The organism is Leptospira terpstrae serovar Hualin str. LT 11-33 = ATCC 700639 (genome assembly GCF_000332495.1).
Taxonomy (GTDB): domain Bacteria; phylum Spirochaetota; class Leptospiria; order Leptospirales; family Leptospiraceae; genus Leptospira_A; species Leptospira_A terpstrae.
Map to the genome: position 1 here is coordinate 799,713 of NZ_AOGW02000010.1, position 57,671 is coordinate 857,383.

Annotated in this window: 53 protein-coding genes and 1 tRNA gene (2 of these 54 cut by a window edge); 16 read left to right on the forward strand and 38 right to left on the reverse strand. The window is 40.1% G+C overall.

The features are described 5' to 3' along the window. The 3 genes from glnA to LEP1GSC203_RS12240 all read left to right on the forward strand — a co-directional run. A protein-coding gene (gene glnA, locus LEP1GSC203_RS12230; protein WP_002973606.1) for a type I glutamate--ammonia ligase crosses the window boundary here: on the forward strand, positions 1-1,396 show its 3' portion. It extends 65 nt beyond the left edge of the window; the window shows 1,396 of its 1,461 coding nt (coding positions 66-1,461); the start codon falls outside the window, past its left edge; its stop codon occupies positions 1,394-1,396. Between the two features lie 113 nt (positions 1,397-1,509). Further along, positions 1,510-1,586, forward strand: a tRNA-Met gene (locus LEP1GSC203_RS12235). Positions 1,587-1,605: 19 nt separating this feature from the next. Then, a complete protein-coding gene (locus LEP1GSC203_RS12240; protein ID WP_002973678.1) occupies positions 1,606-1,896 on the forward strand; it encodes a Cys-rich protein in 291 nt (96 codons plus the stop codon). Between the two features lie 86 nt (positions 1,897-1,982). Here LEP1GSC203_RS12240 and LEP1GSC203_RS12245 read toward each other — a convergent pair whose 3' ends face one another. Beyond that, the gene (locus LEP1GSC203_RS12245; RefSeq protein ID WP_002974057.1) at positions 1,983-4,766 is read right to left on the reverse strand and encodes a chromosome segregation SMC family protein; all 2,784 of its coding nucleotides are present in this window, start codon (positions 4,764-4,766) and stop codon (positions 1,983-1,985) included. 78 nt (positions 4,767-4,844) lie between these two features. Here LEP1GSC203_RS12245 and LEP1GSC203_RS12250 point away from each other — a divergent pair, with 78 nt between their 5' ends. Beyond that, positions 4,845-6,692 carry a motility associated factor glycosyltransferase family protein gene (locus LEP1GSC203_RS12250; protein ID WP_002974303.1) on the forward strand — a complete coding sequence of 616 codons (1,848 nt, stop codon included), beginning with the start codon at positions 4,845-4,847 and terminating at the stop codon, positions 6,690-6,692. On the opposite strand, the gene LEP1GSC203_RS12255 is transcribed toward LEP1GSC203_RS12250, so the two are convergent. Genes LEP1GSC203_RS12255 through LEP1GSC203_RS12275 form a run of 5 tightly spaced genes read right to left on the reverse strand, consistent with a single transcriptional unit; the run spans position 6,656 to position 12,754 of the window. Continuing rightward, positions 6,656-7,285 (reverse strand): hypothetical protein, encoded by a 630-nt coding sequence (locus LEP1GSC203_RS12255; protein ID WP_002974141.1) that lies wholly within the window; start codon positions 7,283-7,285, stop codon positions 6,656-6,658. The two genes, LEP1GSC203_RS12250 and LEP1GSC203_RS12255, sit on opposite strands and share 37 nt — an antisense overlap. A 2-nt stretch (positions 7,286-7,287) precedes the next feature. Next, complete coding sequence (gene plsY, locus LEP1GSC203_RS12260) at positions 7,288-7,896, reverse strand: glycerol-3-phosphate 1-O-acyltransferase PlsY (RefSeq protein WP_002974440.1); 609 nt, start codon at positions 7,894-7,896, stop codon at positions 7,288-7,290. Then, positions 7,893-9,245 carry a ribosome biogenesis GTPase Der gene (gene der / locus LEP1GSC203_RS12265; protein ID WP_002974352.1) on the reverse strand — a complete coding sequence of 451 codons (1,353 nt, stop codon included), beginning with the start codon at positions 9,243-9,245 and terminating at the stop codon, positions 7,893-7,895. Before der ends, plsY begins: the two co-directional genes overlap by 4 nt. Then, positions 9,242-9,730 (reverse strand): SsrA-binding protein SmpB, encoded by a 489-nt coding sequence (smpB, locus tag LEP1GSC203_RS12270; RefSeq protein ID WP_002974168.1) that lies wholly within the window; start codon positions 9,728-9,730, stop codon positions 9,242-9,244. The genes der and smpB overlap by 4 nt, the downstream gene beginning before the upstream one ends. 6 nt (positions 9,731-9,736) lie before the next feature. Next, positions 9,737-12,754 (reverse strand): AAA family ATPase, encoded by a 3,018-nt coding sequence (locus tag LEP1GSC203_RS12275; RefSeq protein ID WP_002974267.1) that lies wholly within the window; start codon positions 12,752-12,754, stop codon positions 9,737-9,739. Between the two features lie 81 nt (positions 12,755-12,835). Here LEP1GSC203_RS12275 and LEP1GSC203_RS12280 point away from each other — a divergent pair, with 81 nt between their 5' ends. The 3 genes from LEP1GSC203_RS12280 to pdxH are packed head-to-tail and all read left to right on the forward strand — an operon-like array spanning position 12,836 to position 15,442. Beyond that, a complete protein-coding gene (locus LEP1GSC203_RS12280; RefSeq protein WP_198008576.1) occupies positions 12,836-13,939 on the forward strand; it encodes a pyridoxal phosphate-dependent aminotransferase in 1,104 nt (367 codons plus the stop codon). A gap of 23 nt (positions 13,940-13,962) precedes the next feature. Beyond that, positions 13,963-14,811 (forward strand): prepilin peptidase, encoded by an 849-nt coding sequence (locus LEP1GSC203_RS12285; protein ID WP_002974304.1) that lies wholly within the window; start codon positions 13,963-13,965, stop codon positions 14,809-14,811. Beyond that, positions 14,795-15,442, forward strand: a complete 648-nt coding sequence (pdxH, locus tag LEP1GSC203_RS12290) for a pyridoxamine 5'-phosphate oxidase (protein WP_002974443.1) — start codon at positions 14,795-14,797, stop codon at positions 15,440-15,442. The genes LEP1GSC203_RS12285 and pdxH overlap by 17 nt, the downstream gene beginning before the upstream one ends. 76 nt (positions 15,443-15,518) lie before the next feature. On the opposite strand, the gene LEP1GSC203_RS12295 is transcribed toward pdxH, so the two are convergent. After that, positions 15,519-16,727, reverse strand: coding sequence for a bifunctional 3,4-dihydroxy-2-butanone-4-phosphate synthase/GTP cyclohydrolase II (locus LEP1GSC203_RS12295; RefSeq protein WP_002974515.1), 1,209 nt, complete (start codon positions 16,725-16,727; stop codon positions 15,519-15,521). 118 nt (positions 16,728-16,845) lie between these two features. Between LEP1GSC203_RS12295 and LEP1GSC203_RS12300 the strand changes: the two genes are divergently transcribed. Next, positions 16,846-17,223 (forward strand): STAS domain-containing protein, encoded by a 378-nt coding sequence (locus LEP1GSC203_RS12300; protein ID WP_002973718.1) that lies wholly within the window; start codon positions 16,846-16,848, stop codon positions 17,221-17,223. Here LEP1GSC203_RS12300 and LEP1GSC203_RS12305 read toward each other — a convergent pair. From LEP1GSC203_RS12305 to rplM, 17 genes are all read right to left on the reverse strand, one after another. Continuing rightward, the gene (locus LEP1GSC203_RS12305; RefSeq protein WP_002974366.1) at positions 17,220-17,828 is read right to left on the reverse strand and encodes a riboflavin synthase; all 609 of its coding nucleotides are present in this window, start codon (positions 17,826-17,828) and stop codon (positions 17,220-17,222) included. The two genes, LEP1GSC203_RS12300 and LEP1GSC203_RS12305, sit on opposite strands and share 4 nt — an antisense overlap. Positions 17,829-17,832: 4 nt before the next feature. Continuing rightward, positions 17,833-19,074: a dihydrofolate reductase family protein gene (locus tag LEP1GSC203_RS12310; protein ID WP_002973995.1), complete on the reverse strand. Its 1,242-nt coding sequence runs from the start codon at positions 19,072-19,074 to the stop codon at positions 17,833-17,835. A gap of 10 nt (positions 19,075-19,084) precedes the next feature. After that, positions 19,085-20,023 (reverse strand): protein translocase subunit SecF, encoded by a 939-nt coding sequence (gene secF, locus LEP1GSC203_RS12315; protein WP_002973829.1) that lies wholly within the window; start codon positions 20,021-20,023, stop codon positions 19,085-19,087. Then, on the reverse strand, positions 20,016-21,950 hold the full coding sequence (gene secD / locus LEP1GSC203_RS12320; RefSeq protein ID WP_002974189.1) for a protein translocase subunit SecD: 1,935 nt from the start codon (positions 21,948-21,950) through the stop codon (positions 20,016-20,018). The genes secF and secD overlap by 8 nt, the downstream gene beginning before the upstream one ends. Positions 21,951-21,971: 21 nt before the next feature. Further along, positions 21,972-22,607 (reverse strand): SRP-less Sec system protein, encoded by a 636-nt coding sequence (locus tag LEP1GSC203_RS12325; RefSeq protein ID WP_002974087.1) that lies wholly within the window; start codon positions 22,605-22,607, stop codon positions 21,972-21,974. Position 22,608: 1 nt separating this feature from the next. Then, complete coding sequence (gene yajC / locus LEP1GSC203_RS12330; protein ID WP_002973971.1) at positions 22,609-22,932, reverse strand: preprotein translocase subunit YajC; 324 nt, start codon at positions 22,930-22,932, stop codon at positions 22,609-22,611. Between the two features lie 26 nt (positions 22,933-22,958). Then, entirely contained in the window at positions 22,959-23,987 is a 1,029-nt protein-coding gene (gene trpD, locus LEP1GSC203_RS12335; RefSeq protein ID WP_002973806.1) for an anthranilate phosphoribosyltransferase, read from the reverse strand. Further along, positions 23,968-24,714, reverse strand: a complete 747-nt coding sequence (gene pgsA / locus LEP1GSC203_RS12340) for a CDP-diacylglycerol--glycerol-3-phosphate 3-phosphatidyltransferase (RefSeq protein WP_002973735.1) — start codon at positions 24,712-24,714, stop codon at positions 23,968-23,970. The genes trpD and pgsA overlap by 20 nt, the downstream gene beginning before the upstream one ends. After that, a complete protein-coding gene (locus tag LEP1GSC203_RS12345; RefSeq protein ID WP_002973779.1) occupies positions 24,714-26,060 on the reverse strand; it encodes a MiaB/RimO family radical SAM methylthiotransferase in 1,347 nt (448 codons plus the stop codon). The genes pgsA and LEP1GSC203_RS12345 overlap by 1 nt, the downstream gene beginning before the upstream one ends. Further along, positions 26,060-27,160 (reverse strand): helix-turn-helix domain-containing protein, encoded by a 1,101-nt coding sequence (locus tag LEP1GSC203_RS12350; protein ID WP_002974538.1) that lies wholly within the window; start codon positions 27,158-27,160, stop codon positions 26,060-26,062. Before LEP1GSC203_RS12350 ends, LEP1GSC203_RS12345 begins: the two co-directional genes overlap by 1 nt. A gap of 17 nt (positions 27,161-27,177) precedes the next feature. Further along, positions 27,178-27,879 carry a LolA family protein gene (locus tag LEP1GSC203_RS12355; RefSeq protein ID WP_002974422.1) on the reverse strand — a complete coding sequence of 234 codons (702 nt, stop codon included), beginning with the start codon at positions 27,877-27,879 and terminating at the stop codon, positions 27,178-27,180. A gap of 40 nt (positions 27,880-27,919) precedes the next feature. After that, positions 27,920-30,910, reverse strand: coding sequence for a DNA translocase FtsK (locus LEP1GSC203_RS12360; protein ID WP_002974291.1), 2,991 nt, complete (start codon positions 30,908-30,910; stop codon positions 27,920-27,922). A 76-nt stretch (positions 30,911-30,986) separates the two neighbouring features. Next, positions 30,987-31,484 carry a YajQ family cyclic di-GMP-binding protein gene (locus LEP1GSC203_RS12365; protein WP_002974224.1) on the reverse strand — a complete coding sequence of 166 codons (498 nt, stop codon included), beginning with the start codon at positions 31,482-31,484 and terminating at the stop codon, positions 30,987-30,989. A 26-nt stretch (positions 31,485-31,510) separates the two neighbouring features. Continuing rightward, positions 31,511-34,270, reverse strand: a complete 2,760-nt coding sequence (gene alaS, locus LEP1GSC203_RS12370) for an alanine--tRNA ligase (RefSeq protein WP_039937820.1) — start codon at positions 34,268-34,270, stop codon at positions 31,511-31,513. Between the two features lie 49 nt (positions 34,271-34,319). Continuing rightward, positions 34,320-35,525, reverse strand: coding sequence for an MFS transporter (locus LEP1GSC203_RS12375; RefSeq protein ID WP_002974395.1), 1,206 nt, complete (start codon positions 35,523-35,525; stop codon positions 34,320-34,322). A 68-nt stretch (positions 35,526-35,593) separates the two neighbouring features. Then, the gene (gene rpsI / locus LEP1GSC203_RS12380; protein WP_002974071.1) at positions 35,594-35,989 is read right to left on the reverse strand and encodes a 30S ribosomal protein S9; all 396 of its coding nucleotides are present in this window, start codon (positions 35,987-35,989) and stop codon (positions 35,594-35,596) included. 1 nt (position 35,990) lies between these two features. Next, entirely contained in the window at positions 35,991-36,443 is a 453-nt protein-coding gene (gene rplM, locus LEP1GSC203_RS12385) for a 50S ribosomal protein L13 (protein ID WP_002973943.1), read from the reverse strand. A gap of 77 nt (positions 36,444-36,520) precedes the next feature. Here rplM and thiL point away from each other — a divergent pair, with 77 nt between their 5' ends. Further along, positions 36,521-37,429 carry a thiamine-phosphate kinase gene (gene thiL, locus LEP1GSC203_RS12390; RefSeq protein ID WP_002974339.1) on the forward strand — a complete coding sequence of 303 codons (909 nt, stop codon included), beginning with the start codon at positions 36,521-36,523 and terminating at the stop codon, positions 37,427-37,429. Here the strand turns inward: thiL and LEP1GSC203_RS12395 are convergent. Then, the gene (locus LEP1GSC203_RS12395) at positions 37,408-38,682 is read right to left on the reverse strand and encodes a hybrid sensor histidine kinase/response regulator (protein WP_002974451.1); all 1,275 of its coding nucleotides are present in this window, start codon (positions 38,680-38,682) and stop codon (positions 37,408-37,410) included. The two genes, thiL and LEP1GSC203_RS12395, sit on opposite strands and share 22 nt — an antisense overlap. 63 nt (positions 38,683-38,745) lie before the next feature. Further along, entirely contained in the window at positions 38,746-40,221 is a 1,476-nt protein-coding gene (gene pcnB, locus LEP1GSC203_RS12400) for a polynucleotide adenylyltransferase PcnB (protein ID WP_002973639.1), read from the reverse strand. A gap of 67 nt (positions 40,222-40,288) precedes the next feature. Here pcnB and LEP1GSC203_RS12405 point away from each other — a divergent pair, with 67 nt between their 5' ends. Further along, positions 40,289-41,290 carry a M23 family metallopeptidase gene (locus LEP1GSC203_RS12405; RefSeq protein WP_002974508.1) on the forward strand — a complete coding sequence of 334 codons (1,002 nt, stop codon included), beginning with the start codon at positions 40,289-40,291 and terminating at the stop codon, positions 41,288-41,290. Between the two features lie 158 nt (positions 41,291-41,448). On the opposite strand, the gene LEP1GSC203_RS12410 is transcribed toward LEP1GSC203_RS12405, so the two are convergent. Then, complete coding sequence (locus LEP1GSC203_RS12410) at positions 41,449-41,895, reverse strand: DoxX family protein (protein WP_002973928.1); 447 nt, start codon at positions 41,893-41,895, stop codon at positions 41,449-41,451. Positions 41,896-42,032: 137 nt separating this feature from the next. On the opposite strand from LEP1GSC203_RS12410, the gene LEP1GSC203_RS12415 reads away from it, so the two are divergent. Both LEP1GSC203_RS12415 and LEP1GSC203_RS12420 read left to right on the forward strand, forming a co-directional pair. Beyond that, positions 42,033-42,959, forward strand: coding sequence for a prolipoprotein diacylglyceryl transferase (locus LEP1GSC203_RS12415; protein WP_002973813.1), 927 nt, complete (start codon positions 42,033-42,035; stop codon positions 42,957-42,959). Further along, entirely contained in the window at positions 42,956-43,786 is an 831-nt protein-coding gene (locus tag LEP1GSC203_RS12420) for a crotonase/enoyl-CoA hydratase family protein (protein WP_002974210.1), read from the forward strand. The genes LEP1GSC203_RS12415 and LEP1GSC203_RS12420 overlap by 4 nt, the downstream gene beginning before the upstream one ends. Here the strand turns inward: LEP1GSC203_RS12420 and LEP1GSC203_RS19865 are convergent, their stop codons facing one another. Further along, positions 43,787-43,942 carry a hypothetical protein gene (locus tag LEP1GSC203_RS19865; RefSeq protein ID WP_002974110.1) on the reverse strand — a complete coding sequence of 52 codons (156 nt, stop codon included), beginning with the start codon at positions 43,940-43,942 and terminating at the stop codon, positions 43,787-43,789. Positions 43,943-44,039: 97 nt separating this feature from the next. Here LEP1GSC203_RS19865 and LEP1GSC203_RS12425 point away from each other — a divergent pair, with 97 nt between their 5' ends. Both LEP1GSC203_RS12425 and LEP1GSC203_RS12430 read left to right on the forward strand, forming a co-directional pair. Continuing rightward, a complete protein-coding gene (locus LEP1GSC203_RS12425; RefSeq protein WP_039937822.1) occupies positions 44,040-44,873 on the forward strand; it encodes a tetratricopeptide repeat protein in 834 nt (277 codons plus the stop codon). Then, entirely contained in the window at positions 44,858-46,684 is a 1,827-nt protein-coding gene (locus LEP1GSC203_RS12430) for an AAA domain-containing protein (RefSeq protein WP_002973750.1), read from the forward strand. The genes LEP1GSC203_RS12425 and LEP1GSC203_RS12430 overlap by 16 nt, the downstream gene beginning before the upstream one ends. 8 nt (positions 46,685-46,692) lie before the next feature. Here the strand turns inward: LEP1GSC203_RS12430 and LEP1GSC203_RS12435 are convergent, their stop codons facing one another. Both LEP1GSC203_RS12435 and LEP1GSC203_RS12440 read right to left on the reverse strand, forming a co-directional pair. After that, complete coding sequence (locus LEP1GSC203_RS12435) at positions 46,693-47,346, reverse strand: adenylate/guanylate cyclase domain-containing protein (RefSeq protein WP_002974332.1); 654 nt, start codon at positions 47,344-47,346, stop codon at positions 46,693-46,695. Between the two features lie 119 nt (positions 47,347-47,465). Next, positions 47,466-48,059 (reverse strand): TetR/AcrR family transcriptional regulator, encoded by a 594-nt coding sequence (locus LEP1GSC203_RS12440; RefSeq protein WP_002974471.1) that lies wholly within the window; start codon positions 48,057-48,059, stop codon positions 47,466-47,468. A 144-nt stretch (positions 48,060-48,203) separates the two neighbouring features. Between LEP1GSC203_RS12440 and LEP1GSC203_RS12445 the strand changes: the two genes are divergently transcribed. Next, complete coding sequence (locus LEP1GSC203_RS12445) at positions 48,204-48,596, forward strand: DoxX family protein (RefSeq protein WP_002974045.1); 393 nt, start codon at positions 48,204-48,206, stop codon at positions 48,594-48,596. A gap of 245 nt (positions 48,597-48,841) precedes the next feature. After that, positions 48,842-49,231 carry a hypothetical protein gene (locus LEP1GSC203_RS12450; RefSeq protein ID WP_232225881.1) on the forward strand — a complete coding sequence of 130 codons (390 nt, stop codon included), beginning with the start codon at positions 48,842-48,844 and terminating at the stop codon, positions 49,229-49,231. Positions 49,232-49,316: 85 nt separating this feature from the next. On the opposite strand, the gene LEP1GSC203_RS12455 is transcribed toward LEP1GSC203_RS12450, so the two are convergent. The 8 genes from LEP1GSC203_RS12455 to LEP1GSC203_RS12490 form a co-directional block, all read right to left on the reverse strand. Then, the gene (locus LEP1GSC203_RS12455) at positions 49,317-49,832 is read right to left on the reverse strand and encodes an Lsa16 family lipoprotein adhesin (RefSeq protein ID WP_002973772.1); all 516 of its coding nucleotides are present in this window, start codon (positions 49,830-49,832) and stop codon (positions 49,317-49,319) included. 10 nt (positions 49,833-49,842) lie between these two features. Next, positions 49,843-51,093, reverse strand: coding sequence for a hypothetical protein (locus tag LEP1GSC203_RS12460; protein WP_002973963.1), 1,251 nt, complete (start codon positions 51,091-51,093; stop codon positions 49,843-49,845). 8 nt (positions 51,094-51,101) lie between these two features. Beyond that, positions 51,102-51,689, reverse strand: a complete 588-nt coding sequence (locus LEP1GSC203_RS12465; protein WP_002973577.1) for a c-type cytochrome — start codon at positions 51,687-51,689, stop codon at positions 51,102-51,104. Then, positions 51,686-52,252 carry a DUF3341 domain-containing protein gene (locus LEP1GSC203_RS12470; protein WP_002974504.1) on the reverse strand — a complete coding sequence of 189 codons (567 nt, stop codon included), beginning with the start codon at positions 52,250-52,252 and terminating at the stop codon, positions 51,686-51,688. The genes LEP1GSC203_RS12465 and LEP1GSC203_RS12470 overlap by 4 nt, the downstream gene beginning before the upstream one ends. Before the next feature lies 1 nt (position 52,253). After that, the gene (gene nrfD, locus LEP1GSC203_RS12475; RefSeq protein WP_002974485.1) at positions 52,254-53,627 is read right to left on the reverse strand and encodes an NrfD/PsrC family molybdoenzyme membrane anchor subunit; all 1,374 of its coding nucleotides are present in this window, start codon (positions 53,625-53,627) and stop codon (positions 52,254-52,256) included. A gap of 19 nt (positions 53,628-53,646) precedes the next feature. Beyond that, positions 53,647-56,775 carry a TAT-variant-translocated molybdopterin oxidoreductase gene (locus LEP1GSC203_RS12480; RefSeq protein ID WP_002974004.1) on the reverse strand — a complete coding sequence of 1,043 codons (3,129 nt, stop codon included), beginning with the start codon at positions 56,773-56,775 and terminating at the stop codon, positions 53,647-53,649. Between the two features lie 24 nt (positions 56,776-56,799). Then, entirely contained in the window at positions 56,800-57,312 is a 513-nt protein-coding gene (locus LEP1GSC203_RS12485; protein ID WP_002974237.1) for a cytochrome c3 family protein, read from the reverse strand. A gap of 261 nt (positions 57,313-57,573) precedes the next feature. Continuing rightward, positions 57,574-57,671, reverse strand: partial view of a methyl-accepting chemotaxis protein gene (locus tag LEP1GSC203_RS12490; protein ID WP_002973917.1) — the 3' portion only. It continues 1,903 nt past the right edge of the window; 98 of the gene's 2,001 nt are visible here — the last part of the coding sequence; its start codon lies beyond the right edge, outside the window; its stop codon occupies positions 57,574-57,576.

Sequence of the window (57,671 nt, forward strand, 5' to 3'; positions counted from 1 at the left end):
AGTCATTTTCTACGACTTCCGCTTCACGGATATCAAAGGAATGTGGCACCACGTTTCCTATTATGTGAATTCAGTTGATGAAGAAACATTCAAAGGGATTCCTTTTGATGGATCTTCCATTGCTCGTTGGCAGCCAATCAATGCTTCCGATATGCAATTACACCCAGAAATTTCTACGGCTTTTTTAGATCCGTTTACTGCTGACAAAACACTCGTTATGTTTTGTGACGTATGGGATATCTACAAAAAACAATACTATGAAAAATGCCCACGTTCCATTGCAAAAAAAGCATTAGCATTCATGAATAAATCCGGAATTGCAGACACTGCCTATTTCGGTCCAGAAAATGAATTCTTTGTTTTTGACAGCTTACGAGTTCGTGATGAAATCAACTGCCAATACTACGAATTAGATTCCAATGAAGGAATCTGGAATACTCACTCAGAAATTCCAGGTACAAACAATACAGGAAAAATCAACTTCAACTCTGGACACCGTCCTGGAACAAAAGGTGGTTACTTCCCTGTTGCTCCAATTGACTCACAAGTAGACCTTCGTGCTGAATTTGTAAAAACTCTGGAAGCCATTGGAATGGAAACATTCGTAGTGCACCATGAAGTAGCACAAGCACAAGGAGAAATTGGAGTTAAGTTTGGAACTTTGATTGAAGCTGCGGACAACGTTCAAAAGCTTAAATACATCGTTAAGATGGTGGCTCATAAACATGGAAAAACGGCTACTTTTATGCCAAAACCACTTTTTGGTGATAACGGTAATGGTATGCACGTTCACATCTCTCTTTGGAAAGGTGGAAAAAACCTTTTCGCTGGAGATAAATACCAAGGTCTATCTGACTTCGCATTCAACTATGTTGGTGGAGTTTTAAAATACGCGAGAGCATGTGCTGCCTTTACAAATGCATCCACTAACTCTTACAAACGACTCATTCCAGGATTCGAAGCTCCATCCATTCTAGCATACTCTGCTCAGAACCGTTCTGCTTCTTGCCGTATTCCTTTCGTAAGCGGCGAAAAAGCAAAACGTGTGGAATTCAGATTTCCTGACTCAACAGCTAACCCATATTTGGCGTTTGCATCCCTCCTTATGGCGGGTATGGCAGGTGTTGCAGAAAAAATCGATCCAGGTCCTGCACGTGAAGAAGATCTTTTCGAACTTTCTTTAGATGAAATCCGTGAAAAAGGAATTCGTCAAATGCCTCACACACTTCGTGAAGCAATGGAAGAAATGCTCGCTCAAAGAGAAATTTTCAAACAAGGTGATGTGTTTACAGAAAACTTTCTACAAACATACCAACACTATAAGTTTGAAACAGAAATTTGGCCATGGGAAGGTCGCCCTCACCCATACGAATTCCTCACTACTTACTCTTGTTAAGAGAAAAAGCCCCGGCAACCGTCGGGGCTTTTTTTTGTTTACCATTCTTAATCTCTTCAAAAAATGACAAAAGAACTAAAGATTTAGTTCAACCAAACGATCTAAGGTGATAGGGCGAGGTAGCTCAGATGGTTAGAGCACAGGATTCATAACCCTGAGGTCACGGGTTCGACTCCCGTCTTCGCTACCAAAGATCGAGAGGAAAAGGTATGAAAAAAACAAATCGTTTGTTTTCAATTCTGGCTCTGGTATTATTTACTGGATCCCTCCAAGCAGCTGACTTTCCTAAATGTAAAGAGGCGTGCGATAAATTCTATACTTGTTCAGTTCAAGTAAACCCCAATGCAACAGAAGAACAAAAAGCAACGCTAAAACGTGGCTGCGAATTCAACTGCAACCGTCCCAAATACTACAATAAAATTGCAAGCTGCCTTTCTGGTGGTGATACTTGCAAAGCTTTCTCTACTTGCATTATGAAAGAAATGCAAGCCAACAAATAACCAAAGTTCTCTAGTGTAAAACGAAACAAAGGTAAGACTGGTTTACAGTTCTTACCTTTTCTTTTGTGAAAATAAGCGAAACCGACTTAGTTGTCGGTTCCGGTTTTTTGTGTGATTTGTTTGGATAGTGATTTGGCTTCATCCAAACGAAGAGAAAGGATTTTTGAAATTCCAGGTTCCTCGTTTGTGACCCCAAAAATGGCATTGGCTCTGGAAATGGTAGACTGCGCATGGGATACTACAATGAACTGTGTTTTGTCTTTGAACCGGTCTAAAATTTGGCAGAACCGAAGTTTATTTGCCTCGTCTAGAGCCGCATCAATCTCATCTAAGAAACAGAATGGACTTGGTTTCACCATATAGATCGCAAAAAGAAGGGCAATCGCCGTGAGTGACTTTTCACCACCAGATAACAGACGTAAGTTCTGAACATGTTTGCCTGGAGGTTCCGCCATAATTTCCACACCGGAATTGAGAGAATCTTCTTTTTCCGTTAGTTCGAGAGTGGCCCTTCCCCCATTGAAAAGTGTAGAGAAAGTTTCTTGGAAGTTTTGTTTGATCTTTTCAAAGGTTTCTTGGAAAAGTTTTTCCGATTCTTCATTGATTCTTTTCAAAACTTCTTCGATATCTTTTTTAGAGCTTTCAATATCTAATTTTTGTTTTAGATTGTGTTCGTAGATTTCTTTAATATTTCGGTATTCTTCAATCGCCAGTGGGTTGATAGAACCGAGTAGTTGGATTTCTGACTTTGCAGAACGTAATCTTCTTTCCTCTGCCTTTTGGTCAAGTTCCAGTCCACCACGTTCAGTTTCCAATTCGGAATCAGTAAGTGAATAGTCATTGTATAATTCTTCCACTAGGGAATCAATTTGCACTTTCAGTGCGGAGCTTGTTCTTTCTTTTTCAGAAAGAAGAGGCAATAAATTTTGAAACACTTCCTGGTTTTTAGAAATATTGGATTTAATTCCAGAAATTTCTTCCACAAGTGATTGTAAGGTTTCTTTTTCAGATTCCAAAATACGACTCATGGATAAAAACTCTTGGTAAGACTCTGCAATTTCTTTTTCTAAAACTTCGACTTCCTTTTCCAATCCATCTTTTTTTTCTCGGATGACAGACTCTTGTTCTTTCGCACCCAAAATCCGTTTTTGAATTTCGCCAATCCTTTCATCAAGGACAGCAATTTCTTTTTGTTGGTTTTCTAATCGAGAATTGGATTCGAGAAGTTTTTTCTCTAGTTCTACAATATGGGTTCTTGTTTCTTCCCAGTGACTTCGGTGTAAAATAATATTACTTTGGTTGTCTCGAATTCCTCGTGTTAGATTTTCGTTTTCCAAAATTAAATCTTCAATTTCTTGGTCTATGGATTCTTTTTTGGAAAGGATTCCATCTTTATCAAAAAGTAAGTTTCTAAAATCATCTTCTCTTTTCAAAAAACCATTTAGTTTTTCTTTATAACGATCGAGTTGGATTTCACGAAGTTCTGTAATCCCTTGGGAAACTTGAGATCCCTCAAAGTTTGCAATCGCTGATTTTAATTTTTGAGTAAAACTATCTAAATCAGAAAGAAGTACAACTTTGTCGGCATTTCGAATTGCTTCACCTTCACTTGATTCTTTCTTTTTGTTTTCTAACTCTTGGATGAGTTCCAAAATAACGGTTTTTTGTTTTTCTCTGAGGGTGATATGGCGTTTCTCATTCTCTTTGATGCGACCTTCTTTTTCCTCTATGGACTTTTCTTCTTCTTTGATAGAAAGTTCCAAAGAAACACGTTTAGATTCCAAAATTTGAATTTCTTCTTGGAGAGTGGTTTGGATTTCTCTTTGTCGTTCGTTTTCTAATTCAATCGCCCGTTTTTCTACTTCTAGTTTGATTGTGGCTTGGTTTTCTGTTTCTAAGGCAGAAAGGATTTCTCCAATACGAAGTTCATACTCCATAATGAAGGTTTTGTTTTTAGCTATTTTTTCTTTCTGGATTTGGCTTTTGGAAAGATGATCAAATAACTTTTTATCAATTTCAGCGATTTCTCTTTCCTTCGCTTCTTTGGTGGTTTCCTTTTCAGAAATCAAATTAGTTTCGTTTTGGATGAGAGATAAAATCGATTTGTTTTTTTCGCGGATCTCTAGTAAATCTTCGTCAGACTTTTTCATCCGACGTTTAAAATCTCGTAACTTTAAAAATCGTAAATTTTTGTCGGACTCATCTAAATCTGATTTTAGTTTGAAGTATTGTTCTGCTTTTTCAGATTGTTTTTCTTTCACTTCCAGGTCTTTTACCATGGAGTTCATAATGTCTTGGATACGTAGTAAGTTCTGGTTGGTGTCATCCAACTTTTTTGTGGCTTCTTTTCGATCCAATTTGAACCGAGAAACTCCAGCGGCTTCTTCAAAGATGGCCCTTCTTTCTTCTGGTTTGGAATTTAAAATTTGGTCTACTCGACCTTGTTCTAAAATACTATAACTGGACTTACCAATTCCTGTATCGAGGAGAGTTTTTTCGATATCCTTTCTCGTGGTTCTGATATCATTGAGGTAGTATTCGTTTTCTCCGTCTGGATACAAACGACGTGTGATTTTGACGGATGGATAATCAATGTTGAAAAACCGGTCATCGTTATCAAAAAGAATTGAAACTTCTGCAAAACCAGCAGCTCGCCTACTCTCTGTTCCGTGGAAGATAACATCGTCCATCTTCTCTCCGCGAAGTCCCTTGGCACTTTTTTCTCCAAAGACCCATTTGACGGAATCGACTATATTTGATTTTCCCGAACCATTCGGTCCGACGACAGCAGTGAATCCAGGATCAAAATTGATCTCTGTTTCATCCGCAAACGTTTTGAATCCAACAATACTCAGGCTCTTTAAATGCATATATGTTTCGCCGTTCGATTTCCCTGTTTCCCGGTTGACACCACTTGGGAGACATAAGAAAAAACCTTAGATAGTATTATGTCCCAAATTATCGATCCCATTTCCAGTGAAATTTTTGAAAGGAAGCCTTACTTACAAAATTATTTCAGAAACTTCCCAAAGGAAAATCTCTGGGAACTGGGCTCTGCGAAGAAGATGGGAGAATATTATGTCTCATTAAATGGAGAACCCCTCTCTTCTTCCTTCTCTCCCCTCACGCAAGCCGTCCGCCTATTAGATACTTATTCTTTAAAACCAACGGACATTGTGATATTGTTTGGGCTTGGGAATCCTCATTTAATTCAAAAAATTAACGAAACATTGGCACCAGGGCAAATCCTCATTCTGATTGGTGATGATGAAACATTAATTCCTGTTATCTGGGATAAGATACTAAAACCTGTGATGACGGTTCCGGGTCGCCATTTATTCTCCGGCGAACTCTTCTTCCCTTTGTTTTTTAACTACCTAGACTCACTTCCTATCGAACGGGTGAGTGGTCTAAAGATCATTCGTAACCCAACGGACACAAATAGAAATCCCATCTATCGCGAGTTAGAAGAAAAAACACAAACTGTGTTTTCCGCAAAAATGAGTGACCTACTCACCAAGTTTGAATTTGAACGTTTGTGGATTAAAAACTCTATTTGGAATTTGGTTCATGTTGCTAAAAAATCTCCGACTCGTTATCCTATCTCTTCTTTAAAGGATAAGTTTCAAGGACTTACCGCCGTACTCGTGTCAGCGGGTCCTAGTTTACGAAAAAACCTTCCTTGGTTACAAACAGTTCGGGACAAAGTATTTGTTTTCTCCTGTGATACCTCGCTCAAAGTGCTGATCAAAGCAGGAATTCAAGCAGATGGGGTGGTGACACTAGATGCCCAAACCAATTCATTTTTTCATTTTATGGGAGAGTCTTTGAATCAAATTCCTCTTTTTGCCGATTTAGTAAGCTCCCCCACACTCCTGAGAGAACCCATGTTCCAATCTGTGGTTCACTCTGTAACCGCCAAATACCAGGTAGATGCCGAAGGTACACTCATCCGGGAAGTCACAGCTGGAGGCGAGCTCGCTGATCAAGTATTTACCGAAGTGGGAGACATTCAATCCGGAGGATCAGTCGCAACGACTGCTTTTGATATGCTTCGTTATATGGGTTTTACCTCCGTATATTTTCTTGGCCAAGACCTGGCTTATTCCGGAAGGGAAATCCATTCCACAGGGACTCACCACAATGAAAAATGGCTTACTTTACTCGGAAGAAAAAATAGTTTAGAACGAATCAACGAAGTAATCATTCGCAAAAGAGAAACTCGATTTGTTCCCAAGGCACGAGGGGATGGATCTGTTCTTACTGATTATGTTTTGGATTTGTATCGGCACTGGTTTGAAGAATCGGCCAGTAGTGTGACTGAAATGAAGCTCTACAATGTCAATGATGAGGGAGCGGCCATTGCAGGAATCCGGTCACTAAGTCCGAAACAGGCGACGGAGACTTTAACGGAAACTCTCCCTCACAACTATCCTTGGCGTAACCTTCCGATCTGGAAGTTTAGTTCAGAAAATTCCTCTGAATTACGCCCCAAAGGCTCGGAAGAACTACTGAAACGTATCGAGAAGGATATCGAATTTATGGAACAAGGACTAAAGAAATTTGAAAACGATACACATAGCAAGTCCTTTCAAGATTCTGATATCTGGATTTGGATGCGAGGAGAGTCTTATATACGAAGAATGGTGCGTAAAACTGAAATTTATATCTTACGTCATAAAGACTTAGAGTTGGAAAGAAAAAACCAACTGATGGTCCAATCCATCAAAAAAGAAATTCGTTACCTAAAACGAAGTCTTTATCCTATGATGGATTCGTTTCCAGAAAAAGGATGAAAGACAGTATTGTCTTCAAATTCTGGAAAATAATCAAAAAATAACTTTTGAGAAACCACACGATATGCGAAAGGATTTTTTTCCGCATAACCATCTGTATATGGTAGAGCAGGCAATTGGTGAAAGTTGATCCTTTCTTCAAAATTAATAAAGTCGCGGCGTGTTAGTTCTGGTCTTAATTCCAAAGCGGTTTCTTTCAAAAGGTTCCAATCCAATTTAAAACTCATTCGGGCACCGCGAAAGGCAGGAGACCTTTCTAGTAAATTGACGAGGCGTTTCACCGGACAATCCATATGAAAGTATTTGGTTACATAAACTTTCACAAACCGAGCCGCAAGGCCCATCGGTTCCCAAATCAGTTCCGACTCCCTACTTTCCGATTCTTCTTTTTTAATTTCTCCGAGTATCAAATGTAACTCAGGTATGGATTGTCTTCCTGTCATAATGAGAGATGACTCCTCCATTCCAAATTCACCGTAATACAACCATTTGTAGAAGTCCTGGATCTCCGCTTCCGGATGGTCTTCTACAAATTTAGTGAGAAGGAAAAGTTTTTCTTTCTGTGTGAGAGAGGATTCTCTTTCTGTTTGCATTCCTAAGTTGCTCGCAGTTCTTTACCTAACACCAAACGTTTGATGTTTTCTCTGTGAGAATAGGAAATGAGAAAAAAAGTAGCAACTAATACAAAGAAGATGATTGGTTGGTATTCAGAATCTGGAATGAATTTTGTAGTTCCAAAATACCAGATAGGCATGGATAAAGTCGCAAGGATAGATCCGAGAGATACAAATCCAGAAATCTTATAAACGATAAAAAAAATCACAACCGCACAAACGGTCACAATGGGAACAAGTGTCATATAAACACCAAGAGCTGTCGCAACTCCTTTTCCTCCTTTAAAATGCAGAAAGGGAGTGAATGTATGCCCAAGGATGGCAACAGAACCAAGTAGAATTTCCGTAGTGGTCAGTGGATACGGTGATTCAATGTAGGAAGCAAGGATGACTGGGATGGCACCTTTCAGAGCATCTAGAAAAAGAGCGATGATTCCAAATTTCCAACCGATGACCCGGCCGACATTGGTGGCACCGATATTGCGGCTACCGTGTTCGCGGATGTCAATCCCGCGCACTTGTTTGGCCAGAAGAAATCCGACCGGAATGCCACCTAAAAGGTAGCTAATTAGGACTACGGCAAGTATCATTCCTTGCCCTCCTTACCCTCGTTTCTGTTGCGGAGTTCGATCTCAACGGAAAGGCCATCTAGCCCGAACTCTGTTACTATACTCTTTCGGTAAAAACTCAATATATTTGACGGAAAGAGTTTCGTATCATTAACAAAGAATAAAATTTTAAAAGGAATCTGGGAGACTTGCGTGGCGTAATACACCTTCGGAGGTCGGTTCGATGCCTTTTGTACCTTATTTTTCCCCCCCCACTTGCTTAACCAGTCATTTAGGGCACGAGTGGTCAGCTTTTTCTGGGACTTTTCGTAGAGACTCACCACTGATTCGAGGAGTTTGTGGGTTCTCAGTTTCTCTTTGGCGGAAAGGGAAAGAAGCGGGCGTTCCTTTAAAATCGAAAGTTTCGCTTCCATACGGTCTTTGAAATGTTTCCAGGAATTGGATTCTTTTTCGGGAACGAGGTCCCATTTGTTCACTGCCACAATCATGGGTTTGCCGAGTTCCTGAATTTCCCCAAAGATCTTTTTATCAAATTCACCGAGCCCCTTCATAGCATCGATGAGTAAAACGACAACATCCGCTTCTCCCAAACTATGCAGAGTGCGTTTGTAGGAATAAAATTCTAAACTTTCTCCCGTTTTGGATTTCCTTCGAATCCCTGCGGTGTCGATAATTTCCAATTTATGGTTTTGGAAATAGAACTGGTCGGAAACAGAATCCCTTGTGGTTCCAGGCACATCGCTAACTACAGCTCTTTTGTATCCGAGAAAGGTATTTAGTAGTGACGACTTACCTGAGTTAGGTTTTCCAATGATGGCAATTTTACAATACGGATCTTCCGGCATTTTGATTTTATCAGGAAGAAAAAAATTAATCTTTTGGTAAAGAAGATCAAAGTTCCTTCGCCCAAGTGCAGAAATCGGAAGGAGTTCGTTTAATCCCAGTTTATAAAAAGGCTCTAGATCATACTCATCTTGTTCGGTATCTACCTTGTTGATCAGAGTGAGGACCGATTTGTCTTTGAGAACCTCATCTTTTTTTAAAAGTTCGATCAGTTTGTGGTCATACTTACGTAAGTCTTTATGATCGATCACATGTAGGATAAGATCCGAATTTCTCAAATGTTCGAAAGCAATCTCAATAATCTCTCCTGAGATTTCATCGATATTTTCAATATCTAAACCAGGTGTGTCAGACAAAGTGAAAGGTATTTTAAATTCAGACCTTTCGACGGTCTTTTGTAATACATCCCTTGTGACACCGGCTGTATTTTCTGTGATGGCACTTTGTGCCCGGAGGATGGCGTTGAATAACGTGGACTTACCCACATTTTGTCTGCCAACGATAGTTACCACTGGAAGTCCTTTCATTTGCGTAGGTGTTCCTTCATGGCTCTTTCCATATCGATTTTGGCTTCCTTCTTTTGAATGTCGTCACGTTTGTCGTAAAGTTTTTTTGGTTTGGCGAGAGCGACGTCTATCTTTACCAAACGATTGTTTTTAAAGAAACAACGAGTGGCCACAAGGACCAATCCCTTCTCTTTGATGGATCTATCTATTTTTTCGATTTCTTTGGCCTTAAGTAAAAGTTTGCGAGGACGAATTTCCGGATGGTTCGCATAACCTCCGTTTTTGTAAGGAGGGATTTGAAAGTTTTCTAAAAACACTTCTCCATTTCTGACTTTCGCAAAACAATCGGTTAGATTCCCTTTTTTTTCACGAAGGGATTTCACTTCAGAACCTGTGAGTACAACACCAGCCTCGAACGAATCTAATAGTTCGAAATTGAACTTTGCCTTTTTATTGATTAAAGGATCCGTTCCGCGTGGTTTGTCGTCTTTTTTGGTTTTGCCCATAAATATTTACTGTCTGAGGGAATGGTGGATTTGCACCAGTCTAGCAATTTCCGCTCCGATAAGATTTGGCATTGAATAAAAGTTATCCGCCGTAATCTGTAGGGAGTCATGGAACACATGTTCCGCAATGTAGCGAGACCCAAGTCCCACCCCTAAAAATACATAATTTTTGTCCTGGTTTTTCAGTACAGCTTCTTTCATTTTCCGTGTATCAAAAGAGGATAATTCATCTTCGATATAAGTCTTTGCCCTTTGGCCTCGGAAATCAGAAAGAAGGACTATGATCTTTGTTTGGGCATCAGGTGAAAAATACCTTTCACAATTGGAAAGGACTTGGAATTCAGGAATGCTATCCCCATGCCAATTTTTACAGAGAGCACTAAATACTTCTTCCTCTTTTTCTGCAGTGTAGTCCTCTTCTGCCGACTTTAGATTGTAAATGTCAACAGTGTCTTTTGAGTTTTTGATATCACAGAAAGTATGGACACTGGTTTTGATATCATGTTCGTTTAATATATGTAAGCTGACAAGGAGTGCCGAAAGCATGGCAATCGAATACTCGAAGTTAAAGATCCTTCGGCATTTTGACACAAGAAATGTCACTTCCACACCTTTTAGTTTTTCATCATTTTTTTCGATCGTGGTTTTATCGAAGATTTTTGTATCTCCCCTTCCACTTTTGTAAGAAATGTATTTTCTTGCATCCACCCTCGATCCTTCGTTTTTGTACATACGATGGATGTCAATTTCTGGATCAAAGAGTTGTTCTAAATTGAGTTCAACCTCTTCCAATTCCTTTCCAAACACTGACTTAAATTCTTCCAGTCCCACCATGATGGAATAGTCCCAAAGGAGACGGCGTTTTTTTAAAAATTGTTTGTAGAGCTCTTCGGTTCGGTAACCCCAAGCTCCTCCGCCCCCTTGTGGTTCCCCTTGGCCTTGGTTCCCTTGAGTATCTTGTCCATACCAAGCATCAGGTCCTTCTTTAGTGCTACCCCCCGTTTCTGGAGTGTTGATCTCAATTCCTCGTTTGATTTCCTCGCCGGAATTGAGTTTTTTAGCAACACCTGTTAGGGGGTCTCGTTTGTGAAGTTCAGGATCCCACCAATTTTTACGATTTAACCCTGATTCAACGGTAAACGTTTTTTTTTTCTCTTCGATTTCCTCGAAGAGTGTTGAGACCACTTCCACACCGGAAAGAAATCCTTCCAAAAGTCGTTCGAGTTCCTTTCTTTCTTTGGGATCTGCAATTTGGTTTGTATAATAGATCTTCCCACCGCGAATTGCAATGTCTTTAACATCCGCTTGGTTATAACGATAGATATGGTTTTTCCATTTTAGAAGATTGGAAATTCCAAATCGGTAAGGCATAAGGTTTGCTGATCCAATGGTACGTTTCTCCGCAAGTTCCTTTGCCTTCAAATGGAAACGTGCTAAACTTCGTGGCAGAACTCCTTCAGGAAGGTAAAATTCTAGAATTTCTTCTAGGACTTTGACATCTTCCAGTTCTGGAAAAAGAATCGGAGTGAAGCGATTACGAAAGGCACGAGAAATGGTAGTGACCGATTTCGAAACCCGAAAAGACTTCATTCCAAAAACAATTGATTTTTCCGTGAGTTGGACAGGAAGGTATTCACCCGACTCTGGAGGGAGGGTAAGAGAGCGGGCATCGTCGGTTAACATATTCATTTTTTCGACAAGTTCTGCTCCCGCCGATTCAAGTCCTGAGATAAGGATGATATGACCTTTTCGAATAGACCGTGTTAGGGGGCCGTCCACCCAAGTGACACTTTCGATATTTCCTTCTTCGGTCGGCTTCAAAGCTCCAACTACATCGGATGTATGCATCCCTTTGGATAACATCACGGACTCAAGTTCAATTCCTGTAAGTTCAGTAAATAGAGGTAAAAATTCTTGTGGGTCTTGGTCTTCACGGTATTCAATGAGAATGTTTTCTTTGGCTTGGATGGCAGTAAATACCTGGTCTAGGAAATGCAAAACTGGTTCTGGGGTGGGGTATGTGGAAAGAAGGGAGATTGTTTTTTTCTCATCCCAAGTTTTGATTTCTTTGTCGTTCCAGAATATGGTAGAACTTTGCACATAACCTTTGGTAGGTACCACTTTGATTCCACCACCAAACTCAGATTCGATGAGTTCTCTTTGTTTGGACTTGTCTTCTTTTTTCCGGAAAGGTTCTTCGAATAAATACAAAGCCTCTCTTGCTGCCACTGCCTTGTCTTTGGCACCAAAAAGAACTAACCTGTTACAATACTTTTGTAAAGTTCTTAAATTGAAGTGGTATTTTTCTAAATCACCCTTTCCAATTTCGCCTGATTTAATGCGCGCTTCCGATTCCAAACTAATCCGAATGATTTGTTTCAAAACATCTTCCCCAAGCATTGGATAGAGTTTTTTTAAGATAAAAAACATTTCGTCGGGAGAATAGGGATCTACATAAACCACAGCAAAATGTTTGGTGATATCAAAGGGAAGGGGTTTTCTTCCTTCAAAACCTTCACTTGGGTTTTGCGTGCCAATAAACCAAAAACCAGTTTTTCCAGTCACTCTTTCCCCACTCCCTTCCAAAAGGTCTAGGTAGTTGGATTCGTAAACAGAGGAAAACCGTTTGATGATGTTTGGTGCACAAAGATTCATTTCATCGGCAACAAAACTAAGTCCCGCAGAGAGTGCATTGGTAAGAGGACCATTCGACCAAGTAAATCCTTTTCCATCTAAGAGAATTCGGTAAGAACCAATCAAATCTTCCGGAAGAGTGTCTTCATTGAAACTAAAACGTAAGGTAGGTTGTTTTCTTAAAGAGTTGATATAATAGATAAGAGCGTTTTTCCCTACACCAGCATCTCCCACGAGTAGGACAGGAATTCCTTCGAGCATGGGGTATAGAATTTTTTGTAGAGTTTGTTTGACCGAGTCGGTCTCGACAAGGCTAGAAGGAAAAATAGGAAACTTATTGGAGTGCGGGAGAACCGGCACTTTCACATCGGCAATGGTTACAAATTCCATATCCTTCAGATTTCTACTCATTTCCTAGGTGTAAACCAAATTCTATTGACCGGTACCTACACAAAAAACCATTATGATTCCATGGATTTCGCAAATAGAATGTATGGGATTGACTCCTCCCCCATCCGTAAGGCCTTTGAGCTAGCACGGACTATCCAAAACCCGATCAATTTGAGTATCGGTCAACCGCACTTTCCCTGCCCACCTAACATCATCGAGGTTTTGACAAAAGCTGCCCAAGACGGGAAAACTTCCTACACCCTAACTGGCGGGATTCCTGAGCTTAAATCGGCTATGGCAGAAAAATACCAAATACAGAATCAAATCTCTTATGCTCATGAAGACAGAATCCTTGCCACATCAGGAATTTCTTCGGCACTCTTTTTATTATTCAATGCCCTTGTCAATGAAGGTGACGAATGTTTGGTGATCTCACCCTACTTTCTTATGTATCCGGCCATGTTAAAATTCTATGGAGGTAAGGTGGTTCCCCTAGAGGAAAGTTTCAAACCCGCTGACTTAGAATCATTAAAATCGAGAAAATTCAAACTCATCATTTTTTCCAATCCTTCCAATCCCACAGGAAAAGTCTTATCCAAAGAACAGTTACGTGCTCTTGCTAATTTAGCGGAGGTCACGGGAGCTTATCTCATTAGCGATGAAATTTATGAACTTTTTGATTATGATAAACAGTTTTTCTCGATTGGGTCAGAATACGAAAAAACAATCACACTCACTGGTTTCTCCAAAACATACAATATGACAGGGCTTAGGCTTGCGACTATCCTTGCAGAGGACAAAGTCATCAAAGCTCTCACCACCTTACAGCAGTATACCGTAGTCTGTGCTCCTTCCATCACCCAATGGGCCGGAATTGAAGCTCTTAAAACAGACATGAGTGCCTATATCCAAGACTACAGAGAAAAACGGGACTTTGTTTATGAATCCTTAAAAGACTACTATCCCATCCAAAAATCAGGCGGAGCTTTCTATTCCTTCTTTCAAATACCTGGAACTGACGAAGAGTTCATCCAAAAGGCTGTGAAAAAAGACCTAATCCTTGTTCCTGGATTTATCTTTTGTGATCAGAAAAATTTTGTTAGGCTTTCCTTTGCCACCGAATGGGATACATTAAAAAGAGGAATGAAGGCCCTACAGGAACTTTCCACAGAAAGTGAATCCTAAAGAAGGAAATAGTTACTAATTTTATGGAGGATTCGAATTGGTTATTCCTTTGGAGCCTATCGACCTATGGAATTTTATTTTTCTTTGGTGCAAGCCTTGCCAGTTTTTATACAACACTCGGCGAACGAATCCTTACTTTTTGTTATGGAAAAAAGAGAAAAGAGTTTAGTGGTTTTAAACGTTGGAATGTGATTTTTACAAAACCAAGCCATTGCCCGTCTTGCGGGCATTTGGTGACAAAAAAACATCTCACACCAATCTTTGGTTGGTTTTTTACCAAAGGAAAGTGTTTTCAGTGTAAAACAGAACTCCCCAAACTCTATCCACTTTCCGAATTTCTTTTCGGTATCGTTGCTATCTTTATATACTTTGTATCTGAAGACATTCTAGGAACCATTACTCTTCTTTTTTTATTGGGCCATCTTCTCATTTCTATGATGACCGACGTTGCCAAATTTTCACTTGATTATGAAAATCTCCCTTTTCTAGTTGCCTTTGGATTTTTATCCAACTACCTTTTGTTTGGTGAAGTGATAAACCTTCTGACACTTTGGGTTTTTCTTGGCTTTTTTGTATTTTATTTTTTGATTTATCTTTTGTTTCGTGGGGGAACGGGTCTTGGAGATGTATTGTTTTCACCTATCTTTGCCGCCATTGCTGGAAATCCTTTTTGGATTTTATATTTCAACTCGTCCTACTTACTTGCCGTGGGATTTAGTTTTTTACTGCGTAAAAAGGGCGAACCGTTAAAAGGAAAAAAGATTCCCATGGGACTTTATTTTTCTCTTGGTTTATTTTTGACTTACTTTGCCAAACTACTCGTCCACTACTACAACTGGGAGGGTTTCTCCATTTATGGAACCATCGAATGAATTACAAAATATGCGTAGGCTTTACACTCGTTCCGTTCTTTCGGAAGAAACTGCAGGTTCAAATCCCTTAGAATTATTCAATCTTTGGTTTTCCGAAGCCAAAACGGAAGGTGAACCAGAACCCAATGCAATGTCTTTGGCTACCGTAGACAAATCAGGGCAACCATCGGCAAGGATTGTATTACTGAAAGGTCTGATTCGAGATGAGTTTCAATTTTTTACCAATTATGGTTCAGACAAAGGAAAGGACATTGCGGAGAACAATAAAGTGGCACTAAACTTCTTTTGGCCAAAACTAGAAAGACAGATTCGCATCGAAGGATTGGCAAGTCCCATCTCCAAAGAAGAATCAAAAGCTTATTTTCAGGTAAGACCAAGAGAATCACAAATTGGAGCTCTGACATCAAATCAAAGTTCGGTGGTGCCTTCCAGGGAATTTTTAGAAGAAAAATTTGCCGCGCTTACCAAAGAATGGGAAGGTAAGGAAGTACCTATGCCCGAAAACTGGGGTGGGTATTCGGTTTTTCCAACTAAAATTGAGTTTTGGCAAGGAAGGGTGGGAAGGCTCCATGACCGGATTCAATTTGTAAGAAAAGAGTCCGGTTGGGAACGTTCTAGATTATCCCCGTAAGAAGAGAAATCACTTCTACTCTCAGGAACGAACGAGTGATTCCCCTATAGAGTATACAAACTCTATAGGGTTTGTATTAACCGTGTAAGTTGAGAAGGTGTCCTAGTTTCGTTTTTTTCGTGTGTAAATAACGAGAGTTTTCTTCGACAGGATCGATTTCAATTGGAACTCTTTCTGTGACGTGCAAATTGTATCCTTCCAGTCCCACAATCTTACGAGGGTTATTCGTGATGAGTTTCATTTGTTTCACACCGATATCCCGTAAAATCTGAGCACCGATTCCATATTCCCGTAAGTCAGGTGCAAATCCCAATTTTTCATTGGCTTCCACCGTATCCAATCCACCTTCTTGTAAGGAATAGGCTTTGAGTTTATTGATAATCCCAATGCCACGACCTTCTTGGCGCATATAAAGTAATACACCATTTCCTTCTTTTTCAATCATTCGAAGGGCATTGTGGAGTTGTGGCCCACAATCACAACGTTGCGAAGAAAAGATATCGCCAGTCAAACATTCACTATGTACTCGCACAAGCACTGGTTTTTCTGGATTGATTTCTCCCTTTACCAGTGCCATATGAATTTTATCATCAATTTGTGTAGAATAAGCTTTGATTTTAAAGTCACCGAACTCAGTAGGAAGGTTTGCCTCCACTTCTAAATGGATTAGTTTTTCTTTGTGCCTACGGTAACGAATTAAATCTTCAATCGTGTAAATATTGAGACCATGGGTTTTTGCAAATTTTTCCAAATCAGGAATCCGAGCCATAGATCCGTCGTCATTCATAATTTCACAAATGACACCACTTGGATATAGACCAGCTAACTTTGATAAATCGACTGCTGCCTCTGTATGCCCTGCCCTTCTTAATACCCCACCAGTCACTGCCTGGAGAGGAAACAAATGCCCTGGGCGAACTAAATCTTCAGATTTGGTATTTGGATCTAAAAGGACTTCTACTGTTTTGGCTCTGTCATGAGCGGAGATTCCCGTTGAGGTTCCGTGTTTCGCATCCACCGAAACGGTAAAAGCAGTCCCGTGTTTGTCGCCCAAACTTAAATCATCCACCATCTTCCCAAGACCCAAAGTTTGGAGTCTTTCTCTTTCCATCGGAACACAAATCAGTCCGCGACCATGGGTCGCCATAAAATTAATTTTGTCTTTGTCCGCAAATTGGGAGGCACAGACCAAATCACCTTCATTTTCTCTGTCTTCAGAGTCGACGAGAATGATCATTTTGCCTTGGCGGATTTCTTCGATTGCTTCTTCGATCGGACGTATCATGGGGGAAGGCCTCTATATACTAAAACTCTGAAAGCCGTTCCGAATTAAAGAAGATTCCCAAAGAAATTCATTGATTTTTCCCCTTTCTTTTGTCTAAATAATCCGGATCGGAGGCCATGTGGAACTGAAACTGAACACAACAGGAAAGATCAAAACCATTGAAATCGCTGGGAAATTTGATATTGAATCCACAGAGGAATTTGAATCGATCTTTGCCAAACTCATCGAACCCAATCCAAGTATTGTTTCCATTGATATGAGCCGTCTTGACTATATCGATTCCTCGGGCATTGGTTCCCTTATCAAAAGTCTCAATTCACTCAAAAACAAAAAAGGGAAACTCATTCTCGTGGGAATGAAACCAATGATTCAAAATGTTTTCAAATTAGCAAAACTAGATATGTTTTTCGAAATCATGACTGCTAGCGATTTTCAATCAAAGTATGTATCCAATGACTCTGATTCCGATATCGATGATTTATTGAAACGAAACTAAGTTTCCGATCTTTGGCTCAAATAATTTTCAATGTATTTAGCCAGGACATCCACTTCCACATTCAACCGCTGGTCTTTTTTCCAAGTACCAGCGTTTGTTTTTTCCATGGTTTCTGGAATTAAGATCAATTGAATATTTCCATCTTTAACATCCACTACTGTCAAACTAATCCCATCTAAAGTCACTGATCCCTTTTTAACAAAATAACGTCTTAGCTCTTCTGGAATTTCTATCCAAAACTCTTCTACCTCTGCTTCAATTTGTTTTCTGCTAATGACCTTTGCCATTCCATCCACATGACCTTGCACCATATGCCCACCAAATCGTTGTCCAAGTGCCATAGCCCTTTCTAAATTAACGGTAAATCCCTCTCCTAACCTAGATAAGTTGGTAAGTTCCAAAGATTTAAAAGAAGCATAAAATTTAAACAAATTCCCCAATTCAGAAAACTCAGTGACTGTCATACAAGCTCCATTGATAGCAATAGAGTCCCCAATCTTTAAGTCTGGATTTTCCCATTCCGTTTCAATAGTAAATTGGATCCCCGAATCAATGGGTTTAATTTCAACTACTTTTCCAATAGTTTCTACAAGACCAGTAAACATAGGCTTAAGTGCTCCTTTGGGGTTTTCTTATGAAAATGCGGTTTGTTCCCACTTGGTATTCCGAAATCAATAGTTCATTCTGATAAACAAATGGAATTCCCTCGGGTAAGGATTTTTTTTCGTTTCGGATTTCTAAAATCCGATCAGTATCTGTCAGTTCAGAAGAAAGGAATGAAGGGAAAAAATTACCTGATTCACATAACAAGGTGTTAATACCAAGACCACCCAGAATTTCTAAAAATTTACCACCATCACTCGGGAGAAGGTTCACTCCTTCAAAACGGGAAACAGATTGGATCTGAGTTTCTAATTCTATGGGAAGAGGATTTGATTTTTCATCTCTTAAGATAAAAAAGATACATTTTTTTTCACCGAACTTTTCTGTGAGTTCGATTTGTTTCGTAAAGAATGTCTGCGATGGGAGGTGGTTTGGATCCAAAACAAACACTCGGTATGGTTGGTAACGATTTTCTTCCAACCTATGGATCTCTGCTGTATCCTTTGTGTATTGTAATAAAGAAGAGATAAGGCCAGAGCCTGCTTCAAAAAAAGGTTCGAGTTCCGTGATTCGTATTCCCGGTTTTTGGGAAAGGATCATTTCCTCAGTAATCCGAAAGTGGAGGGAAGGAGAATCGGTAACCACAGTTCCTGGACCCACGGCAACAGCATCTACCTTGGCACGAAGCAGCTGTAATGCGAGATCTACTTCCTCGGAACTCACCCTTTCCTTTTTTTTATCCTTTGAGGCAAAATTCCCTTCTCTTGAAGTGGCTGACTTAATCCAAACCCAAGGTCTTTCTGTTTGTACCCGCGTAAAAAAACCCTGTAAAAAAGGGAGAGATACTTTAGCTAACATGGGATCAAGTGATACAGATATTCCTGCTTGGGAATACTTTTCCCAGTCCCCCGATTGGACCAAAGGATTGGGATCCTTCCATCCGAGTTTGATTTCCTTTGGATTTCTTTCGATCACCATATCGCGGCAGGGTGGAGTTTTTCCAAAATGGGTACAAGGTTCTAAACTGACAGAGAGGAATTCATCAGAGTTTTTGTTTAGGAACTTCGAATAAAGTTCCCTTTCGGCATGGTTTCCCCCATAATTTTGTGTATGAGCACTTGCTAAAATAGAACCTTCGGAATTGGTTAATACTGCGGAAACGGGAGGATTGGCACCAGTTTTCCCCATGGCCAAAAACCCGAGAAGGGAATGCAGAGAATAAGTTTCCTTTCGTTTCTCTGCATTCATAATTGTTTTGTTATGCGAATCTTTTTTTCCTGAGTTGGTCGTAGATCTCAGAAATCGGAGCGGCAATGTAAATAGAAGAATAAGTTCCCACTATCACACCAAAAAGAAGGACAAAAGCGAAATCATACAATTCCACGGCCCCACCCACAATGATTGCCACAACGGATATCATTGTAGTAAAGGAAGTATTGATTGTCCTTCCTAAGGTTTGAGTAATGGAAACATTGATGATATTAGAAAGTGCTAAATTGTCTTTTCCATGTGCATTTTCGCGAATTCGGTCAAATACTACAATTTTATCGTTAATGGAATAACCAAGAAGTGTAAGAAGTGCCGCAATGATAGGAACACTCGGTTTGATTTGTAAAAATCCAATGAGTGCCAGTGTCATAAGAATATCATGAACGAGGGCAATGGAAGATGCCAAAGCAAACTTAAACTGAGAACGAATACTCAAATACAAAAGAATGATGGCAAGTGTTGTGAGTAGGAGTGTGATTCCTACTTCGGTCAATTCACCACCTACTACCGCACCCACTTGGTCGGCAGAGAGGACTTTTTCTTTGGGAAGTTTGTATTCGTATCTTAACAGTTGGACAAAACGATCAATGGCAGAAGTAGAAGATTCGCGGCTATCTTCTGGAATTTCTTTATACAAAGCTTCAATCGTTTCTAATGATCCAAGTCCAATATCCAATTGATAAATATTCTTTTCTTTTTCTAAAAGAATGACAACCGCTTCAATTTTTTTGGACTGAAAGTATCCTTCCAAATCATTTCGTGTTTTGTCTGCCGGAAGTTCTACTACGGTTCTAAGTCCACCGTTAAAGTCGAGTGAGTGTGCAAATCCACCATATTTGGCGAAGGTGACAACAAATCCGAAAACAATCGCAAGGAAGGAAAAACTAAGAGTAAAGTATTTATACTTTGTAAAATTGATATTATGCATTTGTAGTCTCCTTTTTCCCAAAGAAGAAAGGTCTTAAATTCAAGTGGTGAATGCCAATTCGATTCACTGTTAGTTCCATAAATAAACGTGAAAGGAAAAGTGATGTGAAAAGAGTAGTCACGATACCCCAACAAAGTGTAATCGCAAAACCTTTGATCGGTCCATTTCCAAGACGAATCATTAGAATTCCCGCAATGAGTGTGGTGACGTTTGCATCCATAATGGTCCAGAAAGCGTTTTCGAAACCACGAGTGACGGCAATCGAAAGTGCTCGGCCCTCTTCTATTTCTTCTCGAATCCTTTCATAGATAATCACGTTTGCATCTACAGCCATACCCGCAGTTAAAATGATCCCTGCAATACCTGGAAGTGTTAACGTAAAGTCCATAAGTGTAAGAAGTGCAGCCAAGATAATGATATTCACTAACAATGAAAGGTCAGCAATAAACCCACCTAACCTGTAATAGAATATCATATATACCATTACTAAAAAGAATCCAATGGCAACGGCTTTTACACCCACTTCAATCGACTCAATTCCTAGTGTCGGTCCAATGAATCGCATTTCCAAAACTGATAAAGGAATAGGAAGTGCACCTTCTGAAATTACGTTTGCCAAACGGATGGCTTCTTGTTCGGAAAAACTTCCCGAAATTTCAGCACGACCACCAGCAATCGGATCATTAATGACTGGATTGGAAATCACTTTATCTCCCCAAACAATCGCTAGGTTACGTCCACGATTTTGGGAAGTAAGATCAAAAAATTTCTCAGCGCCATTGGGAGTCAGAGTAAAACTAACCATCCATCCATACGAATTGGAATTATAAGATGGTTGGGCATTGGTCATATCATTGCCAGAAAGAGCAATTTTACGTTCCAATACTACGAAACTACGAGGAAGGAGAGCAGACTTTGCAGAATTTCCCCGAGCCCACATCGCATACACTTTAAAGTCTTTAGGGATATTATATTTTTTTTCCAAACCTTCTAAAAACGCATCCTGTGCTTTTTTCCCGGCTTTGTTTTTTACGAGTTCTTGGAAAAGATAGATATCAGTGTTTTCTCGTTTGCCCAAATCCATCATCCGACGTTCGCTATCGGCAATTTGACCCTTGTAAACAAAAGGTGTTGGTTCTTCCAAACGATACTCAACCGTTTCTGTGTTTTGTAAAATTTCTAAGATGGCAGCAGAATTCGAAACACCAGGAAGCGATACTTCAATGGCATCTTGTTCTTTTTGGATACGAACTTGCGGTTCTGTTAGGTTTTGCGTAGTAAGACGATTGTCGATAATCATCTTTGCTTTTTCCAACTCTACAATCTTACGCATGGGAGAAAGGTCAAAACTAGACTCAATTTCAGTAAGTCTTGATTTAGCCTTTTCTTTATCTTCTGGTTTTGCGGCAGGATTATTTAACGTTAGTTTGAGTTCAGTCAACTCTTTGGCATAGAGGTCTTTGAGTTTGGATGTATAATCATCAAAATCTCCTTTAAGAACAACCCGCATACCGCCTTGTAAGTCGAGACCCAATTTAATCGATAAAGACTTACCACCACGAATGGTTTCTTCAATCCAAGTTGGCTCCAGTTTGTTTTTAGATTCGCTAACAAGTGATTGGTTCTCTTGAGAAATTTGGTTAATTTTTGCGGAAGTAATAAATCTTCCTTTAACAATATAAAACGGATTTTCTTTGGGAGGGAGAGTGTCTTGTGGTTCGATCGTCCAACCAGAAGCTTTACCGTAATCTTTTGCCCAACGTTCAAAGAGTGCGTTTACCAAAACTTTTTGATCAGCTTCGGGAAGTGCATACACATCTTCTCTTACAACGATCTTTAAACTGCGATAGGCAAAGTTCGGATACAAAATTGTAAAGGAAACCGCCAGAATCAAAAAAGGAAGAATCAATAGTCGATACGATTGCAAGTTAGTTTGCTCCTAAAATTATTATCTTCTATAAGAACGACTGCTAGATCCCGGGCGAGCAGATCTAAGTCTGTAAAAAGCAAAGAGTATGATAATCCCAAGGATCATCATCGCTTTTTTATATTTAGCAAAAAAATCAGAGAAATTAAACAGTGATTTTCCCGTTTCTTTGTTTGAGGTAAAATTTGGTGTTGGATTGGAACCTTCAATTTTTCCTACTTTCAAATCAGCAGAAAAACCAGGAAGTCCTGATGGTTCCACGGACACATTGGAATCCATCCACAATCCATTGGGAACTACTTCCTCTTCCTCTAACACCGCAGTTTGTTTTTCCAAATTAGGTAAGGATTTATCCGTTACTGCAGTATTTGCATTCGGATTGGCAGCCAAATTGGTGTTTTGCGGAAGAGATTCCGTCGTTGCGAGTTGGTTTTGTTTGGATTTCTTTTTAGATCTCTTCTTTTTTCCCGTAACTGGTGCAGTCGTAGTCACAACTGTTGTTTGTTTTTTTGTTGTGGTAGTGACAGCTTCTTCTTTCGGTTTGGTGGTAGTAGATTTAGGTTTGTCATTGACCTTATCTAAAAAATCCAATCCCTCTTGCGAAAAGAGGGAGATCGAAAAACAGAAGGTTAGGGAAATTAAGAAGAGATGTTTCATCTTAGGCTTTCTTCTTCAGAATAGCACTAGTTTCAAATGTGATGTTTGTGTTCGCAGCAACACTCAAAACAACAGTTTCGTTATTGTCTTTGAACTCAACAATCTTACCATGGAGACCACTATTGGTCACAACATTGTCCCCTTTTTGGAGATTGGTGATCATCTCTTTACGTTTCTTCTCTTCTTTTTTGTTCGGAAGAATCACGAGAAAATACATGGCAACTAACATAATCGGAATGATGATGAGTGACTGTAGAGACGACTTTGCACCCTCTTCTTGGGCAAGGATTAGGATATCTGGTGTTAAAAAATTAAAATTGAGCATAGCTATTTATCCAATGTTTATAGGCCTTATGTTAAATTCAATGTTTCACGAACGAATCGGAGAACTTTTTTCTCGAGGATCGCCCCTTTCGCCGTTTCGTACCCTGTTCGTATATCATTCACGGCTCCGAGTAAAAACATGGCCACCCCTGCGTTTAGAGCGACCATGGCAGTCCCACCTGTTGATTCCTTTGGATCGAGAACAGCTCGAAAGAGTGATTCCGCTCCTTCTTTCGAAGAGGAGAACACTGTATTTCTGTCCAATTCCTTAGAATTTAAGCCCAATTCCTTAGGATGGAATGCCAATTCCTTGGTATCTTTTCCATCAAAATAGGCATAATCAGTCCCTTCAAAGATAGAAAATTCATCCAATCCATCCTGGGAATGGCAAACAATCGCACGTTTGGAACCAAGCCTTCCCAAAATTTCCGCCATAGGCAGACAAAGTGATTTGTCATAGACACCCACCATTTGGTGCGAAGGTGAAAATGGATTCGAAAGAGGCCCGATCAAATTGAAAAAAGTGCGAAATCCGAGTGCGGAACGAACAGGTCCTGCATACTTCATTGCCGGATGCCATGCCGGAGCAAACAAAAACACAAATCCTGTGCGGAGAAACTCTGATTCTGAATCTGCCGTAGACTGATCTAACTTGTATCCTAAACCTGAAAGAATATCAGAACTCCCGGAAAGGGAGGAGACAGACCGGTTTCCATGTTTGGCAACCTTAAATCCAAGGCTTGCCAAAGTGAGGGCAGAAAGTGTGGATACATTCAATGTCCCTTTCCCATCTCCTCCCGTCCCACAAGTGTCTAAAAAATCAAAATCAAATTTTTTAGAAGGTCGAATGGCATGGTGACGCATGGCCCGAACAAATCCGTACAATTCGTCCGTAGTTTCCCCTTTCATCTTCATAGCAGTGAGAAAAGAGGCAAGAACAGGCTCAGTGACTTTCCCATCCATCACCTCACTTAAAAAATGTTCTGCGTGACTGTCGACCAAGTGGTGTCCGGAAACTACTTGTCCGAGGATCTCCTTAATTGTGGGAACGGTCATAAAAAATCCTTTTTAGGTTAGAGAAAGTTAACAATTGATAATTGGTCACAATATAACGAAGTCCAGAAATGACTGTGATCAGTGTTGTAAATAACATTCCAAAATAAGGTACAAAAGAAGCAATAGAATCAAAAAAATCTTTAAAACTTAGACTTTCAGAGGTTCTAACAAGCGCACCAAACTCATTTGCATGTTGGGAAGCCACTTCAAATGTAGAGTATCCTGCAAGTTTTCCCATAGCATAGGTTTCATTAATCATGGCTCGTCTTTTGCCAGAGATTAACATAAAGACAACTAAAATCATAAGGATGGCACCCATCTGGAAAGCAGTTTTGACTTTTCCCATCATTGTGGTGCGAAGGCTTTTACCAGAACGAACGGCAATATAACGAAGAAAGGTGATAAGCATATCTCGTGCGATGATAAGAACCACCATCCAAACTTCGATAGGTTCGTGGATGAACAAAAAAGTGACAAAACAACCGATGACTAAAAACTTATCTGCCAAAGGATCCAGGAACTTTCCAAATTCTGTTTGTTGGTTCCACTTCCGTGCCAAATATCCATCCACTAGATCCGTGAGGGAAGCAAGTGCAAAGAGAACAAAAGCAAAAATTTGGTATTCCCATTCTTTTTGGAAAAGAGCAAAGATAAAAAAAGGAAGTGCGAGAACCCGAAGAACGGTAAGTAAGTTCGGAATATTGGCAATGGTTTTCCAATCTTCCACTATGCCACCCAAGTCCCTGCCATATCTAATTCAAAGAAAGAGTCCACACGAACCTGACCGAATTGGCCCAGTTTCAAACCCATATCTTCCACATAGACAATTTCATCAATTTCAGGAGCATCTTGGAAACGACGAACCATGGCTCCTTTTTCTAATACTTCATCCACGACGGCAGGATAGATTTTTCCAATTCGATTTTGGTGGATGGTTCTTAAAGTTCCAAGATAGGCATCACGCACCAAGTTCACTCGGCGTGCAATTTCTTTGTCCTTAATTTGGCCATCCATCGTCGCACCCTTTGTTCCTTCTTGTGGGGAATAAGGAAATAGATTTACCTTTTCTGGTTTTACATCTTCGACAAACCGAATGATCTCTTCCACATCCTCCATTGTCTCTCCAGGGAAACCAAGAATAAAGGAAGTGCGAATTTCCAATTCAGGGCGGAGGTCGCGTGCTTTTTGGAATAATGATTTAAAGTATGAATATTCGCCCGTTCGGTTCATCGATTTTAAAACGGATTTGGAAACATGTTGTAAAGGGCTTTCCAAATACGGGGCAATTTTAGGAATTTCTTTATAAAGATCTAGTAACTTTTCTGTTTTTTTGTCAGGGTAAAGATAAAGAAGTCTTAAGAGTTCGAGTCCTTCCACATCGGCCACAGAACGAACCAAATCCAAAAGTTTATCCGTATCCTTTCCATAAAACACAGTGTCTTGCGATACAAGACAAATCTCTTTCGAACCTGCTTTGACAGCCCGTTTTGTTTGTTCTAAAACATCAGTACTATCTGTATCCCGATACTTTCCTCGTAAATTAGGAATGATACAAAAGTTACAACCTCGGTTGCAGCCATCGGAAATTTTTACATAAGAGTATGGTTTGGAATAGTTTTCAATTCCTTTGCTAGTGATAAGCCTGTCCAAGAGATCAGCATTGAATTCGGTTAGATCTTTGAATTCGAGGGGAAAGTTTTTACGGAGGATCTCTCCTGCTTTATCATACTTTCCGGTTCCAAAATGAAGGTCCACTTCGGGAAGATCGTCGGAAATTTCTTTTCCCGCACGTTCCGCAAAACAACCCACAACCACTAACTTTTGTTTGCTCTTCTTTTTGATATCGATAGAATCTAAAATGGTTTGGATGGTTTCTTTTGTAGCATCTTGGATAAAAGTACAAGTATTGACTAAATGGAAATCACTGGCTTCAGGACCTGCCGCAGGAAGGAGTCCTTCCTTTAGAAGCGACTGGTGCATCGCCATTGAATCAACGGTATTTTTAGGGCAACCGAGAGTCGTGATAAAAAACGACTTCGGTGTCTCTTCGGTTTTTTCCTTAACCTTCGGCATTATTCGCCTAACTCTCCAATGATGGATTGAGTGGAATCATAAGGATTCGGCTTACGAATGAAGATTTTTTTGACAAGTTTCCCTGGTTTTCCAAGGACAGATCGTTCTTTTCCATTTTGAACCATTTCTACGGCTCCACCGTCACCCACTTTGATTTCAAGTCTGTCTCGAGCTTCTAAGTGTTTGACTTCCCCTGCAGAAACAAGTCCTCTTTCTCCCATCTGACCATCTAATACAAATTCTACGTAACTTGGTTTCGAGAAAAAAAGTGTTACTTGGATTGGCACATCTCCCACAGGAGATTTTACCGCGGCCCCTTCTCTTTCTTCTTTGAGTGTCACAAGAACCTTAGCAGACTTTTCAGTAACTGCTTGGGTCACAACTCGGATGTCACGACGAAGAGAAGTTAGTTCCTCAATACGGTAGGAAAGAATAGTTTCCTCACCTTCTGCAGTTTGGAAAAAGTATACATTTTTCTCAGGAAAAATATTGAAACCAAGGTTTGCTTTTCCATTGGAAACACCTTTGATGAACATCTTACACTGTTGGTTGTTTACACTAAAACTCACACCACGGTCTTCCGTTAAAATAAATGGTACACTCGCGTTTTCAGGAACACTTTGAGAAACAAAGTTGATTCCTGATGGAATGTCGGAACTAGCAACTGTCTCAACAGTAGAACCTACTTCAGTCGTTTCCTCGTCCATAGATCCAGAGCCAGAATCTTCAAAACTAATGTAGATAATGTATGCTGAGATCACAAAAAGGAAAAGGGAAACAAGGCTTATGATTTTATTGCGATCTAAACTGAAAGGAGTTGTTGTCGGACGAGTGAGTTCTTCCAGAGGGGCTTGTGATTCTTCTATTTGTTCTCCCCGATAAAGATTCAGTAACATGGCAGAATCTAATTTTAAATAACTGGCGTAGTTTTTTAAAAATCCAAGAGCAAAGGTTTCTGCGGGGAATTGAGAATAATCTTCTGTTTCTAAAGCGATGATGTACTTGGCTGCAATATTTGTTTCTTTGGCTACATCTTTGACAGAGAGTTTTTTATCTTCTCTCGCTTCTCGTATGATTTGACCGACTCGTTTTGTGTTCAAGATGATATCCTCTTAGCTTAGTTTTCGGATACAAGTGGGTTGTTTACAATTTTAGCGTTTCCGCTCATGTGAAAATTGAAAACTCCATCTTGGATTTCTTCAGAAAAATTAATATTGGAAAATGAGATTGTGGTTACTTTCCCGCGTCCATCGGTAGCCACTGCTTTTTTGATTAGGTAAGATTCGGAATCAACAAAAAGTTTCATCTTTTCAAACCCACCAATCTTTTCTCGTTGGTCGAGATCCAAAACAAAGTATTTTGCCGTATCTCCCATAGAACGAGGTTGTTCGATGGTATCAAATTTATAATGGTATTTACGAAAAAGACGATTGAGGCCATCGGGACTGTTCGTTGTAAAGATGGGACCCGAAGTATTTTTACGATCAAGAGTTAGGTCTTGTTTACCTACAGCACCTAACCTCTTGATAAAGATATGAAGAGTTTTTCCATCAGATACAATTTCGTCCCCTTCCGGTTCTGCAAAGTTGTATCTGATTTTGCCGGGACGTTTGTAAAAACATTTCCCGCGCATCTGTTTTTCCTTTTTGTTGTCTTCTGTTTTGATGAGAAAATCAGCCGAATAGGAATTGATATCACTAAAGTTCTTCTTTATCTTTTTCACCACTTCGGAGGGTGAGTGCCAATTGTGAGCCGGACTTGTTTGGGCACCGAGAGACACCCCAAATACAAGTAAAAAAGATCCGATCCATACTTTCATAGTTTCCCAGTTTTTCAGACAAAGTTCTCTTGTCGATGATTTACGCTGAACGCAGGATTTCCCGTGGTTTGGCCCCGATTTGTGGGGAAACATAACCACGCATTTCCATGAGTTCCATAAGCCTTGCGGCCTTGTTGTATCCGATCCTCATCCGGCGTTGGAGGTAACTAGCACTGGCTTTTTTTTCCGTGACAACGATATTCCAAGCCTCGTCAAAAAGTTCTTCATCTTCATCGGAAGCCATTTCGACACTGGTTTCATCCTCCCAATTCATCTCCACATACGCAGGAGCCCCTTGTTTTTTAGCCTCTTCCACGATGGATTCAATTTCTTTCTCTTCAATAAAAGGAGCTTGGATTCTTTGGAGGTCACTCGAAGTCGGAGACCGGTATAAAAAGTCTCCTTTTCCGAGAAGGGTTTCGGCCCCGCTTGTATCAAGAATGGTTCTAGAGTCCGTCTTTTGTGCCACTTGGAAGGCTACCCTTGCCGGACAGTTTGCTTTGATCACCCCGGTGATCACATCCACGGATGGCCTTTGGGTTGCCATCACCAAATGGATTCCGACAGCCCTTGCTTTTTGAGAAATCCTTTGGATTTGTTCTTCGAGATCCTTTCCCGAAACCATCATTAAGTCCGCAAGCTCGTCAATAAAGATCACAATGTACGGAAGTTTCTGAAAGCCTTTGGCATGGGCATACTCATCCACTTTTTCATTAAAACTTTTGAAGTCCCTACTTTTCAATTGGGAGATCATTTGGTATCGACTCTCCATTTCTTGAATGGCCCAAGAAAGTGCCTTGGTTGCTTTTTTCGGATCGGTGATCACTGGCATTAAAAGGTGAGGAATCCCTTCATACAATGTCATCTCCACCATCTTCGGGTCAATCATGATGAAGCGCACTTCTTCGGGAGAACGAGTGCAGATAAGACTGGTAATCATCGCATTGATACTCACCGACTTTCCAGATCCCGTAGTTCCCGCGACGAGTAAGTGCGGAAGTTTTGCGATATCTATCATCACAAGTTTTCCCGAGATGTCTTTTCCAATACAAATCGAAAGGTCTTTGGCCTTGTGTTGGAGGATGGTATCTTTTAAAATTTCAGATAAAAACACATCTTCTCGAATCCGGTTCGGAACCTCAATCCCGATGGAAGCCTTGCCCGGAATTGGTGCCACGATCCGAATGTTTTTTACTTCTAAGTAGGCTCTGATTTCATCAGAAAGTGAAACGATACGGTTGAGTTTGATCCCATTAGGAATGGTGATCTCATAACGCGTGATAATCGGTCCTCTTTCTTTTGTAATCACTTTGGACTCAATTCCAAAATGACCTGTAGACTCTTCGATTTTACGAGAGATCAGATCCAGTTCTGAATCATTTTTTAAAATATTGGCCACAGGTACTTGGTGAGACACAAGTAACCTAGGCGAGATATAATACTTTCCTTTTTTCAGTTTGGGTTTTGGAACCATGGAACCAAACATTAGTTCTTGCTCTACTTTCGGTTCTGGTTTTTTCTTACCAAAATTTCCAGAACTTAAGTTAGAGCGAACAAGAGGAGATGCCTCTTCCACTGCCAAAGTTTCGAGAGTTTCTTCTTCAAACTCTTCGGAACTAGAATCTATTTCTTCTTGTGACTCATCAGATTCACTACTTTCATTTGCATCCCAACCAGTTTCTTCTACAAGAGAAAGACGCACTGATTCTGGAATTTGGATGGCTTCTGTTTTTCCAGGAATCTCTTCCTCTTCAGAACCCATAAGGACTGGCAATGCCGATGGGTCGTCATAGGAACCATCCTCTTCTGATTCAACGTCCTCAACTTCTTCTTCATAAAAGTAAGTAGGAGACTGAAAACTGGACTTTTCGAACCGTTCGTCTTTTTCACCAAACAAAGGTTGAATTGGTTCTAATTTAGGTAACTCCAAACTAGTGAGGTCCGCAATTGCCTCCCCTTTTGGTTTCCATTTTGCTTCCGGAAATTGAAACAGGATTTTGGATTCCCGTTCCATTTCCTTTTCTTCCAATTCCTCGGTAAGACGTCTATTGTCTGTTAGTTTTAATTTAGAAATTAATATTTCATTCCGTACATTTTCCGCAAGAGAATCCAATTTTGATTCTGATTTTTGGAAACGAAACACCTTACCTGACTCGTCAAAAAAACCTTCAAATTTGGTAACATTTCGGTAACGAACCGCTGGTTTTTGTTTGGATACTATCGAATGATTCAAACCTTCTTTATCTTTCGAAAGCCCATCTTCGTTACGGAAACGGTCAAAATCCATTCCTGTTTTTTGTCTATATTTCCCAGGATTTTCTTCGGCGACTACATTCCAAAAATGACTCGCGATATCTTCTTTGGTTTCTTCCTCTGTTTGGACACTAAACCATTGTTTGTTTCGAATCTCTTCTATGGGGGCGCGGCGCGTGGATACCACTGATTCCAAAAATTGAGGAAGTCTCAAGTGAGGGAGTTCCTTTCGTCCGCCCATCAATCGATAAATTCCATTGGAATATTTATGAATGGCATCAAAGGTAAAAGACCAAGCTCCGTCTTCAAGCCAGATCACGGCAAAGTATAAGTATAAAAAGAATACGACAAGGATACGACCCGTCTCTCCAAAAAGATAAGAAAAAACCCAAGAGAAAAATTGGCCAAGAATTCCACCACTGTCCCCTACATGACCTAGAGGAGTTTCAAGTAAATGCAAACTCACTGTTGTTGCCACAAGGAAAAGAGGGAAAAACAATGCTTTGCCCAGTCTGTCGAAGTCAGGATTTCGCAAAGAAAGGACACCTAACATCAAAACAAATCCAGCAAATAAAAACGAGGACTTCCCAAAAAGATAAAGAAGTGTAAATGCGATGTAATGCCCAAGCCTTCCAAACCAATTGAAAAGCGACCCGTCTTCTCCTTCCTGAAACGAAAAGAGAGACAAAAGTAAAAACACACCGGAAAATACTAATAGATACGGAAGGAAGTCTTTACGTGGCAAAGTCCATCCCCATACGGATTTTTTAGGGTCCATACGGGAAATATCGGCCGGTTTTGAGACATAGGCAGAAAAAAAATGGAAGCGAAAAGGCTTTCTTTAAGCTAAGAATCTAACCCTTAAAATTCGTAAAATTGGCATCAAAATTGAAATTGGCGTTGCGAATCGCCGCCATCACCTCTTGCAAATCGTCCTTTTTTTTGCCCACCACCCGAACCGATTCCCCCTGGATGGTTGCCTGGACTTTCAGTTTTTGGTCTTTGATGAGGGTGGTGATTTGTCTTGTTTGGTCTTTGTCCAATCCATTTTGGATCTTTACTTTTTGACGGACGGTTTGACCCGTAGCCGGCTCAATTTTGGATTCAAAATCAAAGGCCTTTAGACTAATTCCCCTTTTTGCCATTTTGGTAGTGAGGACATCAATCACCTGCTTTAGTTTGATCTCATTTTCTGAGGTCAAAACTAAGGTGTCTTCCGTGAGTTTGATTTCTGAATTCGATCCTTTAAAATCAAATCGTGTTTGGATTTCTGTCATGGCTTGTGCCACGGCATTCTGCAATTCCGGTCTTTCGATTTTTGATACAATGTCAAATGATGGATCTTGTGCCATATAGTTTACTCCTAACTGATTCTTATTTATCCTAAACTCTTTTTGGCAAGGCCCAAAGCAAAATCCAAAGCGGCTTGTAAACTTTCAGGTTTTTTGCCACCACCTTGTGCCATATCTGGCCTTCCGCCCCCTTTTCCATCTAACAGAACTAAGGTTTCCTTCAAAAGGTCACCACAGTGGATTCCCCTTTCGTTCAATACCTTATTGCACATAAAAACAAGGGAACTTGTTTCTCCCTCCACCGATCCAAAGAGGCAAAGAATTTCTGGTTCTTTGGCTTTGAGGCTATCGGCCAGGTCTTTGAGAGACTTGGCATCCACAGAATTAAACATTTCCGTAACCACTTTTCCTTTCGAAAAGGAATGGGCTTTTTTAAGAAGTCCATCGACAAGTTCCGGATTCATCTGGAAGCTCAGTTGTTCTTTTTTCTTTTTTGCCTTAAAGAGGGCGCTGGATTTTTCTTCTAGTTCCGTCTCTAAACTTTCGCGCAGTGTGCGCAAAAATTCCACAGCTGCATTTCCTTTTTTGGAAAATAAATTTTGTAAGTCTTCGGGTGCGGGAACTACAGTCGAAATTCCAAATTCTTTCAGATCACCAAACGTTTCTTTGGCGTTTAAATTATGTATTTCCACTTTTGCGGCCAATGTTTGGAACTGAGACAAAAAGTATTCAATCACTGTTTCCCCACAAATTGCTTCGACCCGTCTATTTCCTGCACCGGGACTTCCTTCTTTGATGATGGCAAAATATCCAATTTCTTTGGTGTTGGAAACATGAGTTCCCCCGCAAAATTCTTTGGATTTATCACCCATAGAAATCACGCGAACTAATTTTCCATATTTCTCATCAAACATAGACAAAGCACCAGAATGTTTCGCATCTTCAATGTCTAAAACTTCTGTTTTCACAGGGATGGAAGCATTCACCGCATCATTTACATCTTTTTCAATGGAGATGATATCTTCTAGAGAAAGCGCCTTGGGATGGGAAAAATCAAATCTTAAATAATCAGAGGAAACGATGGAACCTTTTTGTGCCACATGGTTTCCTAGGATACGTCGCAGTGCCCCATTTAACAAGTGTGTACCGGAGTGATGGTTGGCTAAGTTTTGGCGCCGCCCAGTATCTATCTCTGCTTCGATTTGATCCCCCACGGAAATATTTCCTTTTAGAATCACACCCAAATGGAGGAAGGTTTCGTTTTCTTTTTGTGTGTCCTGGACTTGAAACTGGAACCCCTCTTTTTTTAGATACCCCCAGTCTCCGATCTGACCACCGCCTTCTGCATAAAATGGAGTTTTATCCAAAATCACAACGGCTTCTTCCCCTTGATTTGCAGAAGTAACTGACTTACCATCTACAAATAGATAAATCACTTTTGCCTCTGCTTTTGCGGCCGAATATCCTAAAAATTCTGTTTTGAGTTCGGGACTTGCAGTAATCCCAGTTAGATATTGGACTTTTTTACCTTTCCAACTAGCGCGCGATAGGTCACGGTCTTTTTCGAGTTCCTCTTCGAATCCTTTGTCATCAAAACCAAAACCACGATCTACCACAAGTTCTTTGGTCATCTCACGAGGAAACCCGTAAGTGGAATAAAGTCGAAATCCTTCTTTCCCTGTGACAACTGTTTGGTTGTTATTTTTCAGATGTTCCAGTAGAGTTTCTAATTCTTCGAGACCTACTTCCAAAGTATGAAGGAATAACTCTTCTTCTTTTTTTAAGATAGATTCGATGTCTTTTGCTTTGTCCTTTAGTTCTGGATACCTTACTGAATATAAATCCCGAAGTGTTCCAATTAGTTTATATAAAAATGGTTCGTGAATTCCTAGTTTTCTTGCAAAAAGGGAGGCACGACGAATGAGCCTACGAATTACATACCCCCGACCTGTGCGGTCAGGATAGATTCCATCTCCTAACGAAAAGAATACGGAACGGGAGTGATCAGTAATCACTCGAAAAGACTGTTTGGTGGAATCGTCATAAGTTTTACCAGAGAGTGTTTCGATTTTACGAATGATGGATTTTAATTCATCCGTATCATAAACCGAATCCACTTCCTGTAAGAGCATAGCCACACGTTCGAGTCCAGATCCTGTATCAATTCCAGTTTGTTTTAATGGGAGGAGTTCCCCGGAAACCGTTTGGTTAAATTGGTTAAATACTAAATTCCAATATTCTAAATAACGATCACAGTCACAACCTGGTTTGCAATTGGGATTATTTCCACAATTAGGTCCACCTTTTTCTGGACCACGATCCAAATACAATTCGGAACAAGGACCACAAGCCCCACTATCTCCTGCAGGACCCCAGAAATTATCTTTTTTTCCAAGCCTTACAATTCGTTCTTCGGGAATGCCTGCATCCATCCAAATCTTTTTGGCTTCATCATCATCTAAGTAAATCGTTACCCAAATTTTATCTTTAGGGATATGTAAGTGGTTCAGTGAAAAATCAAGGGCATATTCAATGGCTTCTTTTTTGAAGTAATCTCCAAAAGAAAAGTTCCCGAGCATTTCAAAAAATGTACAATGCCTTTCTGTTTTACCAACTACTTCCAAATCTGTGGTTCGAACACATTTTTGTACCGAAGCGGCTCTTGTGTAAGGTAAGTCCACGGCTCCCGTAAATAGAGGTTTGAACTGAACCATTCCCGCGGTTGTAAATAAAAGAGTGGGATCTCCCTTCGGGATAAGGCTTGAAGAAGGCACGATGGTGTGGCCTTTTTCTTTAAAGTAATTGGTATACAACTCAGCAATTTCGCGGACAGTTTTCGACATCATACACTTACAGCGAAATCGGGTTTGCCTCCTAGGGCAAGGAAATTAGAAGTTAACTCTCCCGTAATTCCTTGTATTGGAGAAAAGAAACCAAGGCAAAAAAGAGAAATAAACCACCCAAAATTCCAAAGGTGAGTTGGGAACCAATGGAATCCGCAAGGAGAGCGGAAAGAAATCCAGACACCGCCGGCGTGAATTGAAAACAAACCGTATAAAGAGAAAGGATCCTTCCTCGGATTCCATCTTCCGCGCGTTTTTGTAAAATCGCAGGAAGAAGGCTGGAAACCACTCCGCCAGAAACTCCAAAACAAAACAAAAAGAAAGAAGTAGCAGAAGCTTTTCCAAAAGGAACAAAACCTAAAAAGAATAGAGAGGAGAGGGTAAAAACAATCAGTAAAATTAGACCCTTTCTTTCCAGATGATGGAAAAGGATGGTGAGAACACCACCGAGAAATAACCCCGGCCCTAAAAATACAAGAACCGTTCCCCGAGCCAATTCCCCGAGTCCCAATTCGTTACGAACATATTTAGGAAGGATGACTTGGATGGGTCCAAGGGCAAGCATACTGAGAACAGCCATGTACATCACTTGCCTAGATACAGAATCCACTTTTAGAAACTCTACTACTGTTTTGAGATTTGCAGATAAGGAAGGAATATTTTCTAGTTTTTGTCCTTTCGCATCGAACCTTGGTTTCTCAGTCTTACTTTCATATCGTAATAAGCTAAAAGCGATCATCGAAAGTAAGTGAAAGGATGTTAATACCAAAAATAAACTAGGATACCCATTTCCTTCCCGAAACCAACCGACGGCAAGAGGGCTCATCCCAAAAGCAAAGATCAAAAGTAAATTTCCGGCTATGGTATGAAAGACAAGTCTGTGTGATTCCATCACCTCTCGTAGAATGGCCATCCTACCGGGAAGAACTGTTGTCATTCCAATCCCATTCACGAAAGCAAGTGGTAACAAAAATAGTGGATGGGTTCGAAAAAAATCCGTAAAAACACCTAACAGAAGAGAGGAGATGAAAAGAAAAAACTGAAAACTCACGACCACCCATTTTTTGGAATAATGATCGAGTAAGTAACCCGTATATAAGAAGAAAATAGGAAAAGGTAAAAAAAGAAAAAAGAAGACGATGCCTGAGAATCCTTTCACTGCATCTAATGTTTGGCAAAAAATAACGATCGAATATAAAAAACAACTACTGGCAAAGGTACCAATGGCGAAGGCAAAATAAAATATCAGTTGGTGCAAGGGGGTACCTACCTAAAAAAAAAGCCTCCCGTAGGAGGCTTCGTATCGGAAAAAAAGAGGAATTCCGATTAACGTTTTGAGAACTGAGTTCCTCTACGCGCTTTGTGTAGACCGTATTTTTTACGTTCCACCATACGGCTATCTCGAGTGAGAAAACCTTCTTTTTTCAAAGCTGGTTTGAAAGCCTCGTTAAAAGCTACGAGTGCACGAGCTACAGCATGTCGAATTGCTCCTACTTGCCCAATCACTCCACCACCAGTTACATTGAGTGCAATGTCATACTTGTCGCGAGAATCTAAAACTAAAAGTGGCTCAAGAGCACGGCGAACTAAGTGTTCCCCATTTTTAATGTAATCGTTTACATCTTTATGGTTCACTGTGATTTTACCAGTTCCAGATGCGATTTTTGCACGTGCAACGGATGTTTTGCGTCGGCCTACTGCCCAAATTGCTTTTTGCGCCATATTATTTCAACTCCAGTTTGAGGGGCTTTTGAGCTCCCAAGTTGTGGTCATTACCAGCGAATACGCGGCAATTTCTCAACATTTGATCACCTAACTTAGATTTAGGTAACATTCCTTTCACAGCTTCCATAATCACTCTTTCAGGATTTTCTTGAATGAGTTTATGGAAAGCAATTGCAGTCATACCACCTGGGTAACGTGAGTGATGGTAGTAAATTTTTTGTTCTCTTTTGCGACCAGTGACTGCCACTTTAGATGCATTAACGATAATGATATTATCTCCACAATCCTGGTTAGGAGTGAAGGTAGATTTGTGTTTTCCGCGAAGTCGGGAAGCTACTTGACTTGCCAATCTTCCGAGAGTCTTATCAGTTGCGTCCACAACAAACCACTGTTTTTGTACGGCTTCTTTTGCGATAGAAGGGGTCTTGTGGGCTTTAGACAATAGTTCCATAAGTACGAGATTTTCCTCTTTTATGTCAGGATTTTCGGTTTTCACACCGGGTCAAACAAAATTATTGGATGTAAGCTTTGAAAGAATCCGAAATTATACGAACTCTGTTTGGAATCACACCTCCACCTGAGGATGATTGTTATTTTTTAGCCCCAAACCGGCTAGTAACAACTGATTCGCTCTCGGAAGGCACTCATTTCCTTCACGATTGGTCTTCACCACAAGTTTTGGCAAAAAAGCTAGTGGAAGTCAATGTCTCGGACATTACAGCTTCGGGCGGTCGGCCCAAAGAATGTTTTTTAAACTTAGGCCTTTCTCCCCTCTCTCGTAAAAAAGAATGGATTCGTTCCTTTTCCAAAGAACTTCGAAAGTCTTTAGACCAATATGGAATGAAACTGGCAGGGGGCGACACCTTTTCTGCCTCAAAAACTCAACTGACACTTACTGTTGTGGGTACCGTGGAAAAACCATGGCTTCGTTCCGGAGGAAAACCAGGAGACTATCTCTATACTACCGGTTCTCTGGGAAAAAGCCAACTTGGCTTTTATGCTTTGAAAAAAAAATCAAAAGACAAATTATACAAGGATGCAATCGAACACCACCTCTCCCCTAAATCTCGTTATACGATATTAAGTTCTCTCCAGAAATTTCAAATCCATGCCTGTATGGATATCACTGATGGGCTTATTCAAGATGCAGAAAGGTTAGCCATTGCTTCGAAAGGAAAATTGAAAATTCAAATTGAATCTGTTCCTTTAGATCCCCTCGCAAACAAAGAACTTGGTTTAGATCTTTGTTTGGGTTCAGGAGAAGAGTTAGAACTTTTGTTTCTTTCTCCCGCAATCCTCCCGACAGTACTCGAGGGAATTCCTGTGACAATGATAGGACGATTAGAAAAAGGAAAACCGGGAGTGCAATTTATTAAAGGTGGAAAAATCTATGTACCCAAGTCCCGTGGATTTCTTCATTTTTCAGAGGAAGAATAAGGTAAAAATATTCTAAATTCTATCTTAGGTTCTTTATTGCTATTAGTATGATCGAATATGTTAAAAGCAGAAATCGTTCCACCGAATTTTTGTAAAGTTTGCCGAACAAAACTTAGTCCAATCCCAAAGTCAAGGGAACCATGTTTCTCATAAATGTTTTTATGTAAGCGAAAAAAAGGTTCAAATACTAATTCCAAATACTCATTTGGGATTCCATCTCTCATTTGAAAGTCTTCGCTCAGTGAATTCACAATAGAAATAACTAAACCATCTTTATTAGATTGAAACAATGAGTAAATCTTACTAGAGCTAGCAGAAAACCTCATCGCATTTAACAATAATTCATAAAATACATTATGAAAATACTTTTGATTCCAAAGAATAGGCTTACTTTCAAAGTTTTTTGTATCAATTTCGCCCATAACAAAAGATTGATTTTTGAGTAAAAAAATAGGACTCATTTCTGATTTCACACTATTAAGTTCTTTTAAAACTTGAACTGGATTGGTTTGGACAGCTGGTATTCGATCAAAAATTACTTCTTCAATTTCGGTGAAACGATCTAATACTTTTTTTGCATAGATTGCATTTTCTTCTAATAGATTGAGAACTTCACTATCTAATATAAAATTCCCATTTTCTGCTTTTGGCATAACTTTAATGATATCTATAATCTGTGTTAGAATCCCAAATCCTGCACCTTGCGCTAAACTTGTACGAAGACCGTAAAACAAGTTTTTATGCATATCTTGCGTATTAAATTCGCCTTTTTTTAAACTATGATTTTTATAACTATACCAATCCAAAAGTTTCTCAAGAGAAATAATCTTTTGTTTTTCATATTCTGAATATTGGTATTCTTTATCCTTATTTGAAAGTTGGTATTTAATTCTTGAGAGAAGTTCTGCCGGAATGACTGGTTTAATGATATATTCCTGAACATGTTCCTTCATGACTTCTATGATCGATTTTGGATCTTCTGTCGATGTAATCACAATTATAGGAATGGATTTGTTTATCTTTCGAATCTCCCGTACAAATTCCAAACCATTACCATCAGGCAATTGTAAGTCTGTCAAAATCACACTTTCTGACAGAAAAGGATTGGATTCTATGTATTCAAGAGCTGATTTGATTTCGGCAAAACTAGTGACTTCCATTCCCTGTTTTTGCAGCAATCCACTATAAAGAAGGGATATGGTGGGATCATCTTCTAATAGTAGTACTTTTGTTAGTGATTGCAGTTTTTCCATCGGTACATCCGACGAAAGAATCATTAAAAAGGTAAGGTCGCAAAACCTTACCTTTTTAATTCGTTACGTTTCTTCTGAATCTGAATCAGAGAATTGTCTATCGGAAGTGGAACCAGGCTGTTTGCCTGAATCTGATTGGTTGTTATCTTGCGCTGTGTTTTGGTTCTGATTTCCACCACCCCTTCTGTCTCTGTGTTTCTTTCTGGGTGGACGCTTTTTATTTGGCTCTTTTTTACGATTCTGTTGTCCGAACTGATGGCTATCCGGTTTCGGTCTTTGTCGTAAAGAGATTTCCCAAAAGAAAGCTGTTTGCACTGCTGATTCATTTCCCTCCGAAATCGCAACGATCTTATAGACCATAAACGCATCGTAGAAGTAGTCCTTCTTTTTGAAAAAGGAGTTTTGTCTTTCTTTTTCATCATCAGTAACTTGAAATCGAGGTTGGCTGATAAAGATCTTCACCAAATTATCTTGTTCACGTTTAGGAATTCCCATACGTTCAAAAACAGGTTGGAGACTTTCTTTGATGTTATGTGCTAGGTGGCCTCTGTCATTTTCATACAAATCTTTGACAATATCATAGAAAATTAAGGAGTAAAAGATCGCAGGAGTCATTTCTTCTCTTGCGGAAAGAAGTTTGTCAGTGACTGCGAGCCTTTTTCCAAGTGGTGTATCCATAAAATGTTCACGCCACTCAACATCTGTTTTCTTTAGTTTATCTGCAGGCTCTTTGAAAAGTACATCAAGCAAATGATTCTCTGCAAGGCCTTCGAATATAATCGAAGTCTTCCAAGTTCTAAACATTTTGTTGTATTCTTCTAATAGTCTAGCAGTAGAGGACTTTTCAAGTTCCAAACGGTTCTTTTTGATTGCCAGTTTGGTTTTTTTCTCGATATCAAGTCCGAGTAATACTGAAAACTTAACAGCTCGTAACATACGAACTGGATCTTCTTTGAACGAAATATCTGGATCACCAATGACCCGAACGATTTTCTTTTGAATGTCTTCGAACCCACCAACGTAATCCAAAATGGAATCGTTTTTAGGATCGTAAAACAAGGAGTTAATGGTAAAGTCGCGTCTTGCCGCGTCTTCCTTTGCTGTACCGAAGGAATTGTCCCGTTTGATGAGATAATCGTTATCTGCTTTGTGTTTTTCCAAACGATGTTCCGGTAATGATCGGAACGTAGAGACTTCAATAATTTTCCCTTTAAAAATGATATGTACAATTTTAAATCGTTTACCGATGATTCGGCAGTTATTGAAGATCCTTTTGATTTGGTTTGGAGTCGCACTTGTGACTATATCAAAGTCTTTTGGGCGTTTGCCCATAAGCAGATCTCGGACCCCTCCACCGACTAAATAGGCCTTGTAACGAAACTTGTTCAATCGATTGATGATTTTGATGGCATCTTCATCGATATTGGCCCTGCGGATAGAATGGGATTCTCGATAGTATCTCTTTCCCTCGGGGTACATCAAAAAGGAATCGACAGAGTCGGCTTTCTTTCTGAAAAGAGAAGTGAGAAATTTAAACATATTGGATTCATCCACTTTCCCCTGAAAAATGGCATGGGCAAGGAAAAAATTGGCGGAATAACGAACATTGGCAGAAACTTACGTCACAACCGCCTATGAAAGGCTCCAAATTGCACACTTACGTTGGCGAAAGCGCGCCCAGAAGTGGATTTCCCGCAGTCGGGAAAAAGTGAGCTTTGTCCTCATCCCCAATGACGAAAAAGCCTTGGCCCAAATTGAAATTTCGGTGGGGATGCTTGGATTTTTGTTCGGGCTTTCCCTTTCGCTTGTCCTTCTTTCCTTTGGCCTTCTTCTCTACTTTTCCTTTTTCTTTGATAGAAACCTCTCTCTTGAGAAAAAAACAGAAACCCAACTGGTCTCCTTTTTATTTTATGACCTACTCTCGCAAGACCTAAGAGACTCCGTGGAAGAATTAGAATCCACTGCTGAATCTTTAAACCTACTTGCTTGGGAAGAAATTCCAGAAAAGGAAATGATCACCCAAGACTATTTACTGAAAGAAGAATTTCGTAAAGATGCAAGTGAACTAGATTCCAATCTTTTGTTATTCCAACAAGTGGTGACCACCTACACACAGTTTGGTGTAAGGTTAGGAAACCTTGTTCCCAATTTTCAAAATGCGATCGATTACCTTTCTATGCGAGAAAGTATATTTTATTCCATGCCAAGGGGTCGGCCTCTAAAACCGGGAGTGGGCGTTGTGACATCTACCTTCGGTTATAGAAGTGATCCTTTTGGAATTTTACCTGTAGGTGAGTACCATTCAGGGATAGACTTTGCTGCGGGAGAAGGAACTCCCATTTATGCCACGGGCCCCGGAATCATTGCGGTGGATACGGCCGTAGGGGGACTTGGAAAATCGGTTCGAATCAACCATGAAAATGGATTTTTTACACTCTATGGTCACTGCTCTCTCATTTTAGTAAATCCCGGCGACCGTGTCAAACGGGGGGATAAAATTGCCCTTGTGGGACAAACTGGAAAAGCAACAGGAGCTCACGTCCATTATGAAGTGCGGATTGGTCTTGATGCCCCGCTCGATCCCGAAGAATACATTAACTTAGATTAATTGTTTTCCGAAAGGTGGATCAAGCTTCCCACGTTCGTTTTGGTTTTTGTATATTTTAAGAATGATGATAACAAAGAATTGATCAGTGGATGGGTTCGAACCCTTGTTTGTTGGTTATGCCAACAGAAACAAAGGTCGAACCAGTTCGAAATTGGTGGTTAGAATTTTCCGATTAAATTAAAATCAACCGAATACACACCAGCACCGCCGACGACTAGAGCGATCAGTAATCCAGCGGCAAGAATATGAAACTCATATCCTTCCCCTTTTTGGTTTCCGTTCCAATTGATAAAAAATCCATTTTGTCTATGAGCTAAAATTGCGGCCCCAATCATGATAATTGCGATAGAAGCTGCTGCAAACTTAGTTAAAAATCCTACTAGAAGTAATACTGGACCAAAGGACTCACCAAGAATGATAAGAACGGCAAGGATTCCTGGAAATTTCATTGTTCCCGTAAAAAATCCGTAAGTTCCTTTGAATCCGTATCCACCAAACCAACCGAGTAGTTTTTGGGCACCGTGTGGGAAAATCACAACAAAAGCTGTGATGCGTAGGATAAGTGGGATGATATCCCCTGATGTAGAAAATAGGTAATCGAACATATGGTTCTCCTTAAATCAATACTAGATAGTTTAATATCAAACTATCTAGAGTCAAGCTAATTTTTTACTAAATTTCCAGGTTTCCCCGGTCCGAAATTCTCCTTTCCCCATGAGGAGTAAATTTTACCCTTTCCCCTATGTTAGATCGAATTCCGATTCCGAATCCCTTTGGCTGGGAAGGTTTATCCACTTTCAGCCTTCTTATGATGTTGGCCTTTCTTGTTGGTTCCTACCTTCTACCGAAGGAGCTAGAACGAAAAAAGTTAGATCCGAGCCACTCGGATTGGTTGATATTTCTTGGGATTTTAGGCACCCTAGTGGGCGCAAAAATTTTCTTTATCTTTGAAATTTGGGACCAAGTGTTTATTGATGTTCCTGGATACGACGGTAAGTACACATACCCACTGACTCATTGGAATGGGTTTCCAGGTCACCCAGGACTTTGGTCTTCTCTTTTTAGCGGTGGTGGACTTGTGTTCTTTGGAGGCCTTCTATTTGGATGGCTTTTCATTACACTTTACTTTCGTCATCACAAACTAGACATTGGGGCTTATTATGATGCAGTAATTCCTGCAATTAGCATGGGTTATGCGATCGGAAGACTTGGATGTTTTGTGAGTGGAGACGGTTGTTACGGTTTTGCAACCGACGCAAGAATTCCTTTTTTCGTTTTTGATTTTCACGGTGCGCATCCGTCTGGAGTTCCTGTATGGAATACACCAGTCATGGAATCTATTATGGCTTTTGGTTACTTTGCCTATTTTCAATTTTGGGCAAGATACCAAAACTTTCGCAAATGGAGTATTGGGGCGCAATTTCTCATCATCCATGGATTTGCGAGACTCATCATTGAGTTCTTACGTGTGAACAAAGCTGTGATTCCATTTATCGATCCACCTACTCTAGTGAACATTCCAGATGCTAACGGAAATCCAACTTTCTTAACAGGATATTACTGGCATGGATTTTCACAGTCACAATACATTTCCATTGCACTGATCCTCTTTGGTGTATATCTAATGGTTTCCAAAAAACTTTGGTTAAAGGAAAAAACAAACGCATGAACCCTTCTCCATTTTTTGAAATTGAAAAAAGAAAAAACGTAGCAATCCTTTGGTTAAATCGTCCTGAAAAACGAAATGCCATGAATTGGCCTTTTTGGCGAGACCTTCCGGATATGGTCGAACAAATCAATGCAGACCCGCAAATTCATTGTTTTGTGGTCGCCGCTAAGGGGAAATCTTTCTCCACAGGACTTGATTTGGAGGAATTTTTTCAAGAATTCAAACCTGTCTTCCAAGGAGAATTTGCTGACGGTAGAGAAAAACTCTACCAACTCATCCTTACGATGCAAAAAGGAATCAATGCCATTTACAATTCAAAAAAACCTTCCATCGCTCTAGTGCAAAAACATTGTATCGGTGGTGGCCTTGATTTGGTTTCTGCATGTGATATTCGTTATGCTTCAAAAGATGCTAGTTTTTCTCTTCGAGAATCGAAAGTAGCCATTGTTGCTGACATGGGATCTTTACAAAGACTTCCGCATTTGATTGGAAATGCTCATACAAGAGAATTGGCATTAACTGGAAAAGATATCACTGCCGAGGAAGCTTTGCAAATGGGACTTGTGACAAAGGTCACGGAAGACTTTGATTCCCTTCTCCAAGCTGGTATGAACACTGCAACTGAAATTGCAGAAAATCCAACCATCGTGATACGTGGAGTAAAACAAGTGTTAAACCACGGAATTGGAAAAACCGTCGAAGAAGGATTGGACTACGTTGCTGTTTGGAATGCTAGCATGCTTGATTCCAAAGACTTTCGTTCAGCCATTGGTGGGTTTATGGAAAGAAAACGTCCTGTCTTCAATCCAGAAACCCGGGTAGACTAATTAACAGTAGATGTCGAGTAACCGTTCGCTTTTTGCCTGTGGGCCTACTTTTTCTTCCACAGCCAACTTCATGAGTTTTTCAGTAAGTTGGTTTTGGGCCTGGAAAATTTCCTTTGGCAAATTGACGATCGAGTTAATAGGTGTAGATGGAACCATAATAGGACCTCCTTTTACAATCTTTACTCCCTATTCTACCCATCGGCGAATCCCATATTTCCTGAAGTAAAAAACGCCGTATGAATTCTTTTTTTCACTGATCCGTGAAGCGAAACTCCTGGAAGAGGAAAAGGAATTCACTCGAGCTTTTAACGTTTATGCTGAAAGTGAATCGCATACAACCGACGAATCCTCTCTCATCAAAATTAAAGCAAAAAAAGCCTGGTGTTTATATGCCGTAGGCAATCCCAAAGAAACAGAATCCTTATTCCAAGACATCATTAAAAATTATCCTTCTCATCCTTTGAGTATTACCGTCTACTCTCGTTATCTGATTAAATTAAAAAAATTTAAATCGGCAAAAGTTTTACTACAAAAAAGTATTTTATACTTTCCATCATATTTGGAAAATTACCTACTCCTAGCCTCTCTTCTGAAAGATATGGAACGTTCGGAAGAAGCGATTAAAGTTTTAAAAAAAGCTCTTTCTCAAGAACACTTAAGTAATGGCCGAGGAATTGATCGTAAGGATATTTGGGCCGAACTTGGATCATTGTATTTTTCTCGTGGCGATTTTAATTCTGCTCTTGTTTCTTTAAAAAAATCTCTAAAGATGGTGGAACCAGAAGAGTTCTTCTATTATGACCTTTTAGCACTATGTTATTTAGAAGCGGAAGATCCAGAAAATGCTCTCATATCCATTAGAACACATATCCAATATTGTAAAGAAATCGATCCAGAAACATTAATTATATTAGCTCGTGCCCATTGCCGCTTGGGTAAATTAGAAGAGGCAGCAAACAATTTAATTCAAGCTTATTCCATTGAAGATTCCTTATATTTAAAAGCAGCCGATTTTATTGACTTTGCCCCACTACTTAGAAATGGTTTTTTTACAACCTTGGAGTACATTGAATGGGAAGAGCCATAGAACAAAAGTTTGGTTCCTTAGAAGAAGAAATTCTTTCTGTAAAAAAAGTTTTAATCAAAGAACGTGAGTATGAACGGTCTTTATTTTTAGAAAAGGGCCAAGACTCCAAAGCCATTAAATCTGCAGTTTTAGAAGACTTACGGTTTGTTGTGGGCAGTACATGGAGAGCTGAATTTCAAATTTCACCTTCTGTCAAAGCCAAAGAATGGTTAAAACCGGGAACCCCTGTTCTCATACAAAGTGTAACAGAATCTATTTTTGGAAATATCTATAAGGCAAATGATTCTAAACTTACCATTCAGGTCCGAGGTGATTATGAATGGGAAGATCAGGAATTTCAAATCTCCAAATGGTTCCAAGAATCTACCTATGATTTGTACAATGAAATCATAACTAAAGTTATAGAAGATAAAGAAAGTATATCGCATAAAAAACTAAATTGGATTTTAGGTTTTGGTCTCGGGGACAAACCCACTCCTCCCAAATCGGGACGAAACAATCCACCGATAGAACAAATCTTTCAAATTAATGATTACGGTGTAATCTTTGGACCTCCTGGAACGGGAAAAACCACCCTACTCATGCAAGCTGTTGAGGAAATCAAAAATCGAAAGGAATCGGTTTTAACCCTTTGCCCCACAAATTTTGCTTGTGACTATATTGTAGAGCTCGCTTTAAAAAAAGGAATTCGTGTGATTCGGTTAGGAAACTCCACAAAAATCAAAGAAGAAGTTCTTCCTCACCATATTGATCATCTCATCCAAACACATTCTGACCAAAAACAAATCCATAACTGGCAGACAGAACTCAAAGCCATTCAAAAAAAGGCTAACTCTTGGAAACGTAATTTTGGAAAGGAAGAAAGAGAAGAAAGAAAGGCACTTCGAAAAGAAGCTAAGTTTTTACTTTCTACTATCAGAGAAGCTGAATCGAATATCAGAACGAAACTACTAGACGATGCAGAACTTATTGTTTCTACCTTTTCTGGATTTGGAAATGAATTCAAAAAAGGTAGAGAGTTTGATTTTGTATTTGTCGATGAAGCAACACAAAGTTTGGACCCGGGATGTTATATGGCGATTTATGCCGGGAAAAAAACATTTTTTTTCGGAGATCCTAAACAACTCGGGGCTAGCTACTCCCACTCGGACCACCAAACCATCGATAGTTTTTTAGAAAAAGCAGTGGCTTTTGATTCAGGAGAACGCATTTTATTTTTAGAAAAACAGTTTAGAATGAAACCTGAAATTTTGGGTTTCCCAAATCAAACCTATTACGAAAGTAAAATCCTAACTCATCCCGAAGCGAAGTGGACTTCTTCTCTCGATATCTCCGAGGTAGTTGGTTCAAGTCCCGCCATCCTTTGGATCGATACTGCCGGCAGTGACTCTGAAGAAGAAACAGAAGGGGAAGAGCCTAGTTTTTTCAATCAGACGGAAATCCAATTGATCGAAAAATTGTTTAGTTTAGGAATTCCAAAAGAGTTAACCACTGTCATATCTCCCTACAGAGGCCAAGTTGAAAAATTGGTAAAAGTTTCCGAGGGGAAATGGTTTACCCAAACCATTGACTCATTCCAAGGAAGGGAATCTGAAATTGTTATCCTAAGTTTAGTCCGTTCGAACCCAGATGGTGAAATTGGCTTTTTACTCAATCCTAAACGGTTGAATGTGGCCTTAACGAGGGCCAAGTCTCATTTAATCCTGATTGGAGATTCAGGAACCCTTTGCCAAAATAAAGAATTTCAAGAGTTGTATTCTTATATAGAAACAAATGGGGAAATTCGATCCATCTATGAATTTATGGACTAAAATCTAAATTATAACACAACCCACTTCGGTTCTTCTAAAGTATATACCAAGCGGAATGCTCCATCAGAACCGGGAGGAATTTCAGAAATTCCTTCAAAATCGAAATCGGTAGTTTCATCAGCATTTTCTTTTACTGCACTAGTCACTAAAATTTCCCAAGCTTTGGCTGTATCTTCACCTAACTTAGATGCTGCGTTTACTTCAGATCCAAAAACATCGGTGTCTCCGATCTTCAAAATTTTTCCATACCCAAGACCTACACAAAGAAGGATTTGTTCTTCAGCACTTCTTCCTTCATTGTAACGTTTACAAGCCTTTTGCATATGGATGGCACACTGAATGGCCTTGTTGGTATTTCGAAAGAGGACCATAAGACTATCCCCTTCGTCTTTCATAAGAATTCCATCAAACTCATCAAGTACCGGAATAAGAATCCTTTGGGACTCATAAATAGTTTGTAAAAAATGAATGATTCCAAATTTGGCAACCCCTCGAGAAAATCCGGAAAGGTCAGTAAACATCACACACCAAGTTTCTCCGAAAAGATCCCAAATTCGTTTGTCGATAAATTCTTGGTTGGATCCTGGAATTAATCTTTCTTCTAAAAGTTTCTCTAATCGTTCTTCGGATGCGGAAGTCGCGATGGCTCTTTTTTGTCCCATTTGAGTGAGTATAACAACAAAGAAAAGAAAGTCAAGGTATGTGGATTACAAAAGGTACTTAAAAATACAATTCTCAGTTTGAAAAGAAATACCTTGAACCCTAAATACAAGCGAAGAGTTCAAATACAATGGCTTTCCAAATGTTGTTTAAAAGAAATATACAATGAATCATATACTTTACGATCATTCATCACCTTTCCCATAGCAAAGGTCGCTTCTTGGAAAGTAACAATGAATTCAGCAAGTTTTTTCGTGTCGGTATTTGCGTTTAGGATCTTTTGTTTCTTTGCAAAATCCAAATATTTTTTGGTGTGCTTTATCCAAGTTGTCAATAGTGCTTTTGCTTTCTTTTGGAATTCCGCATCGATAGCAGACATCTCTTGGCCTAAATTATTAAGCGGGCATCCCCGAGAGACAAATTCGTCAGGCCAACTATCAAATGTTTTTTTATATGTTTTGATCATTCCCTCAATTGGGTTCTCATATCCTTCCAAAGGTAGGATCCACCTTTCCATAATTCCTTTGGATAAAAACTCCTCAATGATTGCATAACCTACTTGGTTTTTAGTTGGGAAATGATAAAAAAATGCCCCAATCGTTAGATTAGCATTTTCCGCAATCTCACGAACCCCCACTCCTTGAAATCCATTTTCATAAATAAGAGAAAAGGCAGATTCAATGATTAATTTACGTGTGTCCTCTTGTTTTCCCATACTTTCGTTAAATTCCCCGTTATCCCAGAAAACTTGACTGACTTTCCCAAGAGAACACCGTTTTGATTCATTACAAATTCTATTGACAACATATCAGTTGATATGTTTTTCTAGCGAGATAGATTTTTATCAGTAGGTGATTTTATGAACGAACTCAATAACTCTCCAACCTATCTTTGGGTGGGAAGGATCCTAAGTGGTCTTGTGATTGCTTTTTTACTTTTCGATGCCGTTGGGAAACTAGCTAAAATTGAACCTGTTTTAAAGAGTATGGAAGAACTAGGAATTCCCGGATCCCAAGCTGTGACTATTGGAATCATCCTTCTTGTCATAACGATTCTATATGCCATCCCACAGAGTTCCGCATTAGGTGCACTACTTCTCACCGCTTATTTAGGTGGAGCTATTGCCATCCATTTGCGTGTAGGAAACCCACTTTTTTCTCATACACTTTTTCCAGTTTACATTGGACTCTTACTTTGGATTGGCCTTGCACTCCGAAATCCTAAGGTTAAGGATCTCTTCTGGTTTTTTTAAATAATAAAAACTCAGAATCCAATCGAATGGAAATACATACGTTTCATTGAGACTATAATGAATCAGTAGCAAATTTGAGTGTCGAAAAACTACTGATTCATATTTCATTAGGGAAATATAAACTTTCCCATGTGACTAACATTGCAAAAACCCATCACAAAACAAACTTGCCTAGGCACAAAAAATTGATCTATTTGTCCATAAGCCAAATGAAAAGTCTATGGCAATGGAGAGAATTCAATTCAATGCGACAATTTTTAAACCAATTCCAGCCCTTTACCATTTTTTTTATCGATGCAGTCGGAGCCTTTTTTTCACTATTGATTATATTTTTTATTTTGATTCCTTTGGAATCTTACTTAGGAATGCCTGCTCCTATATTATTCAAACTGGCAATCATCGCAGGAACTTTATTTATCTATTCATCCACTTGTGCCATTCGAAGACCAAAACAATGGAAAAACTTTCTTCTCGGAGTTATTTTCGGAAATTTAACTTACTGTGGTGTTTCTATTTACTTTTTGGTAGAAAATTGGGAATCCCTACTCACACTCGGTGTCTTATATTTTATTAGTGAAAAATTGGTAATCCTGGGACTCGTGGGTTGGGAAATCAAAATATATGTTTCTAAATAAAAAAGACCCTCGGTTTCCCTTGGGTCTTTTCGCAAGACAACTTTGAATTCGAAATTTTTCCCGAATTCAGAATCAAAACAAATTTTTAGTTTTGTTTTAACATATTTTTGTTTGTGTAAGGAACTTCTTCCAATCCTTTCGTAAGGTCAGATAGTGGAATCTTTTCTTTCGGAAGGTCTTTTAAGCTACCATACTCATATCCACGTGGATAGTGTTCTTTGTCCGTTGGGCTATAGAAAGGATTGTATTCCTTCACGAGTCCTTTGGAATATCTCCAAACACTTTTTTCAGGATCTTGGTTTACAACAAAACAACGTGGGCTCATATAACCTTCGTTCTTTGCAGTTTGCACTTTGATAAAATATTTTGGTGCCCATACGTTGTGATTACGGGATTCAAATACTTTAACAACTGTTCCGGCTGGTACAAATTCTACCACTTTCGAGTTAGAATCAGCTTCAGAATACAATGGAACAGTAAAATCCAAACTTGCTTTGTTTGTTTTAGCATCACAATTTTTATGCCAAGCCACTTCTGCGTTTTTGGAACAAGCTGTGAAACTTGCACAAGCGATCATAAGTAATACAAATTTTTGTTTCAAAACAATTCTCCTATTGGTGGTGGTGGAGGCACTCGTCTAGGCGAGGATCTCCAACCGGAACTAAGCTGTGTTTTTCCAACTTTTTGAAGACAAAGAAACCGAAAATCCCGACAACACCTACTGTTCCACCAAAAGCGAGAACGAAGTGAAGTATGGAAAATTTCTCGAAATTTGCAGGGAATACCAACCAGAAAAGTTCAAAGAACTGAACGGCAAGAATCCATACAGCCAACTTCCAAAGGAAATCAATGTTTCTTTTGTTAGGACGATTGAGAAGGAGAAGGAAAGGAATTACAAACTTCACAAAAGGAAGTGCAAGAGTTGTGTAACCCCATCCGCCAGTCATACGCATTTCATAGAAGAAAGTCTCTTCTGGGATGTTTGCATACCAAATGAGCATAAATTGTGAGAAACCCACATAAGCCCAGAAAGTAGTCATACCCAAAAGGAATTTTGCAATGTCATGGTAGTGGTTTTCGTTTACTGCTTCACCGAGGTATCCATTTTTCTTCAAAATGGCGATGACAATCAAGTAAGAAGCAAGAGAAGTTTGGAAAGCTCCTGCAAACGCATACACACCAAACATAGTAGAAAACCAGTGTGGGGAAAGCGACATGAGAAGGTCAAACGACATGAAACACCAAGAAAGTGCAAAGAAAAGGATGAATCCACCAGAGATTTTGGCCAAAGTTTTGGTGGTATCAACGACCTTATCTTTGTCTTGGCCTACAGACTTTCCGTGAAAGATATAAGCAAAGATAGTCCAAACCCCAATGAAAAGCACACAACGAATGATGAATGCAATCGGATTCAAATAACCCGACTTGTGGTGGATGAGGTGGTCATTTTTTGCCACAGTCGCATCTGCCCATTCGTATAAGTCATGCATTCCAAAAACCACACCCACAAGCAGAAGCCCTGCGATCGGTGTGAAAAGTCCATAAGTTTCAAATAGTCTTCTTACTGTGACAGACCAATGGGAACCTGTTAGGTGTTGGATTGCGGTAAAGAAAATTCCTGTGATGGCAAGACCAATCACAAAGTAAGTTCCAATCAGTAAAATATGGTAACCTAAGTTTGTGTGATGGAAATGACCTGCTTCGTCCATATGACGAGATGTTTCATGACCGAAACCGAGGAAAGCAATGAGGAAACTCACCACTCCCACTCCGATCATGGCAATGAGGGCATTACGAAGAGTTGCCGGCAGTTGGAACTGCAGTAATTTTTCGTCTAGTTTAGCTGCTTTTGTCGCGCTCATAGTTTCCCCTAGTTCGCCTTTTTATTTTGAACTTCATATTCTTGAAGTTTTCTTATGTAAGCAATGAGCTTCCATCTGTCTTCTGGTTCGATTTGGTAAGCATAACTTCCCATAAGTCCCCGACCCATAGTGATGATATGATACACTTGTCCATCGGACCAACCTCTGATTTTATCAGAAACTACAGAAGGTGGAGATTGTTGGAACCTAGGTGCAGGTCCTACAACCGTTCCATTTCCAAGTCCTCTGACACCGTGGCAAGGTGTACAATATGTTTGGTAACGTTTTTCACCAATCATAAGATCACCTAAGTTTGCTTTGGCGATAGGGTTTTTAAGTCCCTTGTCAGCACCAGGAAGAGTATCTGGAGTTGCTTCTGCTGCGTAAGGATACGGAAAGTATCCGACTGGAATCGCACCTTTTGGAGGAATACGAGACGCAGATCCGTTTTTTGCAAAAGAATCGTCTTCTTGCGACTCACGTGCAGGAGAATCATACATACTTGGAAAATATTCATAAACGGGAGTTTTGTAATCGCAATTCACGAGAACAAGGAGTCCCGCAAGAGCTAAAACTCTAAAGATGTTTTGTTTCATTTTTGGTTCTCCGGTTTCACCACGGTTACTTCCGATCCACCAAGGCCTTTAACGAAAGAAAGAACTTCTGATTCGTTATAACCTTTTGCAGATTTAGGAATCCAAAGACCAAACCTGTGAGATGTCAAATCCGGGTGAAGGATACGACGGGTTGCTTTGGGAATGCCGCTTAAGAAACATAGTGCAGCTACAGTGTAAATCCCTGCAGAAAATACAGTTAATTCAAAGATGATTGGCACGTAGGCAAACCATGCATTGAGAGATTTTCCAGAGATATTGAGAGGCCAGTCATGGGCATGTGTGAGATACTGGAAAAGAATCCCAATCGTGCAGCCAAAGATACCAGCAAAGAAAGTGACCCAAGGAAGTCCTGATCTTGGAGTTCCCATCGCTTCATCAATCCCGTGAACAGGATATGGAAGGATACAATCAAACCCTATGTAGTCCTTTTCTTTGGCTTTTTCTGCCGCATGTATGATTGCTTCTGGAGTCTCGAAAAGACCGAGAACTCCTTCATCCATTTCTTTGTATTTGTGAAACTGTTCTAATTTTGGAAGATACATACTAGTGGTGTGCTCCTTCTTTCTGTGGCATCACTGTTTTTACTTCTGCAATCGCAATCACTGGCATAATTCGGCACCAGAGTAGGAAGAGAGTAAAGAAGATACCGAAAGTTCCGATTAACATCGCGTAGTCGAAAAGTGTCGGTGTATACATCGCCCAGCTGGACGGTAGGAAGTCTCGGTTGAGTGTCATCATGATCACAAATCGTTCGAACCACATACCTACGTTTACCACAAGTGATGCAACAAACATCACTGGGATATTGTAACGAAGTTTGCGGAACCAGAACACTTGTGGTGACAATACGTTACAAGAAATCATGATAAAGTAAGCCCAACCATAAGGACCGAAAGCCCTATTCCAGAATGCGAACACTTCGTATTCGTTTCCGGAATACCAAGCGATAAAGAATTCTGTTCCGTAAGCAAGACCTACGATAAGACCTGTTACCATCATGATTTTGTTCATGTTGTCCAAGTGTTTCATGGTGATGTAGTTCTTAAGATTAAACACTTCACGAGCAATTACCATCAATGTCACCACCATCGCAAATCCGGAGAAAATCGCACCGGCAACGAAGTATGGAGGGAAAATGGTTGTGTGCCAACCAGGAAGGATGGAAACTGCGAAGTCAAAAGATACGATGGTGTGAACCGAAAGAACTAGCGGTGTGGAAAGAGCCGCAAGGATCATAGAAACGATTTCTAAATGAGACCAAGATCTTGCCGATCCCACCCAACCAAAGGCTAGAACATTGTATAAGTTCTTTCTCCAAGTTTCTGTGGCACGGTCACGAAGTGTAGCTAAGTCAGGAATGAGTCCCAAATACCAGAACACCATAGAGATGGAAAGGTAGGTTGAAACCGCAAACGTATCCCAAATGAGTGGGGACCGAAAGTTCACCCAAAGTGGACCTCTTTCGTTTGGATAAGGAAACAACCAAAATCCGAGCCAAGGACGACCTACGTGAAGGATGAGGTTCGATGCTGCAACTAGTACGGCAAAGATGGTCATCGCTTCCGCGGCACGGTTAATCCCTGTTCTCCAACCTTGACGGAAAAGGAATAGAACCGCAGAAATTAAAGTTCCTGCGTGACCGATACCAATCCAAAATACGAAGTTTACTACGAAAAATCCCCAACCTACCGGGTTATTGATCCCGAGGAGGTAAAGACCTTCATAAAACAAATAACCGATAATGGCTACGTCGATCAGGGTGATCGTAAGAACCAAAAGAAAAGTATTCCACCAAAGTTTGGTAGGGAAATCTTCGTTTGGTTTTGCGATATCAACGGTTACATCTTTAAGCGACTTCCCGCCTGTTACCAGGTCGGGGATGTCTAATTTATCTCGAACTGCTTGTGCTAATGACATTCCCTTTGTGTTCTCCCTGTTAAACTTCGTTTCGAACGCGAGTCATATAGCTGACAGCAGGTCCGATGTTTAGGTATTCCAGAAGTTTGTAAGACCTTGGGTCTTTCAAGAGCTTCGCTACTTTAGATTCAGGATCATTTACGTTACCGAACACAATGGAATTAGAAGAACATGTTTGTTCACATGCAGCCTTCACTTCTCCATCTCGCAATGTTCTTCCTTCGTTTTTCGCTGCGATTTTTTTCTCAGCAACTCGAGAAGCACAGAAGTTACATTTTTCCATAACCCCGCGAGAACGAACGGTTACATCAGGGTTGAGACCCAAGTTTCTTGGAGGGCGTGCCTTAAATGTAGGTGTTGCTTCTCCGAGTAAATTGTGTTCATTCCAATGTTCTAACCAGTTAAAACGACGCACTTTGTAAGGACAGTTGTTAGAGCAGTAACGAGTTCCCACACAACGGTTGTAAACCATATCGTTGGTTCCTTCCGAACTGTGAACAGTCGCAGCTACTGGACAAACCGTCTCACAAGGAGCATTGTCGCAATGTTGGCACATGAGTGGTTGGTGTGCGATTTCGAGTGATTCTGGTTTTTCAGGATCACCAATATAGTAACGGTCGATACGAAGCCAATGCATCTCACGACCCATTCTTACTTCATCACGTCCTACCATAGGCACGTTGTTTTCAATATTACATGCAACTACACAAGCTCCACAGCCGGAACAAGAAGTAAGGTCCACAGCCATTCCCCATTTGTATCCTGGGTAGGCAAATTGGCTTCCTGGTTGGTCCGAAGGAGCATTCGCACCTTGGGCTCTTTGTAGTTTTCCATCGATTAAGATTTTTGGGATCTCTGGTTCAGGAATTCCTGCACCAGGATTTTTTGCATAATCTTGGAGTTTTGCGGAAATGATCAGAGGTCTTTCTTTCCACTCTACACCCATCATCACACCGGGACTCATCATATGGTGGTCTTGTGTGGTAGCGAGTTTGTATTTCTTTCCTGTAGGAGAGAGAGTGATGGAAAGTCCTGAATATACGAAAGATCCGTTGACTTCAGAGGCTAGAATGTTCGCATTTTTCCCTACTCCGTTTCCAATCTCACCCACATTGGTTCTTCCGTAACCAAGAGCAATTCCTACTGCTTCTGGATGGAGGCCAGGTTGGACGAGAGCCGGGAGTTCAAATGATTTTCCGCCTACAGTGACTGTGACTACATCATTGAGTTTGATTCCCGACGAACGAGAGTATTGCGGGCTAATCGCAACATAATTGTCCCAAGTCACTTTGGATACTGGATCCGGAAGTTCTTGGAGTTGGGAGTTGTTCGCTCTTTCTCCAGAACCAATGGCGGTGCTTTCGTAAAGAGAAACGGTGAGACCCGACTTTGAAGCCGCAAGAGGTGCAATCGTTCCACGGAAAGATCGACCTGATTTGTCAGCTTTTGGATTTCCAGATACAAGAACCCCTTTTCTGAGTAAATCTTCCCAGTTGGTTTTTTTCGAGTATTTTGATTTGAGGTATTCGTAGAGAGAATCTGCCCCAAGTAACTTTCCACCTGCCCAAGTGATGAGCATATCTTCAAATGCTTTTGATTGGAAGAGTGGTCGGATCGTTGGTTGTTGGATGGAAACAATTCCTGCTACCGATTCGTTATCTCCCCAAGACTCAAGGAAGTGGGAAACAGGAGCAAGCCAATTGGAAGCAAGCGCTGTCTCATCCACTCGGTCAGAAACTTGTACTACTTGCGCTGCTTCATGAAGGAGTTTTTTCCACTCATCTCCGTTTGGCGCTTGGTAGACTGGGTTCACACCAAAAAGAATGACCACACCGGCCTTTCTTTCTTTTAAGTCTTTTGCGAGAGTTTTTAAATTTTCTGCATAATTAGATCGTCCTTCTTTCAAAGGATTTCCGGCATCGATTGTTTTTCCATCATTGCCAAGCATGCTATTTAACATGTTGACTGCGATTTGAAGATCAACTGCATCCTCTGTGAGGGTGTTGGATCCAGAAGCAACGACAAGGGATTCGCCCTTTGCGGAAGCAAGTGCTTTCGCTGTGCGTAGAACCACTTCTTTAGAAATTCCAAGTTCCGCTGCAGAAGATTCTACATTGATTCCTGAAACACCCGTTGCACCACCCACTCCCAAATCAGAAAGAGCCTTTGCAATTACAAGGGCAAACTTTCTTTGGTCCCCTGGTCTTATAGGAACTCTTTGGTCTGCATTGGAACCTGTCATCGAAGGATGAGTTTCAGCTGCAATGAAGGCGTTGAAAGATTTTACATTCTTAGCAGTTAAGTCTCTTCTTTTGGAAAAGTCATTATGGTAGTTTGTGTTGGTTAAAAAGTCACTGTCAATGGAAAGGATGACTTTTGCTTTGTCGAAATGGTAGTTAGGAAGTACTGCCTTTCCGTAAGATTTCTCTTGTGCAAGAGTGATCGCATCATCAGAAGAAGCAAAAGCCACTTCGATGTGTTTTCCACCACCGACTGATTTTAAGAATTCAGAAATGAATTCAGCAGTTGCAGGGGAAGTAAGAGGTTTTGTAACAACAATGGTTTTTCCTTTGTTGGCATTTAGTTTCTCTTTTACATCTTTATCTAATACGAACCAGTCGCTAGATTTTGCAGCACCATTCACCATTTGTTGTGGTTCTTTGGCGCGATCTGCATCATACAAATCAAAAATAGAAGCTTGGCCAGAAGCACAAAGTGCACCTTCCGAAATTGGATGGTTTGGATTTCCTTCGAGTTTTAAAGGTCTTCCGTCTTTTGCTTTGACGAGCACCCCACAACCAACCGAACATCCACTACAAACAGAAGCGTAGTGATAAGAATGTCCATGTTTTACGAAGTCATATTGTTCTACTTCGTTGTTGTCTGGGTTCTTTATGGTAAGATTCACATAAGGAACAATTTTTTCAGCAGGTTTTTGGATACAACCCACAGTAGTCATTACTACAGAGGCACCCATAAACTTTAAGAAAGTTTTACGATCGAAATCACCCTTTTTGATTTTTGCAATCAGGGGATCCGGTGATTTATAGAACTCTTGCTTTTGCAATTCACGTTCGCGTGAAGTTCCGCGAAGTTCATAAGACTGCCAAAGCGATTTTTTTTCTTTTTGGAAACTATCGTCTTTCATCATAAATTATTACTTGTCTCCCGATTATCTGTGGCACGTAGAACAATCGTTAGGAGCATTGTTCTCTCTATGGCAATCGACACAAAATCCCATATTGAGGGACTTGGACTGTCTAACCTTTACCATCTCTGCCATGTTGCCGTGGCATGTGGAACAATCAACACCGCGTTGTACGTGTCTTGAATGGTTGAAGTATACGAAGTCTGGTTGGTCATGAACCTTCACCCAGGGAACTGGAGTGTTGCTGTCGTATTGTTCTTTAAGCCACTTAACATGTTCTTGGTTACCCGCTACGTTACCTGCTCCATGACAGTTCATACAAGTGGAACTTGGAGGAATTGTGGCATGGGCCGAATTTTCAACACCGGTATGGCAATACTTACAGTCGATTTTGTTATCGCCCGCATGTATCTTGTGGTTGAAGGGGATGGGCTGGTCGGGTGAATAGCCCACATAACGGCTAGGTGAAAAAATCAAATATGCAAGCGCTGCAATCGCAACGATAGGCACAGAGATCTTGAGTATTTTTATATTCATTCGCAGATTTCCTGAATCCGTTTACACTGTCTTCTGACAAGGAAAGGTAAAATCAGAAAAAAAGCAAGTATGTAAGGGTTTTGGTTGCGAAAAAACATGAAAAGAGACATAATTCTAAATTTTTTAGAAACTTTCTTTATTGAAACCCAGTCTCAATTAATCGCTCCCTTCCCACCAAACAGGCGTTACTTTTCCTCTAAAAATTTAGAATGAGTTAGAATCGGCCTAAGATTTGCATAAGGCAGTAACCAAAACCATCCCTTAGTTCCTTGAAATCGTAAACCTCTTCGTAATAGAACGTAAAGTATCTGCAGCATGAGATAAACTTTTAGAAGAGGAAGCAACCAAGTCGGAGCCAG

Bases quoted from the DNA above. Each gene is read 5' to 3' on its own strand.
- LEP1GSC203_RS12240 (WP_002973678.1), top strand. From the start codon at position 1,606: ATGAAAAAAACAAATCGTTTGTTTTCAATTCTGGCTCTGGTATTATTT.
- LEP1GSC203_RS12245 (WP_002974057.1), bottom strand. From the start codon at position 4,766: ATGCATTTAAAGAGCCTGAGTATTGTTGGATTCAAAACGTTTGCGGAT.
- LEP1GSC203_RS12250 (WP_002974303.1), top strand. From the start codon at position 4,845: ATGTCCCAAATTATCGATCCCATTTCCAGTGAAATTTTTGAAAGGAAG.
- LEP1GSC203_RS12255 (WP_002974141.1), bottom strand. From the start codon at position 7,285: ATGCAAACAGAAAGAGAATCCTCTCTCACACAGAAAGAAAAACTTTTC.
- plsY (WP_002974440.1), bottom strand. From the start codon at position 7,896: ATGATACTTGCCGTAGTCCTAATTAGCTACCTTTTAGGTGGCATTCCG.
- der (WP_002974352.1), bottom strand. From the start codon at position 9,245: ATGAAAGGACTTCCAGTGGTAACTATCGTTGGCAGACAAAATGTGGGT.
- smpB (WP_002974168.1), bottom strand. From the start codon at position 9,730: ATGGGCAAAACCAAAAAAGACGACAAACCACGCGGAACGGATCCTTTA.
- LEP1GSC203_RS12275 (WP_002974267.1), bottom strand. From the start codon at position 12,754: ATGGAATTTGTAACCATTGCCGATGTGAAAGTGCCGGTTCTCCCGCAC.
- LEP1GSC203_RS12280 (WP_198008576.1), top strand. From the start codon at position 12,836: ATGGATTTCGCAAATAGAATGTATGGGATTGACTCCTCCCCCATCCGT.
- LEP1GSC203_RS12285 (WP_002974304.1), top strand. From the start codon at position 13,963: ATGGAGGATTCGAATTGGTTATTCCTTTGGAGCCTATCGACCTATGGA.
- pdxH (WP_002974443.1), top strand. From the start codon at position 14,795: ATGGAACCATCGAATGAATTACAAAATATGCGTAGGCTTTACACTCGT.
- LEP1GSC203_RS12295 (WP_002974515.1), bottom strand. From the start codon at position 16,727: ATGATACGTCCGATCGAAGAAGCAATCGAAGAAATCCGCCAAGGCAAA.
- LEP1GSC203_RS12305 (WP_002974366.1), bottom strand. From the start codon at position 17,828: ATGTTTACTGGTCTTGTAGAAACTATTGGAAAAGTAGTTGAAATTAAA.
- LEP1GSC203_RS12310 (WP_002973995.1), bottom strand. From the start codon at position 19,074: ATGAATGCAGAGAAACGAAAGGAAACTTATTCTCTGCATTCCCTTCTC.
- secF (WP_002973829.1), bottom strand. From the start codon at position 20,023: ATGCATAATATCAATTTTACAAAGTATAAATACTTTACTCTTAGTTTT.
- LEP1GSC203_RS12325 (WP_002974087.1), bottom strand. From the start codon at position 22,607: ATGAAACATCTCTTCTTAATTTCCCTAACCTTCTGTTTTTCGATCTCC.
- yajC (WP_002973971.1), bottom strand. From the start codon at position 22,932: ATGCTCAATTTTAATTTTTTAACACCAGATATCCTAATCCTTGCCCAA.
- trpD (WP_002973806.1), bottom strand. From the start codon at position 23,987: ATGACCGTTCCCACAATTAAGGAGATCCTCGGACAAGTAGTTTCCGGA.
- LEP1GSC203_RS12345 (WP_002973779.1), bottom strand. From the start codon at position 26,060: ATGCCGAAGGTTAAGGAAAAAACCGAAGAGACACCGAAGTCGTTTTTT.
- LEP1GSC203_RS12355 (WP_002974422.1), bottom strand. From the start codon at position 27,879: ATGAAAGTATGGATCGGATCTTTTTTACTTGTATTTGGGGTGTCTCTC.
- LEP1GSC203_RS12360 (WP_002974291.1), bottom strand. From the start codon at position 30,910: ATGGACCCTAAAAAATCCGTATGGGGATGGACTTTGCCACGTAAAGAC.
- LEP1GSC203_RS12365 (WP_002974224.1), bottom strand. From the start codon at position 31,484: ATGGCACAAGATCCATCATTTGACATTGTATCAAAAATCGAAAGACCG.
- alaS (WP_039937820.1), bottom strand. From the start codon at position 34,270: ATGATGTCGAAAACTGTCCGCGAAATTGCTGAGTTGTATACCAATTAC.
- rpsI (WP_002974071.1), bottom strand. From the start codon at position 35,989: ATGGCGCAAAAAGCAATTTGGGCAGTAGGCCGACGCAAAACATCCGTT.
- rplM (WP_002973943.1), bottom strand. From the start codon at position 36,443: ATGGAACTATTGTCTAAAGCCCACAAGACCCCTTCTATCGCAAAAGAA.
- LEP1GSC203_RS12395 (WP_002974451.1), bottom strand. From the start codon at position 38,682: ATGGAAAAACTGCAATCACTAACAAAAGTACTACTATTAGAAGATGAT.
- pcnB (WP_002973639.1), bottom strand. From the start codon at position 40,221: ATGTTTAAATTTCTCACTTCTCTTTTCAGAAAGAAAGCCGACTCTGTC.
- LEP1GSC203_RS12410 (WP_002973928.1), bottom strand. From the start codon at position 41,895: ATGTTCGATTACCTATTTTCTACATCAGGGGATATCATCCCACTTATC.
- LEP1GSC203_RS12415 (WP_002973813.1), top strand. From the start codon at position 42,033: ATGTTAGATCGAATTCCGATTCCGAATCCCTTTGGCTGGGAAGGTTTA.
- LEP1GSC203_RS12420 (WP_002974210.1), top strand. From the start codon at position 42,956: ATGAACCCTTCTCCATTTTTTGAAATTGAAAAAAGAAAAAACGTAGCA.
- LEP1GSC203_RS19865 (WP_002974110.1), bottom strand. From the start codon at position 43,942: ATGGTTCCATCTACACCTATTAACTCGATCGTCAATTTGCCAAAGGAA.
- LEP1GSC203_RS12430 (WP_002973750.1), top strand. From the start codon at position 44,858: ATGGGAAGAGCCATAGAACAAAAGTTTGGTTCCTTAGAAGAAGAAATT.
- LEP1GSC203_RS12435 (WP_002974332.1), bottom strand. From the start codon at position 47,346: ATGGGACAAAAAAGAGCCATCGCGACTTCCGCATCCGAAGAACGATTA.
- LEP1GSC203_RS12440 (WP_002974471.1), bottom strand. From the start codon at position 48,059: ATGGGAAAACAAGAGGACACACGTAAATTAATCATTGAATCTGCCTTT.
- LEP1GSC203_RS12445 (WP_002974045.1), top strand. From the start codon at position 48,204: ATGAACGAACTCAATAACTCTCCAACCTATCTTTGGGTGGGAAGGATC.
- LEP1GSC203_RS12450 (WP_232225881.1), top strand. From the start codon at position 48,842: ATGCGACAATTTTTAAACCAATTCCAGCCCTTTACCATTTTTTTTATC.
- LEP1GSC203_RS12460 (WP_002973963.1), bottom strand. From the start codon at position 51,093: ATGAGCGCGACAAAAGCAGCTAAACTAGACGAAAAATTACTGCAGTTC.
- LEP1GSC203_RS12465 (WP_002973577.1), bottom strand. From the start codon at position 51,689: ATGAAACAAAACATCTTTAGAGTTTTAGCTCTTGCGGGACTCCTTGTT.
- LEP1GSC203_RS12470 (WP_002974504.1), bottom strand. From the start codon at position 52,252: ATGTATCTTCCAAAATTAGAACAGTTTCACAAATACAAAGAAATGGAT.
- nrfD (WP_002974485.1), bottom strand. From the start codon at position 53,627: ATGTCATTAGCACAAGCAGTTCGAGATAAATTAGACATCCCCGACCTG.
- LEP1GSC203_RS12480 (WP_002974004.1), bottom strand. From the start codon at position 56,775: ATGAAAGACGATAGTTTCCAAAAAGAAAAAAAATCGCTTTGGCAGTCT.
- LEP1GSC203_RS12485 (WP_002974237.1), bottom strand. From the start codon at position 57,312: ATGAATATAAAAATACTCAAGATCTCTGTGCCTATCGTTGCGATTGCA.